The following is a 54,959-nucleotide window of genomic DNA, read 5'->3' as shown; positions in this document are numbered from 1 at the left end:
CCGCCTTGATCTCGATGATGCCGTCGTAGATTTCCGGCACTTCCATCTTGAACAGCTCGGCCATGAACTGCGGGTCGGTGCGCGACAGGAAGACCTGCGGACCCCGCGCTTCGCGGCGGACATCCTTGATGTAGCAGCGGATGCGGTCGCCGATCCGGTAGGCCTCGCGGCCGATCTTCTCGTTCCGGCGCAGGATGCCCTCGCCCCGGCCGATGTCGACGATGACGTTGCCGTATTCCTCGCGCTTGACGGCGCCGTTGATGATCGTGCCCTTGCGGTCCTTGAATTCCTCGAACTGGCGGTCACGCTCGGCCTCGCGGACCTTTTGCAGGATCACCTGCTTGGCCGATTGCGCGGCGATGCGGCCCAGGTCGACGGGGGGCACTTCATCGATGACCTCATCGCCGATCTGCGGGTCGGCAAGGTAGGATTTGGCCTGCTTCACGGTGATCTGGGCGTGGTGGTTTTCCACCAGGTCATCCTCGGTCACGGTGCGGACGCGGGTAAAGCTGGCGCGACCCGTCTTGCGGTCGATCTTGACGCGGATGTCCATCTCGGCGCCGTAGCGCGACTTGGCGGCCCGGGCGAGGCTGTCCTCCATCGCCTGGATCACCAGATCCGGGTCGATCATCTTTTCGCGCGCCACGGCTTCGGCGGTCTGCAGAAGCTCCAGCTGGTTGGCGGAGGTGATTGCCATGGGGTTCTCTCCCTAGTGTTTCGTCTCGGGGGTGGGCTCGTCGTCCTCGTCCCCATCGTGTTCTGGCCCGTCAATTTCCTCGATCTCGTCGAACTGGCCATCGGCGGGCTCCGCCACCTTCTTCTGGCGCAGCATCTCGGTGATCAGCGCATCCGAAAGGATCAGCTTGGCGTCGGACAGCCAGTCGAACTTCAGCCCGATGGTCACGTCCTCGCCACCCTCTTCGAGGGTGATCAGCACCTCGTCGCCCTCGACCCCCGCGAGATCGCCCTTGAAGCGGCGGCGGCCGTCGATCAGTTCGGTGGTCTCGACCCGGGCTTCCCAGCCCTTCCACATCTCAAAATCCTTCAGCCGGGTCAGCGGCCTATCGATCCCGGGAGAGGAGACTTCAAGGATGTAGTTTTCTTCCAGCGGGTCTTCCACGTCCAGCACGGCCGAGACGGCGGTGGAGATGTCGCCGCATTCGTCAACGCCGATGCCGCCATCAGGACGGTCGGCCATGATCTGAAGGATGCGGGTCTTGCCGCCCATCAGTCGCAGGCGGATCAGCTCGAATCCCATGCCTTCGATCACCGGGCCGACGATGTCGGCAAGGCGGCGGTCGATGGCGGTTTTCGCGATCAGATCGGACATGGCGTTCCAGAAACAAAAAAGCGGACCCAGCGGCCCGCCCGTCACTTTCGGTAGCTTCAGGTTTGGACCCTGAAGCAGCTGTTGGGGTGCATATAGGCCCCTCTTCCCGAGTCTGCAAGAGGCAAGACGGGCCGTCGAGGAACCCAACTCCGCCCAGTCACGTTGGCCTGATTGCAGGGGTCTGAACAAGCTGCGATAGTCCGGGGAAGGTTGCGAATGGGGTGTCTGCTGAATGTTCGCCGGTAACGGTCTGTCGCGGTTCCGGTTGACTGTCGCATTGGCGGTGATGGTGCTGTCCGCGGCCCAGGCCCAGGCGCTGGACCGGCTGGATATCAGCGTGGCGGGCGGATCGGAGGCGTTGACGGAAGCGGTCAACGAGGCCTCGCAGGTCCGGGCTTTACAGGCACAGGGGCAGACCGATCCGCAGGACCTGCTGGCAGCAGCGCGGTCGGACTATGCACGCATTCTGGCGGCGATGTATGCCAGGGGGCATTATTCGGTCGATATCCGCATCCAGATCGACGGACGCGAGGCGGCGGCAATTCCAGTGCTGGAAGCCCCCCGGTCCATTTCAACGATCCGCATCGCGGTGGATCCCGGCGCCCCGTTCCGCTTTGGCCTGGCGCGGGTGCAACCCCTGCCGCCCGGGACCGAGTTGCCGCAGGAATTCCGGACCGGCGCCGTCGCGGAAAGTGGAGCCGTGACCTCGGCGGTGGGCGTGGCGATCAAGGCCTGGCGCGAAACCGGCCATGCCAAGGCTTTTGTCGCGGCGCAGGACGTGCTCGCCGACCATGCGGCAAAGCGGCTGGATGTGGATGTGGGGCTTGCCCCCGGCCCGCGCCTGCGCTTCGGACATCTGGAGATCGTCGGCGAAGACCGGATGCGCGAACGCCGCATCCGCAAGATCGCCGGTCTACCGGAAGGCGAGACGTTCAGCGAGACCGAGCTGCGTCGCGCGGAGACGCGGCTGCGGCGGACGGGCATCTTCGCCTCGGTCGCGCTGACCGAGGATGATCAGGTCACGGCTCCCGACCTTTTGGGCGTGACCGCGACCGTCGTCGAACAGAAACCCCGCCGCTATTCCTTCGGCGCCGAGATCGCCAGCCTGGACGGGCTGTCGCTGTCCGCGTCCTGGCTGCACCGCAACCTTCTGGGTGGCGGCGAACGGCTGGGCGTTTCGGCTGACGCGACCAACATCGGATCGGGGCAAAGCGGGGTCGACTACGGGCTGGAGGTGACGCTGGATCGTCCCGCCACGCTGACGCCCGATACGACGGCGGGGCTGGTGCTGGGCTATTCGCATGAGGACGAGATCGACTACAACCTCGACTCGGTGACCTTCGGCCTGAAGTTCAGCCATGTGTTTTCCGAGCGGCTGACCGCCCGGGCGGGGCTGACCTACGACTACGTAGACGGACGCGACCCCGGCGGTGCCTTCACCTTTCGCAACCTTTCGCTGCCCTTGGGCGTGACCTGGGACAAGCGGGACGTGGCGAACAATCCGACAAAGGGGTTCTATCTGGATGCCGAAGCCAAGCCCTTCGCGGGCTTCGGCACCACCGGGTCAGGTCTGCGGGCGACGCTGGATGGCCGTGCCTATCGCAGCCTGGGCGAACCCGGAAAAGTCGTCGTCGCGGCGCGGGTGCAGGCGGGGGCGGTGCTGGGCTCCGACCTACTGGAGACACCCCGCGGTGATTTGTTCTTCTCTGGCGGCGGCGGAACAGTGCGCGGGCAGCCCTACCGCTCGCTCGGCATCGCGGTGACACGCGGGTTCGGGCCGGAGTTCCTGATCGGCGGGAAGTATTTCCTTGCGGGGTCGTTGGAAGTGCGGGCCAAGGTCAGCGACAAGATCGGCGTCGTGGGCTTTGTCGACTGGGGCAGCATCGGGCTGGACGGGTTCACCGGCGAGTTTGCCGAATCCCACGCCGGGGCGGGAATTGGCCTGCGCTATGACACGGGGCTTGGACCGATCCGGTTCGACGTGGCCGCACCGATCAGCGGCACGACTGGCGACGGGGTGCAGTTCTATGTCGGCCTGGGGCAGTCCTTCTGATGCGGCGGGTCATGATGATAGGCGCCTGCCTGCTGGCCGGGACCGCCTGGGCGCAGGAGGATGACCGCGACTACCTGACCGCCTTTCTGGAAGACACGCTGTCGGGCGCGGGACGGACGGTCACGGTAACGGGCTTCGCCGGGGCGCTGTCGTCCCAGGCCACCATCGAGCAGTTGACCATCGCCGACGACCAAGGTGTCTGGATCACACTGAACGGCGTGGTTCTGGACTGGAGCCGCTCGGCGCTTCTGTCGGGCGAGTTGAACGTCAACGAGCTTTCGGCGGCCGAGATCATCGTGGCCCGCCTCCCGCAGTCCGAGTCGAGCGCGATGCCGGAGGCCGAAGCCTCTGGCTTTAGCCTGCCTGACCTGCCGGTTTCGGTGAATATCGACCGCGTCGCCGCCGAACGAATCGAACTTGCGCCCGAGGTTCTCGGCCAATCCGTTACCGGGACGCTGGAGGCCTCGATGCAGCTGGCAGGGGGCGAGGGGCAGGCGAAGCTGGACCTGATCCGCACCGGCGACGGACCTGCGGGCGAGATCACGCTGGATGTCGCCTACTCCAACACCTCACGCGAACTGGGCCTGGCGCTCGTTGCCGAGGAGGGGGCGAAGGGGATCGTCGTCAGCCTGCTGGACATTCCCGGGGCGCCCTCGGCCTCGCTGCACATCACGGGACAGGGCCCGGTCGAGGATTACTCCGCCGACATCCTGCTGGCGACCGACGGGGCCGAGCGCCTGAAGGGGACGGTCGCGATCAAGGGCGAGGACGGCGGCTACCGCGCGCGGGCGGACGTGGCAGGCGATCTTGCGCCTCTGCTGGCACCTGAGCAGCTGGAATTCTTCGGCAACAACGTGGCGCTTAGCCTTGATGCGCTGCGCTCGCCCGCCGGACGGATCGCGCTTGACCGGTTCGACCTTTCTGCCCGGTCCGTCAGTCTGAGCGGCAAGGCCGAGATTGCGGCGGATGGCTTGCCGGAATGGTTCGACGTGACCGGCACACTCGCCGCGCCCGACAACATGCCTGTTGTCCTGCCTTTCGGCGACGATACCCGCATCAGCCGGGCCGATTTCCATCTGGCGACGAAGCCGGGGGACAAGGACAGCTGGTCGGGGGAAGTGTCGGTGGACGGGTTCGACCAGCCCGACATGAAGATCGCCCGGATGCGGCTGGACGGTTCGGGCCGGGTGGGGCGGACCCCGGTGGGCAACAGCTTTGGCGGAACGTTCAACGTGCTGGCTTCGGGCCTTGCGCCGACCGACCCCGCACTGGCCGAGGCCCTGGGGCCCGAGATCATCGGTTCGGTGCGGATGCACATGCTGGAGGGTTCCGGTGCCCTGCAACTGTCAGGCATCCGTTTCGAAGGTGCAGGGTTGACCGGCACCGGAGCGCTGAAGATCGAAGGGCTGGAGGATGCGTTCCTGACCAGCGGGCGGATTGCCGTGGAGGCTGCCGACTTCGCACGGTTCTCGCGGCTTCTGGGGCGAAGGCTGGGTGGGTCGGGACGGTTGGACCTGAGCGGGTCCGCCAGCCGATTGTCGGGCTTCTTCGATGCAGACATCGCGTTCAAGGGCACCGATCTGAGCCTGGATATCCCCGAGGCCGACCGCCTGCTTGCCGGTCCGTCGACCCTGACCGCATCCATCCGCCGCGACGAAGGCGGCACGATCCTCCGGTCGCTGGAGCTGGCGGCGAACGGTCTTCTGGCGCGGGCCAACGGGAAGCTGTCCTCGCTGGGGTCGGACCTGGCGGGGTCGGTCACGCTGGACGATCTGGCGGTTCTGGGCCCGGGCTATGGCGGCAGCGTTGCGCTCGACGGTCGCTTTGCCGGCACGCCCGAGGACGGGCAGGTGACGCTGGCGGGAACCGGCCAGTCCCTGCGGATCGGGAACGGCGAGGCCGACAAGCTGCTGGCAGGGAAAAGCGTGCTGGACCTTGCGCTGTCCCTGAAAGACGGCGTGGTGCAGGTGCAGTCGGCGAAAGTCTCGAACCCGCAGTTTTCGCTGGCCGCGAACGGCATGGTCGACGGCAGCCTGCGCACTATCAAGCTTGATGCCCGGCTGGCGAACCTTGGCCTGATCGTGCCCGAGGTACAGGGCCCGCTGACCCTTTCGGGCACCGCCACGCAGGACGAAGACGGCTATGGCCTGAACATCACGGGAAAGGGGCCGGGTCAGATCAATGCCGCTGTAGCCGGCCGGATCGCCAACAGCTTTGCCACGGCGGACCTGACCATCAAGGGCTCGGGCGAGGCGGGGCTGGCGAACCTGTTCATCTCGCCCCGATCGGTTTCGGGCCGCATCGGCTATGATCTGCGGCTGAACGGCCCCCTTGCGCTACGCTCTCTTGCGGGCAGGGTCACTCTGTCCGACGGACGGATCGCCGATCCGGGGCTGGGCCTGTCCCTGCAGGGGGTCGAGGCGATTGGCGAGTTGCAGTCCGGTACGCTGCGGCTGGCCGCGACCTCTGCCCTGTCTTCGGGCGGCAAGCTGCGGATCGACGGGCCAGTCGGGCTGGAGAGCCCGCAGTCGGCCGACCTGGCGATCACGCTGGAAGGATTACGGCTCTACGATCCCGAACTTTACGACACACGGGTCAGCGGCAGCCTGACGCTGAAAGGTCCCCTGACGGGCGGCGCGCTTCTGTCGGGCAGCCTGAGCCTTGCGGAGACCGAGATCCAGGTGCCCGCCTCCGGCTTCAGCTCGGCCGATGCGCTGCTGGACATCCGTCATCTGCGCGAACCCGGCGCGGTGCGCGAGACCCGTCGAAAGGCCGGATTGCTGGGAACCGGCAGCGGGCAATCCGGCGCCGATGGCGCAAGTCGGCCCATTGCGCTGGATCTCACTATTTCGGCGCCGAGCCGGGTCTTCATCCGCGGGCGCGGCATCGACGCCGAACTGGGCGGCGAGATGCAGCTTCAGGGCACGACCGCCGATGTCCGCCCGGCCGGGGCCTTTCACCTGATCCGGGGAAGGATGGACATCCTGGGTCGCCGACTGGTCCTGTCGCGCGCCGACCTGACGCTGGAAGGCAGCCTGATCCCCCAGATCAGCATCGCTGCCGAAACCGAAAGCGACGGGATCACCAGCAGCGTCACGGTCGAGGGCCCCGCGGATGACCCGGTGGTCAGCTTCACCTCGGCGCCCGAACTGCCGCAGGAGGAGGTGCTGGCGCGGCTGTTGTTCGGGCGCAGCCTGGACAAGATCTCGCCGTTGCAGGCCGCGCAGCTGGCCAATGCGGTTGCAGTTCTGGCCGGACGCGGGGGCGTGGGGATCGTCGGCAACCTGCGGCGCAACTTCGGGCTGGATGATCTGGACGTCACCACGGCCGAGGACGGAACGACGGCGCTGAAGGCCGGGAAATACATCTCGGACAATGTCTACACCGAGGTCGAGGTGGATCAGGATGGCAAGAGCCAGATCAACCTGAACCTCGACCTGCGCGAAGGCGTGACCGTCAAGGGCCGCCTGGGGGCCGATGGCGATACCGGGATCGGCATCTACCTGGAGCGGGACTACTAGCCTCGCACGGGCGCCTGCTTTTGCCGGTCAGGGTGGCGGCGGCGCTGCCTCTTCGTCGTCCGAGCCGCACATGACAATGCACAGGATCAACGGCACCGCCAGCCAAGGCAGAATTCCGGTGCTCGACGCAGGTTTCTCCGCGACCACCGGCTCCTCTTCCTCGACGACGACAACCGGGCCACCGGCCTGGGCCGAAGATGCGACCAGAGCAGCGGACAGTGCGAATGCGGTCAATAGCTTCATGGTGCCCTCCTGCTGTGGGGCCATGTCTGAAGATAGGCGCAGTACCGGAATTCCGCAGCCGATCATCGGTGCGTGACTCAACAATAGCCGAAGTTGCGCGGAAATTGCATCAGTTTCGTCCGATCCGGGCCGACCCGACGTGGGCGCGCAAGCATTCGGTCAGTCGATCACGCGCTCGAAATCGATATAGCCGATCATGCCACTTACCCATTGCCGCGACTTCCGAATCGATGACCCCTCGATCCAGTAGTCATTGGACAGCTTTCCAAGCGGTCTTTCGCAGGTCTCTGTCACATGGGTCGTCGTGTGGCTGCGCCCGACAATCTCGATGGTTTCCTTGCCGACGATGGCGGTCGAGCAGTCATACGTCCGCCGCGTCCCCTGATCGTCATCGCCAAGGAAGTAGTAGATGCGCTGGTAGCTGGTCCCGGCTGCCAAAAGCTGGCCGACCGAGGGCGCCTGCGCCGACATCAGATCAGGGCCAAGCCCGCGGGTCTGGATCAGCACCCCATTGCGCTGGGAGAACGTCGCCCCGTCCCGGGTCTTCCAGGTCAGGACGTCGTCCTTGGTATCAATGACGGTAACGAAGGCGTTCTGGCCCAAAGTCTTGGACGACACGCGAAGGATCGGCTTTCCGGCCTTTTCCAGGGCAGCACGCCGTTCCGCAGGAGTTTTCACCGTGCCGTCGGTCGTTTCTTCGGTCTTGCCACCCTTGACCTTGGAAACCGTGTTCTTCGCCATGGCACCCAGGGCCGAGACGAACGGGCTCGGCCCGGTCTTTTCCGACCCGCATCCGGCGAGCATGCCAATGACAGCAAGGGCGGCGGCAAGTTTCAGCATCGAAGTCACCGCCAGACCCTGCCCCAATCGGGATCGAGCCCATCGGTGTGATAATCCCGAATCGATTCATACAGGCGGCCATCGACGTCGACCCGTGCCCCGCCATCGCCGCCCGTGGGCCGGAAGGTCATGCCGAAGCCCCGTCGGCTGTCCGTTCCCATCGCCCAGTTCAGCGGAATGGTGAAGCGAACGCCTTTGTCAAAACCGCCTTCGCCATAGTCGGCCGCGCTGACATCGGTAACGGTCGCAAAGGCACCGACCCGCCAGCCGTTGGCAAACACCCGGTCGAGCGAGATCGTCGCGCCGACATCACCCGCAAGGTAGCGGCCCACGTCCAGCTCGCCCAGATAGCCGTTGCCGAAATCGTAATAGGCCGAGACATGGCCGGTCACGACGTCATAGTCGTATTCGCCGAAGCCGAAACCGCCGTCCGTATCGCGCTGCTTGGTGTAGTTCAGTTCGACCCCAAGGGCGAGCTGGCTGTCGACGGGCTTCCACAGCACCTCTCCCGAGATCCCGGCATGCATCCGTTCCAGGTAGCCGACGGTCACGCGCGAATAGAAATCCGGGGCGGGCCGGGCATACCAGGCAAAGGTCAGCCGCTCCAGGGCCGGGTCGCCGAATTCGTTGTACAGCGATCCGTCCGTGCGAACGTGCTGCAGGGGAGAGGTCGAAACCGCACCTCCGTCGCGATTGCTGGCCAGTTCCTTGTAGATTGCGCCAGAGATCACCAGGCCGGGAGCAATGTCATAGGTGCCGGACAACCGAAGCCCCACATCGCCTTTCCGTGGTTCGGGCAGGCGAAGCACGGGGCGAAGGCTCCAGCGGAACTTCGGGTACAGCCCCTCGTCGCCCAGAGAATAATCCGGAACCGGACCGGCATCGGTGACAGTCACCCGTTCACGCAGGAGCGTTGCGTTGTCGGCGGTGTATTCCAGCGACTCCAGGTCGCTGCGCCGGATGGTGATCTTCGAGGCACCGATGCCGTTCACCACGGGCACGATCTCGAACACCTCGACCGAGGCCGGCATCACATGGCTGAGCGCGCGGGCCGTGCGGCCAATGGCCTGCGAGCCGGCGTCGATCCGGCCATTGCGGATACGGACCTGAACCGTCGTCGCGGTGTAGGCAAGGTCTTCCACCGCAATTCCGTCTGCCGCCAGCCGCTTGGCCAGATTCTCGCGCAGGATCGGCCCGGCATCCGCCTGCGTCACCCAGCCGCCGTCATAGGCATCCGGATCGGCCGACCGGGACGGACGCGCCTTGACCGGAGCCGGGGCCGGACCGACCACGCCGCCGGTCGCCCGGCTTTTCGGGTCAAGGATGATGTGGAAGGCAAGCGCAAATTCCGAGCCATACAGCGAATAGGCCCCGAAGCGCATGTTCGGGCTGCGCTGGTATTCGACGCCAAAATTGAACGGGCTGTCGCGTTCGATCAGGCCGCGCTCGTCGTCTTCCAACAGATAGGCGTCCGAGGAATACTCGCCCTTGATCGTCCAGTAGTCGTTGATCTTGTATTCGACCCCCGCGAAAGGCGCCGCCTCGCCGCGGAACCACTGGTCGGCGTTGGGCGTGCCGGTCGGGCTGACCGGGGGCCGGTTGCCGAACGGTGTACCGATCCCGCCATAGCTGCCCAGCCGTCCCCATCCGAGACCTGCCGTTACCTTCAACTTGTCGCCGAAGGTCTTGGTCGCCGCGACATATTCCGAGGAGAACAACCCCTTCCCCGTCAGGTCCTGCAGCCCGATGGTCAGCGCAGGCACGAACCTGCTTTCCTTCAGCACCTGGTAGCGCAGGTCGATGCTGCGGTCGGTTTCCTTGTCGTCGCCGGGAATAAGGGTGTCCCAGTCGCGCCAGGTCTGGAACCGGAAGGACGCCGAAAGCCGCTCGCTCGCTTGAAAGCTCAGCGTCGTGCGGGTGATCGGGCCGACGACGCCCATGCTGAAGGAGAAGGTCGCATCCTTCTGCGCATCGCCCGAGGGCATGTCGATCAGGCCGGTTACGCCGTTCATGTTCAGCGTTCCGGTCATCTCCGCCAGGGCGGGCGCGGTAGAGAGCGCCGTGCCCAGGGCAAGCGACGAAAGCAGGAAGCGAGGCGAAGGCTGCATGTTGACCGGGTCCAGGATACCGGCACAGTCTATGCGAAGATACGGCGGGCAGGGCAAGGCCTATTGGCAGCCCTGCGGCCCGAACGACGGAACCTATGGCATTTCGGACATGACCCGAAGGGTCAGCCGTCTTCCAGCTTGATCCGCAGCTCGCGCAGCACGGGAAGGAGCGCCCGCACCCGCTCGGCGCCCACGGCCTGCACAACCTCGGCGATCAGCGGCACAACGCCCGCCAATGCCGCCTCGCGCGCCGCCCGGCCGCTTGGGCTGATCGCGACGAACTTCTGCCGCGCATCCTCCCAATCGGGGCGGATATGCACATGCCCCGCCCATTCGAGCTTGTTCAGCGTGTTGGTCATCGCGCCCCGGGTAACGTGGAACGACTTCGCAAGCTGTGCCGGGGTCCGTTCCTCACCCACCCTCGCCAGATGGTTCAACACGCTGAAATGCGACAGTTCCATCCCCTTCGGCAGCACCTTCGAGATGCGGTTCCGTGCCAGCTGGTCGGCCATGAACAGCTCGCCGAACAGGGCCACCGCGATGTCGTCGGCCTTCTCGGCGCTCATGGCCCGTCGAAGCCCCGGTCATGCGACAGCGACGGCACCCTGCCCCGCGCCTTGTCCACGTCGGTCAGGTCGAGGTCAACGATCGTCACCCCCGGTTCCATCCCCGCATCGGCCAGCACTTCCCCCCAGGGCGCGATGGCCAGCGAATGCCCGTGCGTCTTGCGCCCCTTGCCATTCGCTTCCGGGTGGAAGCCGGTCTGCGCCGGTGCCAGCACGAAGCACCCCGTTTCGATCGCCCGGGCGCGCAGTAGGGTTTCCCAATGCGCAGCACCAGTGATGTGGTTGAAGGCCGCAGGCACCGCGATCACCTGCGCCCCACCCTGCGCCAGACGGCGATAGAGCGCCGGAAACCGCACGTCGTAGCAGACCGTCATGCCGATTCTTGCGAGGGGCGTTTCAGCCACCACCGCCCGCGCACCGGGCCGGTAGCCCTCGCTTTCACGATAGACCTCGGTCGGCGAGACGTTCACGTCGAACATGTGGATCTTGTCGTAACGGGCCACGATGTCGCCGTCCGGCCCGATCAGAAAACTGCGGTTGGCAAAGCGGCCGTCCGCGTCATGGGTCAGCACGCCCAGAGAGCCGATCAAGAGCCAGATCCGCGCCGCCTTCGCCTCGGCCCGCAGCGAAGCGAGCGTTTCGTCGTCCTCCTCGTGCCGGAACACCGCCCGCTGATGGGCCCGGCTGGAAGACAGCCCGTTCGTCATCTCTGGCGTCAGCACGAAGCCTGCGCCTTGCGCCATGGCCTGCCGGATGAACCCGACGGTCTCCGGCAGGTTCGCCGCCGGATCGTCCGAAACGTTCAACTGGACCAGCGCTGCTCGCATCACTCGGCCAGCATCGCGTCAAGTTTGCCGGAATGGTCCAGCGCGTGCAGGTCATCCGACCCGCCGACATGGGTTGCCCCGATGAAGATCTGCGGCACGGTCCGCCGCCCGTTCGCCCGCTGCACCATCGTTGCACGCAGGTCAGGGTCGGCGCTGACGTCGATCTCGCGATAGGCCACGCTCTTGCGGTCCAGAAGCCGCTTGGCCATGGCGCAATAGCCGCAGAAGGGGGTCGTGTAGATTTCGACGGGACGCATCAGGGCACCTCTCTCGGCCCCGAATATAGGGATTCAACCGTCTTTCGCAACGCGCGCCAGGCTCAGGACCGAAACCGACCGCGCCCCTGCCGCCATGATCGCCTCGGTCGCGGCGGCAAAGGTCGCGCCCGAGGTCATCACGTCATCGACCAGCAGGATGTCCCGCCCCGCTACCCGCTTCTCCCGTGTCACGGGCACGGCGAAGGCACCGACGAGATTGGCAAAGCGGGCGTCCCGCGTCTTGCCCTCCTGGCTGCCGGTCGATCGTTTGCGGGTCAGCGCGTCCGGGCAATGGTCCAGCCCCGCAGCCCTGGCGATGGCGCGGGACAGCAGAGCCGCCTGGTTGAACCGCCGCCGGAAAAGACGCATCCAGTGCAGCGGCACCGGCACCGCCAGCATACCCGGTTGCAGGATCGGAGCGGCTGCCTTGAGCATCCAGGCCGAGGCCGGGCGCGCGAGGTCCATCCGGTCGCCGTGTTTCAATGCCAGCACCAGCCGTCGTCCGTTGTCGCGGTACATCAGCGCGGCGCGGCCCCGTTCCCAGGGGCGGGCGATGGTCATGCAGTCATCGCAGCGCACCCGTTCGCTGCTGTCCTGCCCCGGCAAGGGCACGCCGCACTGGTCGCAGACGAGGCCGGAGATGAAGGCCGTCTCGCGCCAGCAGTCGGCGCAAAGTCCGAAGTCGCTTTGAACCGGCGCCGCGCAGGAAATGCATTGCGGCGGATAAAGCACATGCAGCGCGCCTTGCAATCCCATCCGGCCCTCCTAATCTTCGCCCGATGACCCAGCCTATGATCCTGACCGACCGTGCGGCCCTGATCCGCCACCGCGAGCGAGGGCGAAGCCTGCCCGGCCATGCGGAAGCGCTGTTCCTGCACCATCTCGCCCTGTCCGACCTTCAGGAGAGACTGAGTGAGGTTAACAGAAGGTTTACGGCACCGGCCGTCGTGACCGGATTCCACGAGATTTTCCGTGAACTGGCGTCGGCCTCCGTCGTTGCGGACGACGATCTGATCGCTCTCGAAGCTGGCGCGCACGATCTTGTCGTGCACGCGATGTCTCTCCACTGGGCCAACGACCCCATCGGTCAACTCGTGCAGTGCCGCAGGGCCTTGAAACCCGACGGGTTGTTCCTTGCGGTGCTTCCCGGTGGCCGCAGCCTTCAGGAACTCCGCGCCGCGCTGGCAGAGGCCGAAGCGTCAGTGACCGGCGGACTTTCGCCCCGGGTCCTCCCGATGGGCGAAATCCGCGACCTCGGCGCGCTGATGCAACGGGCCGGGTTTGCCCTGCCGGTCGCCGACAGCCTGGTGCAGACGGTGGAATATCAGAGCTTTCCTGCCCTCCTGTCCGACCTCCGCGCCGCTGGCGAGACCAATGCCCTGACCGGGCGGCTGCGTCACTTCACCCGGCGTGCGGTCCTCGCCGAGGCCGCCCGTATATACGCCGGTAGCTACAGTACCTCCGAGGGCCGGTTGAAGGCAACGGTGGAGCTGGTGTTCCTCACCGGCTGGGCCCCGCATGAAAGCCAGCAACGGCCCTTGCGACCGGGATCGGCCAGGGCCCGGCTGGCGGATGCCCTGGGCGTGCCGGAGAAGCCCTTGCCCAAAGATGGTTGACCCGGCCCGTCCAACCCTTATGTCCCGCCTTGAACCAATGGGAAGAACCGCCATGCAGGGACCCGAGACCACCGTCACCCCCGGCCAGGGCCGCCTGGCCCATGCCCCCGTAGACCATCCGCAGGTCCGCGCGCCGCGGGTGGGGGTGCTGCTCGCCAACCTCGGCACGCCGGACGGCTACGACTACTGGTCGATGCGGCGCTATCTGGGCGAGTTCCTGTCGGACAAGCGGGTGGTCGACTATCCCAGCTGGAAATGGCAGCCGCTGTTGCAGCTGGTGATCCTGTCGAAGCGGCCCTTCACCTCGGGGGCGAATTACAAGCTGATCTGGAATGAGGACCTGGACGAAAGCCCGCTTCTGACCATCACCAAGGCTCAGACGGCGGCGATTGCAGCGGTACTGGCTGAAAGGCACGGGGCGGAGGTGATGGTCGATTTCTGCATGCGCTACGGCAACCCCTCGACCGAGGCGAAGGTCAGGGCGATGGTCGCGGCGGGGTGCGAGAAGATCCTGTTCTTCCCGCTCTACCCCCACTACGCCGGGGCGACCTCGGCCACCGCGAACGACCAGTTCTTCCGCGCCCTGATGCAGGAGAAGCGGCAGCCCGCCGTGCGGACCGTCGCCGAGTATTTCGACCACCCGCTCTACATCGACGCGCTGGCCGGGTCGGTCGAGGCAGCCTATGCGACGCTGGATCACCGGCCGGACGTACTTGTCGCCAGCTACCACGGGATGCCGCAGCGGTATCTGCGGGAGGGGGACCCCTACCATTGCCAGTGCCAGAAGACCTCGCGTTTGCTGCGGGAGAGGCTGGGGTGGGAGAAGGGGTCGATCGACACCAGCTTCCAGTCGGTCTTCGGGCCGGAAGAATGGCTGCGACCCTATACGGTCGAACATGTGGCGGCGCTGGCGAAGGCGGGGAAGAAGCGGATCGCGGTGATGGCCCCGGCGTTCTCCGCCGACTGCATCGAGACGCTGGAGGAGATCAACGGCGAGATCCGGGAGGCCTTCCTGCATGCGGGGGGGGAGGTCTTCACCTACATCCCCTGCCTGAACGACCAGCCTGCCCATATCAGGGCGCTGGTGGCGGTGATCGAGGAGAATCTGGCGGGGTGGTTGCTGCGGGCGAGATAAGTGTCCACGGTGGACAGATTTTTCGGGTTAATGATTTCAATGGGTTGGTCGCGGACATTTACGATTTGTTAGGACTTGGCAAGCATGGTCGAGAGCGGTCAAGGCATGACAGTCTGGCAGCGGATTACTGCAAGGATGTAAATCGAGAGAATGACTATTCCTGCTGACGACCTCCTTTCCGCACTCCTCGAAGCTTCTCCGCTCCCGACGGTCCAAGCGCCCCGCAATGCGCGCGGCCTTTACGGGCTTGTCGATCACAACGGGGATCTTCGCTACATCGGTTCGACCCGCTCGACAGATCAGTCCTTCTACGAGCGTATCCACCAGCGCCACCGCACTGGTTCGGAGGGGATGAGCCATTACTTTTCGCAGATGTACAACGTTGGCCGGATGTGGCGTGACCGCAAGGATCCGATGACGAAGGCTGACGGCGACCTTGCCAAGGCGTTGCGGAACGAATTCGTCCTTGATCATTGCCGCGCGGTTTGGCTTCCCCTCCCCGAAACGGTGGACATCGCACAGCTCGAGGCCGAGGTGATCCAGCGCGCTCCCGATCACGTCAAGGCCTGGAACCGGCGCGGAATGAAGGCTTATGACGAGCCTGTCGACAAAGTGGACTCCACGCTTTGCCGACTTGGTTGGGGCGCGCGGGAATTCGCGGCCATCGAACGACAGCGCTTGCGTTTCCTGGCAGCGATGGCGGGCACTGTAACGGTGCCTGTTTTGAAGCCGGTGTCCATCAGCCCGGCACGTGTTGCCTCTTTCCCGAAAGGTCCATTCCGATTCTTCGCGCTGGATGTCGAGACGGCGAATAATGACCGGGGAAGCATCTGTCAGATCGGCGTTGCCTGTGTGCGTCCGGACAATTCCATCGAGACATGGACGACTTTTGTCGACCCGAAGGTTGATCACTGGGTGTTCACCTATCTGCACGGCACCAGCGTCCGCACGGTGCGGGGTGCTCCTGCCTTCGCTGAAGTGTTACACATCTTGGAAGACTCCTTGGCGGGCGGGACTGTCTACCAGCATTCCGGATTTGATCGAAGCGCTATTGCCGCGGCCTGCGGCAATAGCGGTTTACCAGTCCCGCAGTGGAACTGGCGCGACAGCGTCCACGTTGCCCGTGCCGCCTGGCCTGAGCTTCGCGGAAATGGCGGCCACGGCCTCGCAAGCCTCAAGCAGCATCTTGGCCTGGTGTTCGAGCACCATCATGCCGGCGAGGACGCGCGCGCTGCTGCGGAAGTGGTCTTGAGAGCCGAGGGGATGCAGGTGGGCCCTATGCAGGTTCCTGCGCCGATCAGAAGGAACAGGCCCGTGGACGATGAGGACTTCGCAGTCATCGAAGATGAAGTCGATGTCATTGCGGTCGGGTCGAAACCTGCGGCGACACCGATCCCGTCAGGCCCAATCCCCCAATCTGTTGTCCCGCGCCGCATTGGAACGACCGAGATTACTCAAGGCAACATCGACAACAACCACATCTACCTTAGAAGCTTCTTCGATAGATTTCCTGCCGATGCAGTCGGCGGATCGAACAGGTCCTCAACAGCCTTGCGTGAAGTCTCAGTCGACTGGGGTGGCAGCGAAGTCGTCACGACCGATCTCGATGGAGCAAAGCGGTTCTTCCGCAAGCGCGGCTGGATCAGAGAATTCTTCGCCTTGCACAGAGTCACGGCGGGGGACGTGGTGGCCGTGGAGGAGGTGGGTCCCTACCAATACCGTCTGACGGTGGTGCGTCTGACTTGAGCCGGAGTGCGGGCCGAACGCTGCCCGATCAGGCAAGCGGGCACGAAAAGGACCGCGAAGCCCGTCGGCGACGCGGTCCCATTGTTGACGCCAAATGGGGCAGGTCAGATCAACCGCACCTGCGTCCCGACCTTGGCGAATCCGTACAGTTCCAGGATGTGCTCGTTGTAAAGCCCGATGCAGCCGCTTGAGGAGCGGCGGCCGATCTTGCGGGTGTCATGCGTGCCGTGAATCCGGTAGGCGGGCCAGCCGAGATACAGGGCACGGACGCCGAGCGGGTTGTCCGGCGCCCCGCCTTCCACGACGGCCGGCCATTCCGGGTGACGCTGCAACATGGAAGCCGTCGGGCGCCAGGTCGGGTTCTCGACCTTCTGGATCACCGAGGTGACGCCGCGCCGCGTCAGCTCTTCCGTCAGGGGAACCGAGGTCGGGTACAGCCGGTAGATCGACTGGTCTTCCGACCAGAAATGCAGCGCGCGCGAAGTCGTGTCGGCCAGGATCGCGCCGTTGCGGGTGTTGTCGAAATAGTCCTGCCACTGCAACATGCGGAAGCTGGAGATGTTGTTGCGCACCGAGGTGGCGGGTTCGGTGAACTCGGTGCTGCCGTCCTGGGCAAAGGCGGGAAGCGCTGCCAGACCGGCAACGCCCACCGCCGCACCCAGAACCGCCCGGCGGTTGACCGTGTCGTTCGACATGGCAGAAACTCCTCAAAGACCGTGTTTGCGCGGCCTATAGCGCTTTTCCTTGGCAGCCGCAAATCAAAGACCTGTCAGCATCGGGCGATGGGCAAGTCTTCGTCGCCGTCCCCGAGGCGGCACGGCATGTCGGCATCCGCTCATGAGCAGAAGCCTGTTTGAACCTCCCGCAAGCTTCCGCTAAGAGGGGCCGAATGGCCGCTTCGGGCGGCATCGAACTGGTGGACGGAATGGATAGACGCATCTTCCTGGCACAGGGCATGGTCCTGGCCCTTGCAGCCTGTGGCACGACGAGCGAGCCGCAGGTCGGCGCGGACGGCAAGCCCCTGCCCCGGGTCTACAAGATCAAGGATGGGCGCGAGGTGTCGTTCCGCTTCCTTGACTCGATGAACACGCTGCGGTCGGCCAAGGGCCTGCCCCAGGTGGCCTTCGATGCGAACCTGAACGCCGCGGCAGAAACCCATTCGCGCGACATGTCGGTGCAGAACCGGCCCTGGCACTTCGGCTCGGACGGGTCTTCGCCGCTGGTGCGGGCGCAGCGCAGCGGGTTCACCGGACGGCTTCTGGGCGAGAACATCTCGGAGACCTATGAGACCGAGCTGGAGACCCTGTCATCGTGGATGGCGCAGGGCGATACCCGCGACGTGATCATGGACCCGCTGGCGACCCGTCTGGGCTTTGCCTGGTTCCAGGAGCCGGGTGGCAAGATCTGGTGGACGATGCTGACCGGGGCCTGATCGCGCCCGGCCAGAGGAAACGGGGGCCTTCGGGCCCCTTTTTCATGTCCAGGTCAGGGCAGGATGAAGACCGGGGTGCCGGGTTTCACCATGGAATAGACGATCTCGATTTCCTTGTCGGTCAAGGCGACGCAGCCCCAGGTCCAGTCGCGTTTCGAGACGCGGGTGTTCGGGCCGCCATGGATGAAGATGTCGCCGCCGGGGGATTTGTCCTGGGATTCGGCAAAGGCGATGTCGGCCTCGTTCGGGTAGGAGATGCCGAGCGAGAGGTGATACTGCGAATCCGGGTTCTTGTAGCTGATGAAATACTGGCCTTCGGGGGTCTTTCCGTCGCCCTCGAACTGCTTGTGACCGACGGGGGCGAAGCCGAGGCCGATGTCATAGGCCTTCAGCACCTTTTCGTTGTGGAAGAGATACATCTTGCGGTCGGCCTTGTGGACCTGGACCTGGGTGACTTCCGGTCCGTAATACCTCTTGAACTTCGAGCCGCAGCCCGAAAGACCGATCACGGCGACGAGGATCGCCAACCACCCGAAAAACCGCATGCCCTTGTCCGCCTGTAGTGCGCCTGTTTTTTCCCAATGGATACAGGAAAGTGGCCGGCTTGCCTAGTCGGCTGGCGGGGCCAGGGGATCACGGAAATGTCAGGGGCGGCTGAGGCGGGCGACAAGCTCGACATGGCTGGACCAGCGGAACTGGTCGACGACCCGGACCCAGTCGAGGCGGTAGCCCTTGTCCGTGAAGGCCCTGGCATCGCGGGCGAAGGTGACGGGGTTGCAGGAGACGGCGGCGATCACCGGGATTTTCGACTGCGCAAGGCGGTCGGTCTGCGCTTCCGCTCCGGCGCGCGGGGGGTCGATGACGGCGCCGGTGAAGGTGAGCAGTTCGTCAGGTTCCAGCGGGCGACGGAAGAGGTCGCGGGTTTCGGTGGAGACGCGGTGGAGGTTCGGGGTGTTGCGGGCGGCGAGGTCGAGGGCCTTGGTCATGGCAGGGTCGCCTTCGAGGGCGTGGACTTCCATGGTTTCGGCGAGGGGGAGGGTGAAGGTGCCGATGCCGGAGAAGAGATCGACAATCCGCTTCTGCGGGCCGAGGGCTTCACGGACGGCATGGAGGAGGGCGGCTTCGCCTTCTTGCGTCGCCTGCAGGAAGGACCCGGCGGGTGGGACGACGGTGGCGGGGCCCATGGTGAGGGCGGGGCGGTCGCGCAGGGCGACGGTCTCGCCGTCCCAGGTGAGGCGGGAGAAGGCGTGTGTCTCGACGAGGCGGGCGAGGTCGAGGCGGAGGGCGGCGTCGAGGGGTTTGCCGCCTGTCACTACAACATCTGGCCCGCCGCGGGTGAGCGTCACCTGCAGGGAGAGTTCGGTCGTGCGCGATCCACCGGCTGCGACGAGGGCTTGCAGGCCGGGGAAGGCGGCGAGGAGGGCGGGGTGGAGGAGCTGGCAATCGGGGATTTCGACGATCGTGTCCGAGGCGCGGGCGTGGAAGCCCATCAGGACGCCGGACTTGGTGCGGCGGGCCGACAGCGTGGCACGGCGGCGGGAACGTGCGGGCGAGGCGGCGAGCGGCAGGAAGGGCGCGGTCAGGCCTTGGGCGGCCAAGGCGGTGGCGACGACGTCCTGCTTCCACCGGGCCACGAAGCTGTCGGAGGCGTGTTGCAGCTGGCAGCCGCCGCAGGTGCGGGCGTGGCGGCAAGGGGGTTTGACGCGGTCGACCGAGGGGGTGACGATCTTGGGGTCCAGCAAGCGGTCGCCGTCTTGGGTGCCTTCGATCACCTCTCCCGGCAGGGTGCCGGGGACATAGATCGGGCCCGAGTCCGGCGCGCGGGCAATACCGTGGCCCAGATGGCCCAGCCGGTCGATGGTGACGATCACTCTGCCGCTTCCGCTTCGTCTTCGGTGCCGATGAAGCCGCCAGACTGCCGGTTCCAGTAGCGGGCGTATAGGCCGCCAAGGTCCAGAAGCTCGGCGTGGCTGCCTTGTTCGACGATCCGGCCCCGGTCCATCACGATGATCCGGTCCATCGCGGCGATGGTCGACAGGCGGTGCGCGATGGCGAGCACGGTCTTGCCTTCCATCACGCGTCCCAGCGCCGCCTGAATGCTGGCCTCGACCTCGCTATCAAGCGCGGACGTCGCCTCGTCCAGCACCAGGATCGGCGCGTCCTTCAGGAAGGCGCGGGCAAGGGCGATGCGCTGGCGCTGGCCGCCGGACAGCTTCACCCCGCGTTCGCCGAGGAAGGCGTCGTAACCCTTGCGGCCCTGATGGTCGAGCATGTGGGCGATGAACTCGTCCGCCTCGGCGGCGCGGGCGGCGGCGATGATCTCGGACTCGGAGGCTTCGGGTCTGCCGTAGGCGATATTATCGCGCGCGCTGCGATTGAACATCGCGGTTTCCTGCGTGACCATTCCGATCTGCCGACGCAGCGATTCCTGCGTGACCTTGCGCAGGTCATGGCCGTCGACGGTGATGTGACCCTCTTCCGGGTCGTAGAGGCGCAAGAGAAGCGAGACGAGCGAGGACTTGCCCGCGCCGGATGCCCCGACGATGGCCAGCTTTTCCCCAGCCCGGATCGTCAGGTCGATGCCCTGCACCCCGCCACGCTGGCGGCCATAGGCGAAGGTGACATCGTCATAGCGGATTTCGCCCTTCACCCGCGGCAGGGCGACGGCATCGGGGGCGTCGGTCAGGGTATGGGGGGCAGAAAGCGTGCGCATCCCGTCCTCGACCTCGCCCACAGAGGTATAGATCGACATCAGGGTAAAGCTGACCCAGCCCGACATCTGCGCGATCCGAAGCGCGATGGCACCCGAGGCGGCGATGTCCCCGGCGGTGGCGGCGCCCTGTTGCCACAGAAGGACGGTGCCACCGATGAGCAGGACCGGCAGCACGCCCGCCAGCAGCATCAGCGCGAAGCGGAACCAGGTGGAGATGACGCCAAACTCCAGCGACCGGTCGCGGAACACCTCCATCGCGTCGATGGCGACGCGGTCTTCGAAGGCGGCATGGGCGAAGAGCTTCACCGTCTTGATGTTGGTGATGGTGTCCACGACCTGGCCCGAGACCATCGCGCGCGACGAGGCGCGGGCGGCGGAGTTCTTGCGGATCACCGGCAGGAAGAAGCGGATCAGGAACAGGTAGGCGACCAGCCAGATCATCAGCGCAATCGCCGCCTTGGCATCGACCGCCAGCAGGAAGGCGACCGAGCCGATGACCGAAGCCAGCGCGAAACAGACGGTGTTGATGACCTCGGTCGCGACATCGGTGACAGCACGGGCGGCCTGCATCTGCTTTTGCGCGATGCGACCGGCAAAGTCGTTGTCGAAGAAGGTGACGGCCTGCCCCAGCGTCCAGCGGTGCAGCCGCGACAGGACCAGCGGCATCACGTTCGGGCCGATGATGATGCTGTTCGAGGCCGAGGAGACGGCAAAGGCCAAGGGGCGCAGGATCAGGTAGAAGCCCAGGAACCAGACGACGAGCGACCAGTGCTGGGTGAAGAAGTCAGTCGGGCTGGAACTGACGGCGGCGTCGATCACCCAGCCGAGGATCAGGGCCGAGACGACCTCGGTCACGCCGGCCAGCGAGGACAGCACCCCGGCGATGACCAGCATCGGCCAGGAGCCCGACAGGCACCAGCGGATGAAGGCCCCCAGCTTCTGTGGCGGGTTCCCGTCGGCAGGGCGGAAGGCATCAATGAGGGAGCCGAGGTTCAGAAGCGCGCTCATGAGGGACAGGTAGGCCGGTATGCGGGGGGAAGCAAGGACCAAGCCGCGAGTCGCGCCTGGGTTCCCGTCACGAGGGAGTGTGTTGCCCGCTGGTCCGGGCCAGCCAGTCATTGATGGCCCGCGCCATTTCGGCGGGTTCGCTGCCCGCTTGCCAGCTTTCGCTGAACGGCAGACCGGGCCCCTTGTCGAGGTGGATCACCAGGCGGTGCAGCCGCGGTTTCCACATCCAGTCCAGCTTTGACTGCGTTCCGGCGCGGGCGATGCGCGCAAGCGGGTAGCGTCGCAGCCTGCGGCCACGGAAGTTGCGGCGGGTGAGCGTGGCTTCGCCCGCCGTTCGATCAAGCGCCAGGCGGCAGTGTTCCGCAACGGTCGAGAGGGCGGCAAGGGCCGAGCCGCCGCCAAGGAGGATCAGGCCAAGGCCGGGCGCCCAGCCACCCCGTGCGAGAGCCAGGCCGCCCAGGGCCAGCATGGCCAGCAGGAAGGCCAGAACGCCAAACACGGCCCGCCACGGCAGATGGTCGATCACCAGAAGGTCGGGCCGGTCTGTGACCTTGCGCATCTACTCTGCCGCTTCCTCCTCCAGCCCGATGAAGCCGCCGGACTGCCGGGCCCAGAAGCGGGCATAAAGGCCGTTGCGGCGGAGGAGTTCGGCATGGGGGCCGTCCTCGACCACCTGGCCGTCTTCCAGCACGACGATCCGGTCCATCGCGGCGATGGTGGACAGGCGGTGGGCGATGGCGATCACCGTCTTGCCCTCCATCACGCCATAAAGCGCGCCCTGGATGGCGGCTTCGGCCTCGGAGTCCAGGGCCGAGGTCGCCTCGTCCAGGATCAGGATCGGGGCGTCCTTCAGGATCACGCGGGCGATGGCGACGCGCTGGCGCTGGCCGCCGGAAAGCTTCACGCCGCGCTCGCCGACATGGGCGTCATAGCCGGTGCGGCCTTGCGGGTCCTCCAGCGTCAGAATGAAATCATGCGCCTCGGCCTTCCTGGCGGCGGCGATCATCATCGCCTCGGTCGCGTCGGGGCGGCCGTAGAGAATGTTGTCGCGGACCGAGCGGTGCAGGAGCGAGCTGTCCTGCTGCACCATGCCGATCTTCTGGCGGAGGCTGTCCTGCGTCACCTCGGCGATGTTCTGCCCGTCGATCAGGATCGCGCCGGATTCGGTGTCGTAGAAGCGCAGCATCAGTTTGACCAGCGTGGATTTCCCCGCGCCGGAGCGACCGACGACGCCGATCTTCTCGCCCGGTCGAATGGTCAGCGACACGTCCTGCAAGCCGCCGAACCCGCGTCCGTAGTGGTGGCTGATGCTTTTCAGTTCGATCAGGCCGTGCCGGAAGTTCAGCGGCTTGGCATCGGGCTTGTCGACCAGGGTCACGGGCTGGGCGATGGTCTCCATCCCCTCGGCCAGCGTGCCGAGGTTCTGCACCAGCTGGGTCGAGGCCCACATGATCCAGTACGTCATCGAGTTGATGCGAAGGACCAGAGCCACGGCGGCGGCCACTGCGCCGACCGAGGCGGTGCCGTTCACCCAGAGCCACATGGCAAGGCCGGAGACGCCGAGGATCATCAGCCCGTTCAGGAAGGTCAGCGCAATGTCCATCTTGGTGACGATGCGCATTTCCTTCTGGAAGGTCTTGCGCGCCGTCTCGATGGCGTCCTTGGCATAGTTCAGCTCGTTGCCCTGATGGGCGAAAAGCTTGACGGAATGGATGTTGGTGTAGCTGTCCACCACCCGGCCGGTGACGGCGCTGCGCGCTTCGCTGGAGGCCGTGGCGGCGGGACCGGCGCGGCGGATCGTCCAGCGCATCAGGGCGAGGTAGCCGATGAGCCAGAGGATCAGCGGGATCATCAGGCGCGGGTCGGCGTCGGCGAGCATGAGGAGCGCGCCGACGAAGGTGGTGCAGGCGAAGGCAGCCATGTCGAAGACCTGGAACACCGCGTCCCCTGCCGCCGGAGGGGCCTGCATGATCCGGTTGGCGATGCGGCCGGCGAAGTCGCTTTCGAACCAGCCGACGGGCTGGCGCAGGACATGGCGGTGCGCCCGCCACCGCATCATGGTGCCGAAGTTCGTCAGGATGGAGTTGTGCAAGAGGCCGACCGATCCCCCGGCAACCACCGGGCGGATGAAGACGATGACCACGGCGACCAGCAGGATCTCGGCCCAGTGCGCGGCCATGAAGGCCTGCGGGGTCTGGCCGGTCATCAGGTCGACGAGGCGGCCGAGATACCAGATCAGGCCAATGTCGAGGACGCCGTTGCCGATCGAGAAGACGGCCGTGACCGCAAACACCTTGCGGAAGGCGCGGACGTAGTCCTTCAGGAACGGCCAGAGCCGGGTGGGCGGGGCGTCCTGTTCAGCATAGGGCTGATAGGGATCGACGAGATTTTCGAGGAAGCGGAACATGGGGAGAAACCCTGGAAGGTAGCAGCGATGGGGGGCGGCGGGGCTGGAGTGCGACCGCCACGACGGGACCGGTCAACTCAGGCGAGTCGAAACGAAATCCCGTGTTCCATGCTGGTCTCCTTCTTGGCTGCGTCTTCCGTAGCCGAGTTGCGTCGGATTGTCACGCCCCTTTCAGCAGGTCGGCCCGGCTGAGGGTGAGATCGGAGGCAAGCCAGCGGGCCTCCAGTGCCTTGAGATGCCTGCCCAGCGCCTCTCCTGTCCGAGCCGGCATCAGGTCGGCGGCGATGACGGGGAAGCGGGCCTGCGCGCCGCGCCGGACCTCGGTCTGCCAGCCGGAGGGGAGCGCCGTTTCCAGAACCACAGCGCGGGCGAGGAGGGCGTCGGTGGCGAGCGGCTCGCCCAGGCGCCAGCCCAGAACGGCGGGAGACTCTACGCTGCCGATCGCATCGCGCAGGGCGGCCAGGTCGCGTCCCTCGGACCTGGAGAGGCGAAGGTCATCCGTCGCGCCGCCAAGAACGGCCAGACGGCGGAGCCAGCGCGGGGGCTCGGCGGCGTCCAGGTGCACCAGCGGGGCGAGCCCGCGCGGGTCGGCGCCGGGAAGGACATGGGCAAGGACGCCGGATTGCGCCATGGCGGCAACCGCAGGTGCGGGGTCGCGGGCGGCAAGAAGCTTTTTCAGCTCGGCATATATACGCTCTCTGGAAATAGTCTCTAATCCGGCAGAAAGGGCGGCACAGGCCGCGAGGCTTTCGGCATCAAGACCGCCGTCCGGGTCGCCATAGGCGGCATGGAAGCGAAAGAAGCGGAGGATGCGGAGGTAATCCTCGCGGATGCGGGTTTCAGGGTCGCCCACAAAGCGGACACGGCGGGCGCGAAGATCGGGCAGGCCGTCCAGCGGGTCGATCACCCTGCCATGGCGGTCGGCGTAAAGCGCGTTCATCGTGAAGTCCCGCCGTTCGGCGTCTTCCTCGATCCGGTCGGAGTAGGCCACGACAGCGCGACGGCCATCGGTTTCGACATCACGACGGAAGGTGGTGACTTCGTGGGGCCGCCCCCCGGCGATCACGGTCACGGTGCCGTGGTCAATGCCGGTCGGGACAACCTTGAAACCGGCGTCCCTGGCCATGTCAGAGACGGTTTCGGGGGCGGCATCGGTGGCAATGTCGATGTCGCCCACCGGCTCGGCCAGCAGGGCGTTGCGGACGCAGCCGCCAACGAACAGCGCCCGGTGGCCCCGTTCTTCAAGAAGCCTGCACAGGGCCTGCGTGCCCGGATGATCCAGCCAGTCGCCCTGAATCCTCATGGTGCCACCCGTTCGGCGAGGCCCCGCAGGATGCGCGCGGTGGCCCCCCAGATGTAATAGGGGCCATAGGGCGCGGCGTAATACCGGCGCCGGACCCCCATCCACTGCCGACCCTCGATCACGAAGCGGGCCGGGCTGAGGGCATACCGGAGCGGGACCGTGAACACCTCATCCACCTCTCCGACCTCGGGCACGGGATCGAAAGCGCTGTCGATCACGCCGACAAAGGGCGTGACGGCAAAGCCGGTGACGGTTTCATGCACGGGAAGGCTGCCAAGGATGCGGACACGGGCCGGGTCGAGCCCGATTTCCTCCTGCGTTTCGCGCAAGGCGGCTGCCTCGGCGCTGGCGTCGGTGGCATCCACCTTGCCGCCGGGAAAGGCGATCTGGCCGGGGTGGTGCTTCAGATGCGAGGCGCGCTTGGTCAGGATCAGGCCCGCGCCTTCCGGGCGCAGCCAGACCGGAACCAGCACCGCTGCCGGACGCAGTGGCTTGTCGGATGGCGGACGGATACCGGGGTTCAGGTCGAAGTCCGAGGACGGCCCGGCCGGGTTGGCAAGCGCGTCGCGCAGCCACACCTCGACCGGATCGGTCATTTCCCGGCCAGGCCTTTTGCGACGGTGCCCTCGAACCCCAGGGTCTTCGGGTCCAGCTCGTAATGCGCGCCGCAGAACTGGCAATCGGCCGTGACCACCCCGGCGTCGTTGGTCATCTTCGAAATGTCCTTCTGACTGTAGATCGACATCGTGCTGCGCACCTTGTCGGCCGAGCAGGAACAGCCGAACCGCACCGGCTGGGCGTCGAAGACGCGGGGGCTTTCCTCGTGGAAGAGTCGGATCAGGAGATCGGTCGGAGCGAGCGAGGGGCCGATCATCTCCAGCTCCTCAACCGTGTCGAGGAGGACATTCGCGCGGTTCCAATCCTCGGATTCGGCGCCGCCAAGGATGTCGGCATGGGTCAGAAGCCCGCCTTCGCCGCTCCCAGCCTCAGCCGCGACACCACCAACGGCGGGCATGTGCTGAAGCATCACCCCACCGGCGCGCCAGTGCAGCGGACGGCCGGGCTCGACGCTTTCGCCGAAGGCCAGCGCAAAGCGGGAGGGAATCTGTTCGGACTGGGCAAAATAGGTCTCGGCGCAGGCCGCGAGACTGCCGCCGGCGATGGGCGTGAAGCCCTGGTAAGGCACGGTGCCTTCACCCTGGTCGATCATCACGGCAAAATAGCCCTCGCCAATCTGGCTGAACGGGCTTGCCGAGGGATCAAGACGGTCGGCGTCATAGCTGGCATAGGCACGGATGCGAGCGGGTTCACCATCTTTGCTGGGGCCGTAATAGTCGGTGGCGATCAGCCGGGCAGGACCATTGCCGCGCACTTGCAGCGACAGTTTCCAGCGCAGCTTGATGGCCTGACCGATCAGCGCGGTCAGCACGGTGGTCTCGGCGACGAGCGCCTCGATCACCGAAGGATAGGCATGCTGTTCAAGGATCTGGTCCAGAACACCGTCAAGCCGCGCGACGCGGCCGCGGATGCCCGAGGCATCAAGCTGGAATGGCAGGACGGTATCGTCCCAGGCGATTTGCGAACCGGTGGTCATTCGGGGATTTCCTGATACTGCCAGACTTGGCATACCGCGCCTATATAGGCAGAGCAACGCCTGGTCCAAGGGGGTGCGGATGATCCGACGCTATGGCGAGCCGGTCAAGGCGGGGCAGCGCTATACCCGGCGACCGGGGGTCTATGCGATCCTTCTGGACGGGGATCATATCCTTGCGACGCATCAGGCCGAGCCTGTCCCCGAGTTCCAGTTGCCGGGGGGCGGGATCGACCCGGGCGAGCAGCCCATTCCGGCGCTGCACCGGGAAGTGTTCGAGGAAACCGGCTGGAAGATTGCGGTCAGGCGGCAGTTGGGGGCGTTCCGGCGGTTCACCTACATGCCGGAGTATGACCTGTGGGCCGAAAAGTTGTGCACAGTCTACCTCGCGCGGCCGGTGCGTCGGCACGGCCCGCCGTCCGAGACCGGGCACACGGCGGTCTGGCTACCCGTCACCGACGCGCTGACCCGGCTGGGAAATGCCGGGGACCGGGCAATGCTGGCCCGATACCTCGGGTAAGAGGTCCAGCACGATCCCCGAGACGTCATCGGGGAACGAATCGGTTCCGGCGGCGCGGGTCAGGTCCCAGACCATTGCCTCCAGCAGGTCGGAGCCGGAAAGATGGGACGAGGCGCGCAGGCTTTCGATCAAACCGTCCTCGCCGAAATCCTGGCCATTCGGCAGCGGGCATTCGGTGAAGCCATCCGAGCAAAGAATGAGCCGGTCGCCCGGGGCAAGCTGCAACCGGACCTGGTCGAACCGGGCTTCAGAGACCAGACCGACGGGAAGCCCGCCGTCGCCCAGTTTCTGCACCTCACCCGTGCGGCGGACGAGCAGCGGATGCGGATGGCCGGCCTGCACCAGATCCAGCGTGCCGCTCTGCCGGTCGATGACGGCAAGCGCCATGGTAAAGTATTGTTCGGCCTGGATTTCCTCCAGCATCAGGCGGTTGAAACGGTCGACCACGGCAGCGGGGGGCAGAAGGACATGATCACCGTTCGGCCCGGTCTGGAAGGCAAGGTTTTGTTCCGGCGAGGAGCCGGTAAGAAACCCCGCCAAGCGCGCCGTCATCATCGCCGAGGCGACGCCATGGCCGGACACGTCGATCGAATACACGACCACCCGGTCGTCATCGACGCGAAAACTCCCGACAAGGTCGCCCCCGACGCGGCCGGAATTGCGCAGGATCAGCGAGACCCGCGCCCAGCCATAGTCGCGCACGCGGTCGCGGATCAGCGTCTGTTGCAGCTTCCGCGCCTCGATCAGGTCGCGGTCGAGCGAATCATAGAGCTTCTGCAATTCGACCAGGGTCGAGGCGATCACCCGGTTCTTGGCCAGAAGCTCGGCCTGCGTGGCGAGCATCCGTTCCCCCGCGCGCAGCCGGGCGCGAAGTTCATTGCTGGCTACGGGCTTGGTCAGGAAGTCATCCGCCCCGGCCTCCAGCCCGTCGGCGATTTCGGTCTTTTCGGACTTGGAGGTGAGGAGGACGAAGTAGCCATAGCTTTCACGGTCCAAAGCACGGAATTCCTTGCAGAATTCCAGGCCGGTCATGCCGGGCATCATCCAGTCGCTGATGATGATGTCGATGTCGGACGCCCGGCACATGTCCAGCCCGGCGAGGGCAGATTCGCATTCGGTGACGCGGTAGCCCCAGCGGCGGAGCTGCATGGACACCATGTGCCGTTGTGCGCGGCTGTCGTCGACGACCAGCACATGACGCGGCAGCGCAACTGGCTGCATTCCCTCTTCCATCCGCAAGATACTGGCCAGCACGACACGACCTCCGTTGCAGCCAAGCTCTGCGCGAGGTCTTAACGGGTGGTGAAAGCTAAAATGCCTGACGCTTGCCGGACGGGCGGCCATGAATTGTTAACGGCGATGGCGGCAGACTGCGGCCTTGGGGGACGAAACGGGTGTGTGCCATGATCGACTGGAAACGGGTTGCGGAACTGAAGGAGGAGATCGGCGCTGACGGCTTTGTCGAGGTAGCCGACATGTTCCTGGACGAAGCCGAAGGTGCGGTGCAGGCGCTGGTTGCGGGCCTGCCCGCCGAGGAGGTGGAGGGCCAGCTGCATTTCCTGAAAGGCAGCGCGCTGAACCTCGGCCTGTCGGACCTTGCCGCCATCTGCCAGGAGGGTGAGCGCAAGGCCGCTGCCGGGCAGGGCGCAGCGGTGGACGCGGCACAGGTCGCGGCGATCTACCGGGCCTCGCGCGCAAGCCTCTTGGGCGGGCTGTCGCCGGATCAGGCGGGCGCGGCCTAGATCAGGAACTCGGACAGGGCCTCATCACTGGTGATGTCGCGGAAGGCGAGGCCCGCTGCATCCATCCTCTCGGTGAACCGGGCGAAACCGTCGGCCGACCTGGTTTCGATCCCGATCAGGACCGACCCGAAGTTGCGCGCGGATTTCTTCAGATATTCGAACCGGGTGATGTCGTCGTCCGGACCGAGGAGGTTCAGGAATTCGCGCAGGGCGCCGGGGCGCTGCGGCATGCGGAGGATGAAGTATTTCTTCAGCCCGGCGAACCGCTGGGCGCGTTCCTTGACCTCGGGCAGGCGCTCGAAGTCGAAGTTGCCGCCGGAGGTGATGCAGACCACGGTCTTGCCGCGAATCTCTTCGGCCAGTTCGGGCAGGACATCGACCGAAAGCGCCCCGGCAGGTTCCAGCACGATGCCTTCGTGGTTCAGCATCTCGAGCATTGTCACGCAGATGCGGTCCTCGGGGGCGAGGAGGACATCCCTTCGGTCGACCCACGACAGCATGCGGAAGGTGTTGTCCCCGACCCGTGCCACCGCCGCACCGTCGACGAAGCTGTTGATCTTTGGCAGTTTCGTCGGCGCGCCCTCCAACAGCGCTGCACTCAGGCTGGCCCCGCCCAGGGGCTCCACGAAGCGGAAGGCCGTGCCCGGCGCTACCTCGCGCAGATAGCCGGTGACGCCGGACGCCAACCCGCCGCCCCCGACCGGAAGGATGACAAGGTCGGGCGCGCTGCCAAGCTGTTCCAGAAGCTCTACCGCCACCGAAGCCTGACCCTCGATCACGTCGGGATCGTCGAATGGCGACAGGAAATGCGCCTGGGCGGCGGCGCACCAGGCCTGTGCCGCCGCAAGGGTCTGGTCGAAATAGTCGCCGGTCAGCTCGATGCGCACATTGTCGCCGCCGAAAACGCGGGTCTTGTCGATCTTCTGCTGCGGCGTGGTCACCGGCATGAAGATCACCCCCTCGACCCCGAAATGGCGGCAGGCGAATGCCACCCCCTGCGCATGGTTTCCGGCACTGGCGCAAACGAACCGGCGCTGGTCGGGCTGCCGCGCCCGAACCTTGCGCATCGCGTTGAACGCCCCGCGCAGCTTGTAGCTGCGGACGGGGGTCAGATCCTCGCGCTTGAGCCAGATGTCGGCGTCATACCGGGCTGACAGAAAGTCGTTCCGCTGAAGCGGAGTCGCGGGAAACAGCTCGCGGAGCGCCTCGGTCGTGGCCCGCGCTGGCAGAGTCATGCCGGTATGCAACGTCGTATACCCTCGGTTTATGGCCGGTTTGTTGGCTTCACCACATTTGTGCCATTAAATCCCGCTGGAGTCGGCAAAGCACAGCCAAGCCATACGCGAAGGAGACAAGACTATGAACCTCAAACCTGTGGCCCTTGCCGTTGCGGTTTCCGCGCTGACCCTCGCACCGGTCCTGCCGATCTTCGGTCCGGGCAACGCCGGCGCCGCCTTTGCCGAAAAGGGCGGCAATGGCGGTGGCAACGGCGGCGGGAATGGTGGAGGGAAAGGGAACGGCGGAGGCAAGTCCGACGCCAAGGGCAAATCCGAAAAGGCGGCCAAGTCGAATGGTGGTGCCGCCAAGGCCAAGCCTGCCAAGGCCAAGCCTGCCAAGGCCAAGGCAATCGCCGTGGCAGAGGACGAGCTGGCCCCGGCCAAGCTGGGCAAGATGAACGGCGCGCTGCACGCCAACATCAATGCGGTTCTGGCGCATATCCGGAACGGCCAGACGACCAATGGCCCGGTCGGCCTGCTGGCCGGACTGGCCGTCGCCGATTCCGCCGCTGCGCGCGCCGCTGCCGCTGCCGACGCGCTGGGTGAGGTTGTCGCCGATTTCGATGCGCTTGATGCCGGGCTTGCGGACAGCGGCTACGCCTCGATCGCGGATTACCTGGCCGCAAAGGCCGACGGCACCGCCACGCCCGAGCAGGTCGCCGCGCTTGACCCGCTGGTTGATGCGGTCGGCGGCACGACCGAGGACGGTCTTGCGCTTGCCGAGACCCGCCCGACAGAAGAAGACATCGCCGCTGCCGAGGCTGCCGCGCTGGCGGCAGAGCAGGGCGTGGCCGATGCGGAAGCGGCGATCGGGGCGGCCTGGAACAAGCCGGGCGATCTCGGGGCGCTTCTGGCGGCGCTGCGCGAGAAGCTGGCGGCAGATCAGGATGCGATCGACGCCGCGATCCTGGCCAGTCAGGCCGGGGACGACCTGGCCGCAGCGGTGCCGGTGGACGACACGGTGTCGGATGGCGAGGCCCTCCCGTTGGTCGAGTGACCGCGCCCGTTTAAGGCTGCCAAGTGATGACCGGCCAGACACGGCCCGCCCCTGCGGCGGGCTGTGCCATATCTGCGGCGGTGGCGACCTTGCTAAGGCGGCGGTTTGGCTTTAATCGCCAGCAAAACCGCGCCAGAACTCATGGGGGAGCCGTCCCGATGCTGAAGCCCAAGAAAGTCGTCCTTGCCTATTCCGGCGGGCTGGATACCTCGATCATCCTGAAATGGTTGCAGACGGAATACGGCTGCGAAGTGGTGACCTTCACCGCCGACCTCGGCCAGGGCGAGGAGCTGGAACCGGCGCGGCAGAAGGCACTGCTGATGGGGATCAAGCCCGAGAACATCCACATCGTCGACGTGCGCGAGGAATTCGTGCGCGACTTCGTGTTCCCGATGTTCCGGGCGAATGCGCTGTACGAGGGGCTTTACCTGCTGGGGACCTCGATCGCCCGGCCGCTGATTTCGCAGCATCTGGTGCGGATCGCGCACAAGACCGGGGCCGATGCGGTGGCGCATGGGGCGACGGGCAAAGGGAATGACCAGGTGAGGTTCGAGTTGTCGGCGGCGGCGCTGGACCCGGCGATCAAGGTCATCGCGCCGTGGCGGCTGTGGGACCTGACCTCGCGCACCAAGCTTCTGGAGTTTGCCGAGGCGAACCAGATCCCGATCGCCAAGGACAAGCGGGGCGAGGCGCCGTTCTCGGTCGATGCGAACCTCTTGCATACCTCGTCGGAGGGTCGCGTGCTGGAGAACCCGGCCGAGGAATTCCCGAACTACGTCCTCCAGCGGGTGGTGCCGGTGGAGGAAGCCCCGGATCAGGCCGAGATGGTGGAGATCATCTTCGAGAAGGGCGATGCGGTGGCGATCAACGGCGAGCGGATGAGCCCGGCGACGATCCTGACGCGGCTGAACGAGCTGGGCGGCAAGCATGGCGTGGGCGTGCTGGACCTGGTGGAGAACCGCTTTGTCGGGATGAAGTCGCGGGGGGTCTACGAGACGCCCGGCGGGACGATCCTTTTGGAAGCGCACCGGGGGATCGAGCAGATCACGCTGGATGCGGGGGCGGGGCATCTGAAGGACAGCATCATGCCGCGCTATGCCGAGCTGATCTACAACGGGTTCTGGTTCTCACCCGAGCGGGAGGCGTTGCAGGCGCTGATCGACAAGACGCAGGAGCATGTGTCGGGGACGGTGCGGGTCAAGCTCTACAAGGGGCGGGCGGCGACGGTGGCACGGTGGTCGGAGGAGAGCCTCTACTCCGAGAAGCACGTCACCTTCGAGGAGGATGCCGGGGCCTACGACCAGAAGGATGCAGAGGGCTTCATCCGGCTGAACGCGCTGCGGCTTCGGCTGATCGCGAGCCGGAATGCGCGGGTGGCGAAGTAGGCTGTCCACGGTGGACAGATTTTTCGACCCAACGATATCAATGGGTTGGTCGCGGACGTTTAGCTTTTGTCAACTTTTGGCGGCGACGGTTTCCTCAGCACCGATCAGGGCCTTGGCCAGGGTAAGCGGCACGGTCAGGTCCTGCATCGCGGCGCGCACGTCGCGGAACAGCTGGGCCTCGTCCGGGAACAGCCCGCCAAGGTGGAAGAGGTTGCGCTTGTGGCTGAGTGCTACATGCATCTCGACCCCGTTCGAGGTGGCGGCGTAAAGCTCGGCGCCGGAGCCGACGTGGTTCTCGATCCGGGTCAGGATGTCGATCACGGCGGAGAGGGCCGGAGGCTCGGCCGTCTCGCTCCACGAGGTCCAGATGCCATAGCTGCGCCCGCCATTGCCGGTCACGGTGCGGAGGTGGTGGAGCCCTTCGGTGGAAAGCTCGCCACCAAAGAAGATGCCGGGCCGGGTCTTGTCTTCCAGCGCGATGAAGAAGGCGGGCATTTCCGCACGGTTCGGGAACTGGGCGACAAGACCCTTGAACAGCGTGCGGGAGTTCTTGCCGCCGGTTTCCACGTTGACTTCGGCCATCTGGATGGCATGGGCGCCAAGCGAGCCGTGCACATGGTCTTCGCCGCCACGGATGCCGCGTGTGGGCAGGAGCCGTTTCGGCAGGGCCTTGACGAATGAGGCGGCATCCTTGGAATACGCGAGGCCGATGGAGCGGGCGAGAACCGGCATGACCTGCGCTTCCTGATTGCGCACCGTCGATCTGTAGGTCCAGCCGACCACGAAGAACGCGGCAAGACCTGCAAAGAAGGCCATTTTCCAGCGGTCATCGCTGTCCATTCCCGAGTTCAGAAACAGCACGGCCGCCACGGCGGCGCCGGTGACGGCGAGAGTGATGATGGTGGTGGCCAGAAGCGCCCGGCGCCGGAGTCCGGGCATCAGCGCGCGGACGGCCAGGGCGACCTCGGTCGTCGCGTCGGGGATCGGGGCGGGTTCGGTCACGGCAGGACTCCTGTCGGTCAGGGCTGGCGCGGAAGGGTGGCGGGCTTGCCGTTCCAGAGGCCGGTCAGGCTGTAGGCCTCATCGGTGGTGCGATGGAGATAGGTCAGGTCGCCCTGCTGGGCGCCGGAGAGGACAAGATGCATGGTGATGCCGTCATCCGGGGCTTCGGTCGAGATTTCGCTTGCCGAGCCGCTGAAGCCGAGGCCGGGCCAAAAGCGGCAGTCGGTGAATGTGAATTCGCTGCCCCGGTCGGCCGGCGCCGCAAAAAGCATGCCGCCCAGCGGGCAGCCGAAGGAGGTGGAGCTTTCGCCGTCCCAGGCGGCGAGGGGGACGTAGTTCAGGAGTTCGCTCTCGATGGCGCGGGCGACGGCGAAGGCGTCCGCTTGCTGCGCGGCGGAGACCAATGTGAGGGGGGTATAGTCGCCGACCGGAGACTGTTCGCAAAGCTGTTCGCGGGCGGCAGGCAGCGTGCCGTCGTAGAGAAGCGCCTGGACAATGGTATCGGGGCAGGCGAGCCCCCGGCCCCAGATCACATGCGGCCCGCCCTGCATGAAAACCCCGTAGGCGTTCTTGGCGTTGTCGAGCACGGAATAGGCCATTGAGATCGGGGTGATCGGGTCATGGTCGCCGTTCAGGATCAGGGTCGGATAGTCGCCCCCGGCAAAGGGTTCTGGCCGGGTTGCCGGACCCTGGTGCGGCCAGTAGGCGCAGGCGACGCGTTCGAGATAATAAGACGGGAGGAGGCGGGGAGCCTCCGGGGCGAGCGCCCGGGCCTCTTCCAGGATGCGGGTGGCATTCTCGTCCGCCGTGCCGGGGCCGCTGCCATAGTCGGAGCAGGTGATCGCATAGTAGGCGGCGCCGAACCAGCCCGGGTCCTGGATTCCGATTTCGGTTTCGGGGTCGATGTACATGTTGGAATAGCCAAGCTGGAGCATCGGCACCAGGTTGCCCCTACCGGCGGCGGCAAGGGTGCGCAGGAACTCGGACCGGCCATCGGGAGAATAGAGCGCGTAGAAGGCGTTGGCTTCAAGAAGCCCCGTGGTCAGATGACGTGTGACCTGCCTGCCGTCGGCCAGCGTGTATTCGACGGCGACGGGAGCGGCGGCAAGTCGGGCAGCAAGATCGTCATAGACTGCGGCTGCGCCCTGCGGGATGTCGGCCTTGCAAGCGGGAATGCCGACGCAGAGGTCAAAGGTTTCGGCCAGAAGCTTTTCGGAGGCCAGAGTGTAGCGCCGATAGAAGCCCTCGGCCGGCAGGGTCAGGTCGACCACGCCGTCCAGGATGACACCCTTCACGGCCTGCGGGAACTGCGTGGCATAGGCTTGCACCAGCTGTGTGCCGTAGCTTTCCCCGTAGAGCCAGACCTTCGGGGCGCCAATCCTTTCGCGGAAGAGTTCCGAGTCGCGGATCGCCTGTTCGGTGTTGACCACGGGAAGCAGGGAGTCGGCACCCAACTCGGCCGTGCAGTCCTGGACATAGGTTCTTGCGCTGGAGAGTATGGCGTCTGGGTCGGTGAGCGGCGCGGGGGCAATGTCGAAGCGCGCCTGGGCCAATGGGCAGGACAGGCCGTGGACCGGGCCGGTGCCGCGCTGGTCGACGAAGACGATGTCCATGTTTTCGGTCAAGGATGGATCGAAGGAGGACAGGTAGCTGTCGGCCGAGGCGAGACCGGAGCCGCCGGGTCCACCGACGAAATAGAACAGGATTCCCCGGCTTTCGTTCGAGGCGAAGGAGAGCGCAAAAGTGATGTCGAGGGTCTGCGACGGATCGTTTGCGCGGTGGTCAAGCGGCACGGTCAGGGTGGTGCAGGAAAGCTGGCTCAGCTCGCAGGGGAAGAGGTCGAGCCCGGAGGCAGCGTCTTGCAGCGACGTCTCTGCAAACGCGGACGTGGCGAGCAGCCCGAAGGCAAGGAGGGCGTGACGCATGGGAGCCTTTCGGGTGCGGATCGCAGGCGAAGGCTACGGCGGTGGGGCGCTTTGGCCAAGGGGGAATGCGCGGCGCGAAACCTTGTCGATACATGTAACTACAGGTTGTAGCTACAGTCAGCCCAGCGCTGGCAGACCGGCCATCGCCCGCAGCTCGGGGTTGCGGACGTCAAGTTCCTGTCCGGCCAGAGCGTCGGCGGCAGGGGTGCAGAGCCAGGCAATGGCGCGGGCAGGTTCGTGGGCCGGGGCCAGATCGCCGCGCGGGATCTTCGAGACCGGATTGATGCCGGAAGCGCGGATGGCGCCCTGCATGTCGGTGTCGACGACGCCGGGGGCGAAGCCGAAAATGCGGATGCCCTGTGCGCCGTACTCCAGGTGGACCGAGCGGGTCAGCATGGCGAGCCCGGCCTTGCCCGCGCAATAGGCGGACCAGCCTTCCTGTGGCCGATGTGCTGCGCCGGAGGAAATGTTGACGATGGTGCCGCCGCCCTTCGCAACCATCTGGCGGAGTGCGAGTTGGATGGCATGGAATACGGAGGCAAGGTTGATGTCGATGTTCGTCGCCCAGTCTTCGGTTGAGACATCGAGGATGCGGCCGATCGGCGCGATGACGGCGGCGTTGTTCACCAGGATATCGAAGCCTTGCTCAAGGACCGTGGCCATGGCGATGCGGTCGGTCATGTTGGCGTGGTGGCCGGTTGCGCGGATCTCTCCGAGCTCGCGCTGGGCGGCGGCGATGTTGGCGGCGCTGCGTGCGGTGAAATGCACATCGGCCCCGGCTTCGGCAAGCGCGCGGACGGTGGCGAGGCCAATGCCGCGGTTGCCGCCGGTGACAAGGGCGGTCTGGCCGGTGAGTTTCATCGGGGGCTCCTTCCGTGACCGGCAAAGGGTAGCTGCGGCGGGGGTTCGCTGTCCACCGCGCAGGTCGGGTTGACGCTGCCGGGCGGGCAGGTGAGGGTCGGGCCAAAGGGGAGAGGCGCGTGCGCAAGCTGATGATCGTTCTGGTGCTGGCGGGCTGTGCGGCGCGGGGAGAGTTCACCATGGCCCCGGCAGGGTTGGCGGGGGGGACGCCGGAGACGATCTTCGTCGGCACGACGCGGATGAAGGACGGCGAGGTCTATGCCTTCGGCCGGTCCGGAGAGCCGGCCTTCCTGCGCTATGACATCGCGATTCCCCCGGATCGAGAGCCGGGCAAGGTGAACTGGCCGCCGAGGACCCGGAAGCCGGATGGCAAGCGGGATTTCCTGACGCTGGACCAGCGTGACTTTGCCTCGGCAGACGAATTCAGCGCGGCCCTGCGGGCGGCGATGAAGCTGCGGGGCCAGCGGGATGCGGTGGTCTATGTCCACGGCTTCAACAACACGATGGCCGAGGGGGTCTACCGGGTGGCGCAGATGCACCATGACCTGGAAGTGCCGGGGGTGGCGGTGCATTACGCCTGGCCCTCGCGCGGGTCGGCGCTGGGTTATGTCTATGACCGGGATTCGGTGCTGTTCGCGCGATCCGGCTTCGTATCGCTTCTGGACGAGGTCGAGGATGCCGGGGCGCGGGACATCATCATCGTCGCGCATTCGATGGGGGCGTTCCTGACGATGGAGGGCCTGCGGCAGATGGTGCTGAAAGACGGGCCGCATGCGCTGGACCACATCAAGGGCGTGGTGCTGATCGCGCCGGACCTGGACCTGGACGTGTTCCGGGCCCAGGCCAAGGACATCGGCAAGCTGCCGGATCCCTTCGTGATCTTCGGCAGTTCGCGCGACCGGGTGCTGAACATCTCGGCGACGCTGTCGGGAACCGGGGACCGGCTGGGCAACATCGACAGCGTGGAGAAGATCGCCGACCTGAACGTGATCTACCTGGACACGGCGGCCTACAGTACGGGGACGGGACATCTGAACATCGGCGAGAACCCGGCGCTTCTGAAGCTGTTCGGGGGGTTGGTGGGAATTGCCGACGCCTTTACGGCCGATGCCCGGGCGCGGGTCGGGCTGTTGCCGGGGCTGGTTCTTACGGTCAGGAACGCGACCGAGATCGTGCTGAAGCCGGTGGGGGCAATCGGCGAGGGGTCGCAGTAGGCGCTAGCGACGCCGCAGATAGACGTAGTACGCCCCGCCGCCGCCGTGTTTCAGATGGGCTTCGCTGACCTGCAACACCGCCGGACCAAGCGGCGAGAGGTGCAGCCAGTGCGGGACCTGGTGGCGGAGCGCGCCCATCCGCTGCGGGATCGGGCCGCTGTCATCGCGGCGCTTGCCCTTGCCGGTGATCACCAGCACCAGCCGCAACCCGGCGGAATGGGCGTTCAGGATGAAATGGATGAGTTCGGGGTGGGCTTCGCCGAGTGTCATGCCGTGCAGGTCGATCCGCGCCTCGGGCTGGAGCTTGCCGCGGGTCATGCGGGCGTGGGTGCCCGCGTCCATCCGCAGGGGGGCCTGTCCGAGAAGCTCGGGCAGGGTCGGGGCGAGGTCATGCCTTTCCGGTTTGCGATGCTTTTCGCCGAGAAGGAAGGGTGACAGGCGCGGTTTGGCGTGCGCAAGGGGCGGCGGCTCGGGTGCCGCCGCTGGCGGGTCGGGCAGGTGGATCGGGTGGCTGTGCAGGGGCCGGGCGGTGCGGGCGACGGTGCGCCAGAGGTCCGCCTCCTCGGGCGAGAGATGGCGGCGGCGGGCCATGGCGACTATTCGTCGTCCAGCATGGCGAAGGCGCGGTCGATGGGCAGGAGGAGGACCATGCGGCCGCCGTCCTTGACAGTGCCCGCGGCATCCCCCGCGCCTGCGCCGGTGCCGTAGAAGATGTCCGCCCGTTGCATCCCCTTGATCGCGCCGCCGGTATCCTGCGCGACCATCAGGCTGCGGATCGGGCGCCTGCCGTCCTTTTCGATCCAGACCGGGGCACCGAGCGGGGTGAATTTCGGGTCGATGGCGATGGAGCGGAGCGTGGTGATCGAGCGGCCCATGGCGCCGATGGGGCCGTCTTCGGGGGATAGCGTGCCGATCTTGCGGAAGAAGACGTAGGAGGGGTTGGTGTCCAGAAGCTCACGCCCCGACGCGGGGTTCGATCGCACGTAATTGGCGATTTCCGGGGCGGAGACCTGGTCCATCGTGTGGGTGCCGCGGCGGACCATCTCCTGCCCGACGGAGCGGTAGCTGTGGCCGTTCTTCCCGGCATAACCGACGCGGATCACCGTGCCGTCGGTCATGCGGATGCGGCCGGAGCCTTGCACCTGCAGGAAATAGACATCGACGGGATCGTCGAGCCAGGCGAGTTCGAGGCCCCTGCCCGCGATGGCCCCGCCTTCGATCGCCGAGCGGGTGTGGTAGGCGACGCCGTCCTGCAGTTCGGGGGGGCGGCGGTAGATCGGGTATTGGAAGCGGCCGGTGCGGGTGGGGGACCCTTCGAGTTCGGGCTCGAAATAGCCGGTGAAGAGGGCGGGGGGACTTCCCACGACGACGGGCTTGAAGAACAGCTCGAAAAAGCTGCGGGCCGAGGCGTCGTCTTTCGGGACGTCGGCGGCCATGGCGCAGATCGGCTGCCAGTCGGGCGCGTCGATCAGGTCGCAGGTGTTGAGAAAACTTTGCAGGGCCTCGACGTGGTTGTCGTCGCGCCAGCCGTCGAGGGCTTCGAAATCAAGGACTTCGGCAGGGAGCGGGGCGGCCATCAGGACCGCCGCCGTGACAAGGAGGGGGAGCGCGCGCCGCATCCCAAAGGGTCAGTCGCCGGTGGCGACGAGCTGCCAGTTCGGGTCGTCGGACCCCATCTGGCGGGCGAAGGTCCAGATGTCGCGGGTCTTCTTCACCTCACGCGGGGAGCCTTCGACGACTTCCCCCGCCTTGTTCCGGACGACATAGGTCTGGTCGGCGACGAAGCGGACGGCGATCTCGCCGAAGCGGCTTTCGGGGGTGAAGGTGGCGTCGTGCAGCACCAGTTCCTTGATGCCAAGGAAGCTGGCTTCGACCGACAGCCCGTCGCGTTCGCGCTGGGCGATGGCCTCGGCGAAGCTGGCTTCGACATCGTCCGAGAGGAAGGGACGGATGCGGTCAAGTTCGCCCTTTTCGAAGGCCATCAGGATCATCTCGTAGGCGCCGCGGGCGCCCTGCAGGAAGGGGCCGACCGAGAAGCCGGGCTCGGCCTTCTTCATCTGGGCCAGCGCGCGGGCGGCATCGGAGCCTTCGGCGACATGGTCGGTGATGTCGCGGTCCGGGCCGCCCTCGATCACCTCGAAGTCGCGGCGGACGCGGGGGCGGACGTCTTCCAGCGGGATCGGCGGCTTTTCGAAGCCGTCGCGGGTGCCGAGGACCGAGCGCAGCTTGAGGATCAGGAAGATCGCGATCCCGGCAAGGACGAGAAGCTGGATCAGGGACCCGTTCATTGATGACCTCTGGACACGACTGGTTCCGTTTGAATCTGCACCGCTTGCCCCTATGTAGGGTGGGGTAGCGGCGAAGTCTACCATGGGACCGAAACGAAGGCGCGGGGTGCGGGAATGTGGATCTTGCTGGGAGTACTGGCGCTGCCCCTGGTGGAGATCGCCCTGTTCGTTACGCTTGGCGCGAAGCTTGGCCTGTGGCTGACGCTTGCCTGGGTGATCCTGACGGCGGTGCTGGGCGTGCTTCTCTTGCAGGGCTTGGCGCTTGGCGGGCGGGAAACCCTGCGGCGGGGCTTCCAGGAGGGGTTGCACGATCCGCTGTCGCCGCTGGCGCATCGGGCGCTTGCGGGGGTGGCGGCGGTACTCCTGATCCTGCCGGGGTTCCTTACCGATGCACTGGGTTTGCTCATGCTGCTGCCGCCGGTGCGGAACCTGATCATCCAGGGCATGGCCAGCCGGATCCGGGGGGCGGTGGTCATCCGGGGCGCGTATGTTGATGCGAAAAGCAACGACGGCGAACCGCTGGAGCCGCCGTGAGCAAGGCCGGGCGCGTGATGCTTACGATTAAATCGGACGCGATCAAGTTGCGGGGCTGGATTTGCCCGGTCATCGGAACCTGCAGGGTCGGGGCGGCGTTGAAGCGCTGAACCTTCCTTTGCAACGGAGACCAGGATGTCCCTTGTCAGCGATCACGAGACCACCCAGAACCCGCCTTCGATCCAGCCCATTCCTGCCGACAGGGTCTGGGAGATGCTCAAGGCCGTCGACGTTGCCATGCTGATCACGCGCGGCGCGGACGGCCTTCGCGGTCGGCCGATGTCCACCATTCCGACGCCGGAGAAGGGCGTCATCTATGTGCTGACCGAGCGAGATTCCCGCGCGGCCCGGGACGTGGGGGCCGATGGATCGGTCTTCCTGTCCTATCAGGGGCGCGGAGATCATGTCGCGCTTTCGGGCCAGGCGAGCGTGAGCCCGGAGATGGGGCTGGTGAAGGATCTGTGGAACCCGGGGGCGCAGGCGTTCTGGCCGAACGGGCCCGAGGCGCATGACGTGGTGGCGCTGGTCATCGACCCGGGCCATGCCGATGTCTGGGACGGCAACGGGCTCTTGCGGGGCATCGCGAGTATCGTGAAGGGCGCGGTCACTGGCAAATCCCCGGACCTCGGGACCCGCGGCGCCGCGGATCTCTGACCGGATCGGTATCGGATCGCCGGAGCCACTTTCGGCGGTCCGCTTCAGGCGGGCTTTTCCGCCGTGCTGGCAAAGGCATTCTCGAACAGCGCTTCCATACCCGAGGCGACGAAATCAGCCACCGCCTTGCGCTGAGTTTCGGTGGGGGCAGCATCGGCAACGGACCACTTTGCGACACCGATCCTGACCCCGGAGAGGCGTCTGCGCAGCTGGCGGACTTGAAGGTCGACCGAGGCGGAATTGGCGGTACCCAGCGTCACGACGACCAGCGTCTCGGGCTTGAAGCTGCGAAGGGCGCGGGGAAGCACGGCGCGCAGCGGCAGAGCAGCGACCTCGGCCCCTTCGGCGCGCAGGGCCTGCGCGACCATCTGCGACGTCACATCGTCAAGCTGGGTCTGCGCGCCGATCACCGCGATCCGGCGGCCGAGACCGTCGAGCTTGCCGTTGCCGACCAGGCTTTCGTCGGTTTCGTCCTCGCCGCCTTCCGCGCCCAGCGCCAGTTCGTCCTCGACCACTGTGTCAAGCTCTTCGGTCAGGATCCAGGCGGCGTTTGCGATACGGTGCGTCGCGTGGTCGGTCAGAAGGCCCGCCTCGTGATCGGCTTCGGCGAGCGCGAGCGCCGGGATGGCGGTCTTGTCGTAGTAGTCGGCAAGATAGCGCTTTGCCGTGGTCGCGGTTGCCGCCTCGGTGAATTCGAAGGACCGGCCCGCAAGCAGCCTGTCGTAGAGCCGGGCGGAGTCGGCCAGGATCGGCTGGTCGCCGAACATGATCGGGAACAGGCGCAGGCTGGGAACATGGTGGCCGATCACCACCAGGCAGACGGTCAGCGGCGTTGCGATGATGAGACCCATCGGGCCCCAGAGCCAGGTCCAGAACATGGCGGAAACGATGACCGCAAGCGGCGACACGCCGGTGCGCTGGCCGTAGAACCAGGGTTCGACGATGTTCGAGGTGACGAACTCGACGACCAGAAACAGCGCGCCGGTCCACAAGACCAGCGACCAGTCCGGCGAGACGGCGAAGGCCATGAGCAGGGGCAGGATGGCCGAGATGGCCGAGCCGATGTAGGGCACGAAGCGCATGACCAGGGTGACAAGCCCGAAGAACAGCGCGTTCGGCACGCCGATGAGCCAGAGGCCGAGCCAGATCGGCACGGCGTAGATGACGTTCACCACCAGCTGCGCGAGCAGGTAGGTCGACACCCGCGCCCCCGCCTCGGCCAGAAGGCGCGATGTCGTGAGGATGTTGGTGCCACCGATGAGCTGCACCAGCCGGTCGCGCAGGGTGGCGCGTTCAAGCAGCGCGAAGACGACGACAACGAAGATCAGGCCGAAGATGCCGATCGGAGCAAGCGCAGGCAGGATGACATCGAACAGCCAGTCCTTCAGGCCGGAATGCTCGACGACCTCGACCTTCATCGTCTGCGCATCGGTTTGCGCGTCCGGGGTTTCGGCGGCCAGGCGGGTCGAGATCTTTTCGACCATGCCCTGCAGATGGGCCACGAGCTGGTTGTCCCGGCCCGCTTCCAGCAACGTGTCGATCTTGGTCAGAACGTTTCCCTGATATTGTGGCAGGTTCGCGCCGATCTGGCTGACCTGATAGGCGATGATCAGGACAAAGGCAGCGACCAGCCCGCCCGCAGCCACGACGGTGATCAGGACAGCAGGCATGTCGCGCAGGCCACGGCGGCGCAGGGCGTTGACCACCGGCGTCAGGATGAAGGCCAGGAGCATCCCGAGAACCAGCGGCAGGAACAGGTCCTTTGCCACATAGAGGATGGCGCAGACGACGACGATGGTTGCCAGGGTGGTCAGGGAGACGATGGAATGACCGCTCTCGGTCGGGAGACTGGTCCGGTCCCGCCATGACGTGGCGGCCTCGTCGGTGTCCGGCATGATGTCCCTCGCCCTGCCCAGTTCTGGCCCAACTCGCTGAATCGGGTCCGGTTCCCCGAGGACGGAACCGCGAAGCCGATGCCGCGTTTGATCGGCGGCGCGACACCTTTTTCCGGGCGCCGGGAGGGTTGGATGATGCCGGACGGATGCGGGGTCGTGTTGCTGAACGATCTGGCGCTGCAGGCGCTGCCCGAACTGGTTTCGGCCTCGGATGCTGCGCATGTCATCGTCGCAGGCCGGTCGCTGGTCCGGATGACCCTGGCCGACCTGGCGCTGCCAGAGGCGCAGATGGTCTGGACCGACTTCCGGCAAAGCGCGTCGCTTTGTGCGTTGCACACCGCGGTGCAGCGGGCAGGCGGGCTGGACCGGATGATCCTTGCGGCCGACGGCGCGAGCGGCGAGGAAATGTTCGCCCTGATGTGCGCGATCCTGACCCTGCTTCCCGCGATGCGGCGAACGGACACAGCCAGCGTGCATCTGATCATCGGGGCAGGCGAGGCGGTGCCGTCGCTGGAACAGTTTGTCGCGCGCATGGCGCCGAAACTGCGGACCGAGGGGATTGCCGTCACGCTTCAGATCCTGACGCGGCGGCCGGAGCCTGCCTGAGCCTGCCTGACCGCCGAAAGGAAAAAGGGCTGCAACCGGAGTTGCAGCCCAGTTCAGGGAAGACGGCAGGGAAAGACCGCTTCCTCGAGGGACGGAGATCAGCGTGTCAGGACGCCGCGCAGCAGCGACACGACGAAGAGGATAAGGAAGATGACAAAGAGGATCTGCGCGATACCGGCGGAAGTGCCAGCGATGCCGCCGAAGCCCAGGACACCGGCGATGATCGCGATGATGAGGAACGTTACAGCCCAGCCAAGCATGAGAGTCTCCTTCGGTTTCGGATGTCCCGGGGGACAGCATTTGATGATCTGCGCTGACAACGCTCCAGTCCGGAACCGGTTCCCGATCCGGTCGGAAAAGATGCAGGGTCGGGATCGGCGGCAGGGCGCAGAGCTTGTCCGAGCGAGGGAACCCGAGTGCAGTCCGCGCATTGTAGGGGATGAGGGACCGCCCCTTGGCTGCGGTCCGGGTGAAGTTGAATGTCAGGAGAACGGCAATGAACGCGACCTACAAGAACACCACGAAACACGGCGAACAATCTTCGGTGGATCAGCTGGCCGACAAGGTCCGCGAGGGAGGCAGGGCGCTCCGCGATGTGGCAGAGGGCGCTGCCGAGACGGTCAAGCAGACAGTCGCCGACGCCGGAGATACGGCCCGCGAGATGGGCGCGACGGCGAAGGACGCGATCGGTGAAGCGGTGGCGGAGACCAAGCCGCGCCTGGACGGGGTGATCCGCAAGGCGCAGGATACCGCGCAGCACGCCAAGGACGCGATCGTGAGCGGCGCCGGGTCGACGCTGGCAACGGTGCGGGATGCCGCCGTCGAAAAAGCGGACGCGGCGCGGGAAAGCCTGTCGGACGTGGGCGACCGGCTGGCGGCGACCTTGCAGAACGCGTCGGCCGACACCGAGGATGACGCACTGAAGGCGCGGGTGCTGAGTTCGGTGGCGCAGGGGCTGACCAATGCGTCGGACAGCCTGCGGCAGCGGTCGGTGGCCGAGATCGGCGCCGATGTCCGGGACCTTGCCCGCCGTCATCCGGGCGCGTTCGTGGCGGCCGCCGCGCTTGCCGGGTTCATGGCGGCGCGGTTCATCCGTTCGTCGAGCCATCGCGACCGGGGGATCTGATGTCTGCACAGCGACAGGACGGGGAAGCGGGGGTGGCATCGCTTCTGGCCGATGTGGCAGCGGGTCTTGGGCGGCTGGTGAAAGGCGAGCTTCTGCTCGCCCGGACCGAGGCGGCCGAGGGTCTGAAAGCTGCGGGGTCAGGTCTGGTCAAGATCGGCGTAGCGGCGATCCTGGGCCTTGTCGGGCTGAACGTGCTTGCCGGGGCGGCCGTGGCCGCGCTGGCGGTGACCGGCCTGGGGCCGGCCTGGGCTTCGCTGGTCGTCGGGCTGGCGCTGAGCCTGGTGGCCCTTGGCCTTGCGATGGCCGGGCGCGCGGCATTGCGCCTGCGCGGGATCTGGCCGGACAGCGCGCTGCGTGGCCTGCGCCGCGATGCGGAGGCGGTGGAGCGTGGACTGAACGAAACAGGAGCGCGACAGCATGTCTGATTTTGCAAAGCACGATATCGAGCGGGAGCTGGAGCGCGACCGCGTGGCGCTTGCCCGGTCGCTTGCTGCCCTGCGAGACCGGCTGCAACCGGCGAACCTGATGGCCGAGGGCAAGGATACACTGTTGCAGCACGCCTCGCCGCTGGTGTCACGGCTGGACGGTGCGGTCCGGGGCCAGCCCCTGGTCGCGGCGGTGGCCGGGATCGCGCTGGCGGCGCTGGTCTTCGGTCGCCGTCCGGGGAACGACACCGAAGCGGCGTCAGCCGTTCCCGCGATGGCCGGCACCAAGTTCGAGGCGCTGACGCGCTGGGAGGACGAGGGCGGCCCCCCGGCGCCCGAACCGGTGGACCCGAACGAGGATTGGCTGAGCGAGGCACAGGGCCTGCGTGCGAAGGCGCTGGAGCTCCTGGCGCAGATCGACGATGCGGCGCGGCGCAAGCTCGCCCCGGCAGCGCAGCTTGCGAAGCACCGGGCCGAAGTCACGCGGGCCCTGGCGGCCGAGACCGGGGTGGCGCTTGCCAAGGGGCTGGGGTCACTGACGGGCGCTGCCCGCGACCAGACGCTGCAGGCACGGGAGCGAATCTATCTGGCCCGCATCGCGATGGCCGAAAGGGGCCGGGAGAGGGTTGATGCCAATCCGCTGGCGGTGGGCGCCGCGCTGGCGCTTGCAGGGGCGGCGGTCGCCTGCCTGTTCCCGCAGACAGCGACGGAGGACCGGCTGTTGGGCGAGGCAAGCGACCAGCTTTCCGCGGATGTGAAGGCGATGGCGAGGCGCGAGGCGGTGAAGGCGAGCGCGCTGGGCCGCAGCCTGTCCGACGCCCTGAAGACGGATATGCGCCGTGCTTCGACGCTCTTCGCTTCCCAGGACGACCGGCAGCCGGTACGGCATCACTAGCGACAGCGGATCGGATGATCAGGTAGCGACCGGCCCATGCGGCCGGTCGCTACATTCCGGCTGCGCCCGTGGGGCGGGGAAAGACCAGTTCGACCGATGCCCGTTCCCCTTCCAGCCGGATGCTGACCGTTCCGGACAACTGGGCCGCGAATTGCCGCAGCATCCGCTGCGGCAAGGAAAGCAGGCCGCTGGTGGTTTCCGGGAGCAGTTGCGGCACCTCTGGTCCTTCAAGGCGGAGACGGATAGTGCCGTCGCTCTCGGACAGGTCCACGACAACGGCGTCACGACCGAGGCCGGGCCGCGAGAAGAAGCAGCCGACCGCTTCGGCCAGGGCGAGGGCAAGCGGAACGGCCGCCTGGCTGTCCATGCGGATCGGCTGCAGGCGCTTGGACGCGACGCCGAGGGCAACGCCGTGGATCTCTTTCAGGCGCTTGACCACGTTGGCCAGCACCACGTCCATTGCAACATCGCGCTGGCCCGACAGGGCGTAAAGGCTGGTGTGGGTCGAGGAGAGCGCGATCACCCGGTTGATCAGGCCGTCCAGCACCGCGCGCAGCTTCTGGTCCGGTGCCTCGCGCCGGTACATCCGCATGATCGAGGCGATGATCTGCAGGCTGTTGCCGCTGCGATGGTTCACTTCGCGCAGCAGCAGGTCCTTGTCGACCAGAAGATTCTGCAACTCGGCCTCTTCCTGTTCGATGGTGCGGATCATGTCTTCATAGGCCGCGGAGAGGTTTCTGATCTCGGCGGGCGCGCCGCCCATATCCGGCATCTGCAGCCTTTTCCGGGTGGCGACGTAGTCGGTCATCGTGCGCGACAGCGCGCGGATGTGCCGCACGACGAGGTGGCTTGAGGCGAAGGCAGCCACGGCGAGGGCAGCCGTCCAGGTCAGGATGGGAAGCAGGTAGGGCACGGCGCTGCTGGCCTGCTGCCAGAAGTTGCCGGTTTCCCGCTGCCAGATGGACAGGAGGTAAAGACCGTCGGTCACGCTGACGACGGACATGATGTTGCGTCCGGAGCCCTGGTCGATATAGGACGGCCTGTCCGCCACCAGGGCCAGGCGCTTGAGGTCGACCTTTGACGGGAGCTCCTTTGCGGGGTCGATCGCCGGATCGGAGGACAGGAGCAGCGTTCCGTCGGCAAGGAAGGTCGCCAGGTAGGAAGGCCGCCAGAGGGCGAAGTAATCGACGTAGCTGTCTGGCGCGACGGCAGTATACGCCAGCGAGATTGCCGCAATCCCGATCAGCGTTCCCGACCTGTCGAAAACCGGATGGTTGATCCCGACGACGGCTGTTCCCGAGACCGGGCCGTAGATGCTGTAGACGATCGTCGGCTTCGGATCGGCGAGGATGTTCTGAAAGTTCGGGCGGTCCTTGAAATCATAGACCTGCCCTGTCGAAGAGCAGGACATCAGGCCGCTGACGGGGATGTAAGCCACCAGGGTTGCCTGGGGGATATCGCGTGCGATTGCCGCCACCTGGTCCTTGCAGGCGGCGTCCTCGACCGGGGACTGCGACAGGACCGTGGCCAGCACACGGACCGAAATCTGCGCTTCCTTGATCAGGTCGATCTGGTCGCGCACCGCCTGAAGCGCCGCGCCGCCGACCCCTTCCAGGGCGGTTGCGTCGATCTCGTCCAGCGTATTGCGCGTCTGGACAACCGAGAGGATCCCGAGCGGGATCAGCGCAAGCATGAGCGTCGCGCCAAGCCGCACGCCAAGGCTGCTGCCCGAAAGGAACGCCCTGAGCTTGCCGCTCAAGACCCGGCCGCGGTCGACCGAAGCACGACCGCCTGTGTTGCCCCGTCGGTTCCCGAGAACATGTCCTCTCCGTCTTCCAGATGCAGCAGCTCGGCCAGACGCTTCCGCGCCCGGCTGGCACGGCTTTTGACCGTGCCGATCGCCACACCCATCATGCTGGCTGCCTCTTCGCAGGAAAAGCCCGAAGCACCGACAAGGATCAGCACTTCGCGATGTTCGGGGCTGAGCCGGTCGAAGGCGCGCTGGAACTCTTGCAGGGCAAGGCGACCGTCATGCGCGGGCTTGACCGACAGGGTCGCCGCAAACACACCGTCGGTGTCCTGCACTTCACGCCGGGACTTGCGCAGCGACGAATAGAACGTGTTCCGCAAGATCGTGAACAGCCATGCGTCGAGGTTCGTGGCGGGATCGAACTTGTCCATATTGGACCAGGCCTTGAGAATGGTATCCTGGACCAGGTCGTCGGCCCTGGTCACGTCGCGCGCCAGGCTGATCGCGAAGGCGCGGAGCTTGGGGATGGCGGCGGGAAGCCGCTCGCGCGGGTCCGGGTGAGCCAGAGGCGTCGTAGTCATGCTGCGCCGCCCTTGCCGGACCCGTCCTGGCGCTTCAGTTGCGCGAGAAGATCGCGAAACCGATCCGGCAGTTCTTCGTTCAGTGCGGCGGTGTAAACCCGTTTCAGGTTCTCGTCGATCTGCTCGCGGATCGCCTGCCTCTTGGGGGCTTCCTCGTCCTTGTTCTTCGTCATGATAGCACGTTTCCTACAACTCACTCCCAAAACGTACGATACAGCATTAGGTTCCGACGATTCTTCGCGCGAAAGCAAAGATCTCGTTCGCACCGGGAACCGAACGCGATTGCGGACGTTTGGTTCCGGAAACAAGAGAATTTAAGGACGGAGAGGACTCACATGCTTGCTCAGGAAGCCGCCGATAATTCGGCGACTGTGGCACGCCACCTGCCCTATCTGCGTCGCTATGCGCGTGCCCTGACCGGAAACCAGACCAGTGGCGACCGATACGCCATTGCGGTGCTTGAGTCGATCGTGGCCGATCCCGGGATGCTTTCGTCGCATGACGACAGCAAGGTTTCGCTGTTCTCCGTATTCCATTCGATCTGGTCGACCGCAGGCGCGCCGGTGGCCGAGGCGGAAGATGTGATCTCGGGCGCGGCGCAGGCCCATTTGGCAGGCCTGACGCTGAATTCGCGCGAGGCGCTGTTGTTGAGCACGGTGGAGGGGTTCGACCAGACCGAGGTCGCCGCAATCATGGGGATCGGTGTCGGCGAGGCCCAGCACCTGATCGACGTGGCGGTGCAGGAAATGGAGCGGTCGGTGCGCGGATCGGTGCTGGTGATCGAGGACGAGGCGATCATCGCGATGGATATCGAGGCGATCGTCGAAGGCATGGGGCACCGGGTCACGGCGAACGCCCGCACCCATGCGGAAGCCGTCGACATGGCGGCAGCCGAGAGACCGGACCTGATCCTGGCGGACATCCACCTTGCCGACAATTCCTCGGGCGTTGAGGCGGTAAACGAGATACTGGCGCAGTTCGGCGCGATCCCGGTGATCTTCATCACGGCATACCCCGAGCGGCTGCTGACCGGCGAGCGGCCGGAGCCGGCCTTTCTGATCAACAAGCCCTATACCGAGGAACAGGTGCGGTCGGCCGTCAGCCAGGCGATGTTCTTTTCGTCGACTGAAACCCTGCCTGCATAGGACACCAGACCGCCGGGGTTAGTGAGAACGGCCGGCAGGTGGACCTCCAGGCGAACGCCAATCCCCTCACGACCTCTTCTGGCAGGGTCTTCGTCACGGCGGAGGGGTCCGATTCATCCTGACGGGGAATTGCAGGCTGGGGTTCCCTGACGCGCACCACGGTATCACCCGCGCTTCTTCGCCGGCGGGATCGGCGCGGACAGCGGAAAGCTGATGCGGATGCGCAGGCCTTCGGGGCCGAACTCCCGCTCGATGGTGCCTGACAACTCGCCCTTGAGGCTGGCATCGATCAGCCGCGAGCCAAAGCCCGATCCCTTTCCGGGCGGGGTGTCCGCCGCAGGAAACCGTTCGACCCAGGACAGCACGAACCGGGACCGGTCCGAGGTTTTGGCGGGCTCGACCAGCCAGGAAATCTGCAGCCCGGAGCCGTTGGACGACAGACCGCCGTATTTCATCGCGTTGGTGACAAGCTCATGCACCACGAGAGCGAAGGCATGGGCCTGACGTTCGTCAAGCCGGACAGGCGGTCCGTCCACAAGGTGATCGACTTCGGCCGCATCCAGGCTTTGCCTGAGTTCCCGGACAAGCATCTCGCGCACATCCGCCTGGGCAAGCGCAGTCCCTGCGAGGATTTCCTGTGCCGTGGCCATGGCCTGAAGCCTTGCGTCGAAGGCGGCCGAGAACGCCTTCACGTCGGTCGCCCCCCGGGCGCTTTGCCGGGCGATGGACTGGATGCGGGCGATGTGGTTCTTGAGCCGGTGCTTCATCTCTTGCAGCAGAAGCGCCCGATAATCGGCTTCGCGCGCGGCAGCCTGGGCAACCGCATTGGCCTGCACGGCCTCTTTCTGGCGGGCGGAAACCGCAAGGGCCGTCGCCGACGCGAAGAGCAGTGAGATCAGGGCCAGAAGCAGACTGTCGAAATAGCGCGTCATGCGGCTGGTCGTGGTGCTGGCAAGCAAGTCGAACCGCCATTGTCGGCCAAGGATTTCCAGATTTCGCGCGACCTGCATCGAGCTGTCGCTTTCCGCGGTGATGTTGTCGAAGATCGGGGTATCCGGCGAGCCGGTATCGGTGATGCGCAAGGAGACCGGCAGCGGAGCGCCGGCCGACAACGCTGCCTCGATCAGGTCTCTCCCCCGGAACGGGGCATAGATGAACCCCGAGACCGGCGCAGTCCTGGTTCCCGGCGGGCGATCGAGGGCCTTGACGGAAAGGTAGACGAGAAACCCCGCCTGCTTGTCCGTGGTGATCTCCTGAACCAGTTCGACGGGGCCGCTCATCTGGGCCACGCCGCTGGCAATCGCATGGTCGATCGCGGATCGTCGCGTATGGTCGGCGTACATGTCATAGCCAAGTGCAGCGATGTTCCTGGCGCTTCCAGGTTCAAGGAGGACGACGGGGGTGCGCCAGGACTGGGTTGTGTCCGGCCGGACGGTGACGTCAAGTCCGTAGTGCAGGCGGATTTCACTGGCAGCGGCGGCCGTGTCCTCGACCGCGAGCATCCTGGCAAAGCCGATGCCCTGGACGCCGGAAAGCCTGTCCGAGATGTCGATCGAGGACAGGAAGCGGACGAATGTCCCTCGGTCCATCTCGCCGCGGGTAGCGGACAACAGGCCGCGCGCCGCGCGGAGGACGACGACGTGCTGTTGCAGGCGCGACACCACGCGGTCGACGACGAGATCCGCGGATCGTTCGAAATCAGCCTGCAGGCGGCGCTCATCGGCGGTATACACGGAGAGGGTCAGCGCGATGCCGGGCAGCAAGGCCAGCAGGAACAGTATCTTCGGCAGATGTGTGCCGATCAGCGCGCGCATCTTGCGACCCCCTCTCGGCGGCATTCAGAGGATCGGGCGCACATCGTCGGCCTTCATTTCAAGCTGGGCAATCCTGGAAAGCGCGGGATGGTCGTGCATTAACAGCCGCCTGCCGGTGATCTCGGCCAGACCAGTCTGACGCAGCGCAACGATGCGACGGTTGGTGTGGACGATCGACAGGCCCAGCGCGTCGGCAAGATCGTGCTGGCGGAAGGGGAAAGGCACCGAGCCGCGCGTTTCCATCCCGAGCGCGACAAGACGACGCCAAATCCGGACCAGCGCCCAGGCCACGCGTTCCTGAGCGTCGCGTTTTCCCAGGGTCGCCACCGTTTCCCCAAGAAAATGCTCCTCGATCGCGGCAATCCAGGTCAGGTCATAGGCTCGGGCGGGTTGGTTGACGAACAGCTCCCACACGCGACTTCGCGGAAAGGAACAGAGCGTCATCTCCGTCACGGCGGTCACGCTGTGCCGGGATTCGCCCATCAGGCCACCCTGGAGGCCGATCAGATCACCGGGGAAGACGAAGCTGATCACTTGCCGTCGTCCATCCTCGAGCAGGACAGAGCGCACCGCCATCCCGTCAAGCACGGTCAGTAACACAGGCGACTTCTGTCCTTGCGACAGGGCATCCGCGCCTGCCTTGACGATCGTCTCTCCCGTCTTGAAGCGTTGCATGAAGGCCAGTTCATCATCGGTCATCACCACAAACAGCGGTTTGCAGCGGAGGGTGCAATCGCGGCAGTCCGTGACGGTGTGCTGCATCGGGTTTCCCTTACCTGATTATCGCAGGTTAATGCGCGCGCTCCGCGAAAGCTTCACAGGAGACCCGGTGCAGGTCAATCACACAAGGGGCCGACGATTGAATTCCTACTTTATTCTGGAGCCGGAGCAGGTCGTTGCGGATGATCTGTCCCATGCGATCCGGGCGCATGACCCGAAGGCCATCGTCCGGCAGTTCCGTTCGGTGGATGACGTGCTCGTCGCGCTTCAGTTCATCACGCCCAAGGCGGTGCTGGCCAACCGCGACCCGTCCGGGTTCCATGTCACCGCGCTGGGACAGACGCTGATTGCGGGCGGAATTCCCTACGCGTTCCTTGGGGCGGCACGGGAAAACGGGATGGATGGGATAAAGGTGCTGGCGTCACCTTTCACGGAGACGACGGTCGCAGCGCTGTTGCGGGATCTTTCGCGGTCCGCTGGCAAGTCTGGCCGGTGAACGGTCAAGACCCTAAAGGAAGCTGCGGATCGTGGCGATGGCGCCATCGAGCGCCTTGCCCTCTTCGTCCTTCAGCGCCGCTTCGCGCAGGCGGCGGGCCCAGTCGGCGGCGTCGTCGCGGTCCTTGACCAGGGCGATGGCTGAAAGGACCTTGTCGAATTTGGACAGGCCTCGGGCGTGGGTGTCGGAGTAGCCCTTGACCAGGCGGCGGCAGCGGATGAGCTCCACCGCCAGATCGTAGTTCTGCGGCAGGTAGCCGAGGGCCGTGGCGAGCCAGGCGTCCAGATGGGCGGCTTCGGTGGCATGACGCAGGGTCTTCGGTCGCCAGCCTTTCAATCCGCCAAGGACGTGAAGGGTGAGGAAGCCGCGCAAGCTGTCGGTCCGCAGGCGACGCCCCTTGTTGAACAGCCGGTCGACCAGCGCCATGCGGCGGGGGTTCGCCGCCCAGCGCGCACCCATGCGGGCAGGGAGGAGGGAGACGATTTCCTCGGCCCTCGGGTGCAGGAATTCGGTGACATGGAGGAGATGCCGGTCCCTTGCCCCCATCTCGCCAGCGATGCGCGTCATCCTTGCGGCGCGGGTCTTCTCGTTCGCGACGCGGATGATGTCGTCATAGGCCATGGCGTTGGCGATGTGCTTGGCGGCTTCCCGCGTCAGGTCGAAGGGGGCGCGGTCCTGCGCGAGGATGGCGTCGAGCCGGTCGAGGTAGGCGCGGCCATAGGCGAGGTCCTGGAAGTCGACGACCTTCCGAAGGCCGGGCCGGGCGAGGTCGGCGACTTCCGGGGGAAGGCGGTCGAGGCGGGCGGTGAGGGCGGACCATTCGGCAATCAGCTTCGCCGGACCTTCGGCGGTTTCCTTGCGGGGAAGGTTCTTTGCCGGAGTGGTTTCAGGTGCCCCGGTGCGGGCGGCCTCGAAGCCTGCGGCGAAGGCCTTCAGCGAGGGTTCCACCCCTTTGCCGCCCTTGGCGATGGCGGCCTCGAAGGCTTCCTTCGGGAAGGGGAGGACTTCGGCGGCGGCCAGCGCCCCGAACAGGCTGGCCGAGATCACCGATCCTTGCGCGATGGCCAGCGCGTCGAAATCGGCGGCGATGACGCGGCGGGCGGCGATGTCGGCGGCGGCCAGCACCTCGGCGCCGTTGGCGATGCCGTCGCCAGGGACGGTTTTCTCGGACACGGCGAGGGAACGGTGGGTGGAGGTGATCAGCGTGGTGCGGTCGGGCGTGACGAAGCCGCGAATGATGGACCGACCGGCCTCCATCAGTTCGGCGGTAATCATGATGTCGACGTCACCGGCGGCGGGCATCAGGGAGAAGATGGGGGTCCCGTGCGAAGCGGGGGCCATCTCGACATAGTAGACGGTCGCCCCGGTGCGTTGTGCGACGCCCGCGACGCTGGTGGCCTGCGCGGCAAAGCCGTTGGCACGGGCGAGATCCTCGATCCAGCCGGTCAGGACGCCGCCGCCCTGGCCGCCGACGGCAAGGAGGGCAAGCTTGATGATGCCCTGTGTGGCGGGATCGACGGGACGGGAGTCGAAGCTGGGATGGACGGTCATTCGGCGGGTCCGAAGGTCAGGCGGCGGGCGTCGCGGCGGTGTTGCAGCCAGTGGATGAAGCGGGAACGGAAGTTGGCAAAGCGGCGCTCCCACCGGCCTGGGTTGTGGACCACATCGGCGCGGTAGAACGAGGGGCAGAGGATCGCGGCGTCGGCGACCTCGCCGCAGTTGCCGCAGCCGACGCAGGACTGGTCGATCGAGGCGACGGGGTCGTCGCGCAGGGGGTCGTCCAGTCGCTTCAGCGACAGCGAGGGACAGCCGGAGAGGCGGATGCAGGCGTGGTCGCCGGTACAGATCGCCTCGTCGACGCCGAAGCGGGGGGCCTCGACCCGGCGGCCTTCCTTGATGGCTTTCTGGGTGAGGGGCTTCTCGCGCCGCTGCTTGTTCAGCATGCATTCGGAGGAGGCGACGATGACCTTCGGGCCTTTCTCCGGCGTGGTCAGCGCTTCCCGAATTGTGTCGCGCATCCTGGCCACGTCATAGGTGCGGTCGATCTGGCGGACATGGGTGATGCCGATCCCGCGCAGGGCCTTGGCGATGGGGTTCTTCGTGGCCTTTGACGCGTTGTCGGCACGGGAGGACATGACGTCCTGCCCCCCGGTCGCGGCGGAGTAGTAGTTGTCGACGCTGATCGCCACGCCGTCGGACTTGGTGAAGGCCATGTTGGTGAAGCTGGAGGAGAGGCCGTTGTGCCAGAACCAGCCATCGCCGATGATCGCGATTGGGCGCTTTTCGCCGCCGCCGTCGAAGGCCCCGTTCGCGGCGGGGCCGAGGCCGTAGCCCATGGTGGCGCCGCCGATCTCGAACGGGGGAAGGCTGGCGAAGAGGTGGCAGCCGATGTCGGCGGCGATCTGGTGCTT

The 54,959-nt window shown here is 66.1% G+C and carries 54 protein-coding genes (1 of these 54 running past the window's edge); 19 read left to right on the top strand and 35 right to left on the bottom strand.

What is annotated here, in order from left to right; genetic code table 11:
• Together nusA and rimP are read right to left on the bottom strand one after the other, a co-directional pair.
• Nucleotides 1–697: part of a transcription termination factor NusA coding region (nusA, locus tag JNL31_RS00880; RefSeq protein WP_294968621.1), annotated on the bottom strand (this coding region is incomplete at its 3' end). The annotated region extends 314 nt beyond the left edge of the window; the window shows 697 of its 1,011 annotated nt.
• 12 nt (nucleotides 698–709) lie between these two features.
• Nucleotides 710–1,330: a ribosome maturation factor RimP gene (rimP, locus tag JNL31_RS00875; RefSeq protein ID WP_294968618.1), complete on the bottom strand. Its 621-nt coding sequence runs from the start codon at nucleotides 1,328–1,330 to the stop codon at nucleotides 710–712.
• Between the two features lie 232 nt (nucleotides 1,331–1,562).
• Here rimP and JNL31_RS00870 point away from each other — a divergent pair, with 232 nt between their 5' ends.
• Both JNL31_RS00870 and JNL31_RS00865 read left to right on the top strand, forming a co-directional pair.
• Entirely contained in the window at nucleotides 1,563–3,383 is a 1,821-nt protein-coding gene (locus tag JNL31_RS00870; RefSeq protein ID WP_294968615.1) for a BamA/TamA family outer membrane protein, read from the top strand.
• A gap of 11 nt (nucleotides 3,384–3,394) precedes the next feature.
• A complete protein-coding gene (locus JNL31_RS00865) occupies nucleotides 3,395–6,904 on the top strand; it encodes a translocation/assembly module TamB domain-containing protein (protein WP_294968612.1) in 3,510 nt (1,169 codons plus the stop codon).
• Between the two features lie 27 nt (nucleotides 6,905–6,931).
• Here JNL31_RS00865 and JNL31_RS00860 read toward each other — a convergent pair whose 3' ends face one another.
• The 7 genes from JNL31_RS00860 to JNL31_RS00830 form a co-directional block, all read right to left on the bottom strand.
• Entirely contained in the window at nucleotides 6,932–7,147 is a 216-nt protein-coding gene (locus JNL31_RS00860; protein ID WP_294968609.1) for a hypothetical protein, read from the bottom strand.
• Nucleotides 7,148–7,306: 159 nt separating this feature from the next.
• Nucleotides 7,307–7,987 (bottom strand): YjbF family lipoprotein, encoded by a 681-nt coding sequence (locus JNL31_RS00855; RefSeq protein WP_294968606.1) that lies wholly within the window; start codon nucleotides 7,985–7,987, stop codon nucleotides 7,307–7,309.
• A gap of 5 nt (nucleotides 7,988–7,992) precedes the next feature.
• Entirely contained in the window at nucleotides 7,993–10,095 is a 2,103-nt protein-coding gene (locus JNL31_RS00850; protein WP_294968603.1) for a YjbH domain-containing protein, read from the bottom strand.
• Nucleotides 10,096–10,217: 122 nt separating this feature from the next.
• Complete coding sequence (locus JNL31_RS00845; RefSeq protein WP_294968600.1) at nucleotides 10,218–10,661, bottom strand: MarR family transcriptional regulator; 444 nt, start codon at nucleotides 10,659–10,661, stop codon at nucleotides 10,218–10,220.
• Complete coding sequence (locus JNL31_RS00840; protein ID WP_294968599.1) at nucleotides 10,658–11,488, bottom strand: carbon-nitrogen hydrolase family protein; 831 nt, start codon at nucleotides 11,486–11,488, stop codon at nucleotides 10,658–10,660. The genes JNL31_RS00845 and JNL31_RS00840 overlap by 4 nt, the downstream gene beginning before the upstream one ends.
• Nucleotides 11,488–11,745, bottom strand: a complete 258-nt coding sequence (gene grxC / locus JNL31_RS00835) for a glutaredoxin 3 (RefSeq protein WP_294968597.1) — start codon at nucleotides 11,743–11,745, stop codon at nucleotides 11,488–11,490. Before grxC ends, JNL31_RS00840 begins: the two co-directional genes overlap by 1 nt.
• 33 nt (nucleotides 11,746–11,778) lie before the next feature.
• A complete protein-coding gene (locus JNL31_RS00830; protein ID WP_294968594.1) occupies nucleotides 11,779–12,501 on the bottom strand; it encodes a ComF family protein in 723 nt (240 codons plus the stop codon).
• 23 nt (nucleotides 12,502–12,524) lie between these two features.
• Between JNL31_RS00830 and JNL31_RS00825 the strand changes: the two genes are divergently transcribed.
• The 3 genes from JNL31_RS00825 (at nucleotide 12,525) to JNL31_RS00815 (ending at nucleotide 16,242) form a co-directional block, all read left to right on the top strand.
• Entirely contained in the window at nucleotides 12,525–13,361 is an 837-nt protein-coding gene (locus tag JNL31_RS00825; protein ID WP_294968591.1) for a methyltransferase domain-containing protein, read from the top strand.
• Between the two features lie 52 nt (nucleotides 13,362–13,413).
• Complete coding sequence (gene hemH, locus JNL31_RS00820; protein WP_294968588.1) at nucleotides 13,414–14,496, top strand: ferrochelatase; 1,083 nt, start codon at nucleotides 13,414–13,416, stop codon at nucleotides 14,494–14,496.
• 150 nt (nucleotides 14,497–14,646) lie between these two features.
• Nucleotides 14,647–16,242 carry an exonuclease domain-containing protein gene (locus JNL31_RS00815; RefSeq protein ID WP_294968585.1) on the top strand — a complete coding sequence of 532 codons (1,596 nt, stop codon included), beginning with the start codon at nucleotides 14,647–14,649 and terminating at the stop codon, nucleotides 16,240–16,242.
• Between the two features lie 104 nt (nucleotides 16,243–16,346).
• On the opposite strand, the gene JNL31_RS00810 is transcribed toward JNL31_RS00815, so the two are convergent.
• Nucleotides 16,347–16,937 (bottom strand): L,D-transpeptidase, encoded by a 591-nt coding sequence (locus tag JNL31_RS00810; RefSeq protein WP_294968582.1) that lies wholly within the window; start codon nucleotides 16,935–16,937, stop codon nucleotides 16,347–16,349.
• A gap of 230 nt (nucleotides 16,938–17,167) precedes the next feature.
• Here JNL31_RS00810 and JNL31_RS00805 point away from each other — a divergent pair, with 230 nt between their 5' ends.
• Nucleotides 17,168–17,674 (top strand): CAP domain-containing protein, encoded by a 507-nt coding sequence (locus JNL31_RS00805; protein ID WP_294968626.1) that lies wholly within the window; start codon nucleotides 17,168–17,170, stop codon nucleotides 17,672–17,674.
• Nucleotides 17,675–17,727: 53 nt separating this feature from the next.
• Here the strand turns inward: JNL31_RS00805 and JNL31_RS00800 are convergent, their stop codons facing one another.
• From JNL31_RS00800 to JNL31_RS00765, 8 genes are all read right to left on the bottom strand, one after another.
• Complete coding sequence (locus JNL31_RS00800) at nucleotides 17,728–18,219, bottom strand: L,D-transpeptidase family protein (protein WP_294968580.1); 492 nt, start codon at nucleotides 18,217–18,219, stop codon at nucleotides 17,728–17,730.
• A 99-nt stretch (nucleotides 18,220–18,318) separates the two neighbouring features.
• The gene (locus tag JNL31_RS00795; protein ID WP_294968577.1) at nucleotides 18,319–19,545 is read right to left on the bottom strand and encodes a class I SAM-dependent RNA methyltransferase; all 1,227 of its coding nucleotides are present in this window, start codon (nucleotides 19,543–19,545) and stop codon (nucleotides 18,319–18,321) included.
• Nucleotides 19,542–21,395 (bottom strand): ABC transporter ATP-binding protein, encoded by a 1,854-nt coding sequence (locus JNL31_RS00790; RefSeq protein ID WP_294968574.1) that lies wholly within the window; start codon nucleotides 21,393–21,395, stop codon nucleotides 19,542–19,544. The genes JNL31_RS00795 and JNL31_RS00790 overlap by 4 nt, the downstream gene beginning before the upstream one ends.
• 67 nt (nucleotides 21,396–21,462) lie before the next feature.
• Nucleotides 21,463–21,954, bottom strand: coding sequence for a hypothetical protein (locus tag JNL31_RS00785; protein WP_294968573.1), 492 nt, complete (start codon nucleotides 21,952–21,954; stop codon nucleotides 21,463–21,465).
• Nucleotides 21,955–23,802: an ABC transporter ATP-binding protein gene (locus JNL31_RS00780; protein ID WP_294968570.1), complete on the bottom strand. Its 1,848-nt coding sequence runs from the start codon at nucleotides 23,800–23,802 to the stop codon at nucleotides 21,955–21,957.
• Nucleotides 23,803–23,962: 160 nt separating this feature from the next.
• On the bottom strand, nucleotides 23,963–25,105 hold the full coding sequence (locus tag JNL31_RS00775; protein WP_294968567.1) for a CCA tRNA nucleotidyltransferase: 1,143 nt from the start codon (nucleotides 25,103–25,105) through the stop codon (nucleotides 23,963–23,965).
• Nucleotides 25,102–25,701: a CoA pyrophosphatase gene (locus JNL31_RS00770; protein WP_294968564.1), complete on the bottom strand. Its 600-nt coding sequence runs from the start codon at nucleotides 25,699–25,701 to the stop codon at nucleotides 25,102–25,104. Before JNL31_RS00770 ends, JNL31_RS00775 begins: the two co-directional genes overlap by 4 nt.
• Entirely contained in the window at nucleotides 25,698–26,699 is a 1,002-nt protein-coding gene (locus JNL31_RS00765; RefSeq protein ID WP_294968561.1) for an Hsp33 family molecular chaperone HslO, read from the bottom strand. The genes JNL31_RS00770 and JNL31_RS00765 overlap by 4 nt, the downstream gene beginning before the upstream one ends.
• Nucleotides 26,700–26,778: 79 nt before the next feature.
• Between JNL31_RS00765 and JNL31_RS00760 the strand changes: the two genes are divergently transcribed.
• Nucleotides 26,779–27,216 carry an NUDIX hydrolase gene (locus tag JNL31_RS00760; protein WP_294968558.1) on the top strand — a complete coding sequence of 146 codons (438 nt, stop codon included), beginning with the start codon at nucleotides 26,779–26,781 and terminating at the stop codon, nucleotides 27,214–27,216.
• Here JNL31_RS00760 and JNL31_RS00755 read toward each other — a convergent pair.
• Nucleotides 27,142–28,470 carry a SpoIIE family protein phosphatase gene (locus JNL31_RS00755; protein ID WP_366928905.1) on the bottom strand — a complete coding sequence of 443 codons (1,329 nt, stop codon included), beginning with the start codon at nucleotides 28,468–28,470 and terminating at the stop codon, nucleotides 27,142–27,144. The two genes, JNL31_RS00760 and JNL31_RS00755, sit on opposite strands and share 75 nt — an antisense overlap.
• A gap of 149 nt (nucleotides 28,471–28,619) precedes the next feature.
• On the opposite strand from JNL31_RS00755, the gene JNL31_RS00750 reads away from it, so the two are divergent.
• Entirely contained in the window at nucleotides 28,620–28,958 is a 339-nt protein-coding gene (locus tag JNL31_RS00750; protein ID WP_294968555.1) for an Hpt domain-containing protein, read from the top strand.
• Here JNL31_RS00750 and ilvA read toward each other — a convergent pair.
• Nucleotides 28,955–30,193, bottom strand: a complete 1,239-nt coding sequence (gene ilvA, locus JNL31_RS00745; RefSeq protein ID WP_294968552.1) for a threonine ammonia-lyase IlvA — start codon at nucleotides 30,191–30,193, stop codon at nucleotides 28,955–28,957. The two genes, JNL31_RS00750 and ilvA, sit on opposite strands and share 4 nt — an antisense overlap.
• 124 nt (nucleotides 30,194–30,317) lie before the next feature.
• On the opposite strand from ilvA, the gene JNL31_RS00740 reads away from it, so the two are divergent.
• Complete coding sequence (locus JNL31_RS00740) at nucleotides 30,318–31,232, top strand: hypothetical protein (protein ID WP_294968549.1); 915 nt, start codon at nucleotides 30,318–30,320, stop codon at nucleotides 31,230–31,232.
• 158 nt (nucleotides 31,233–31,390) lie between these two features.
• On the top strand, nucleotides 31,391–32,617 hold the full coding sequence (locus JNL31_RS00735) for an argininosuccinate synthase (protein ID WP_294968546.1): 1,227 nt from the start codon (nucleotides 31,391–31,393) through the stop codon (nucleotides 32,615–32,617).
• 69 nt (nucleotides 32,618–32,686) lie between these two features.
• On the opposite strand, the gene JNL31_RS00730 is transcribed toward JNL31_RS00735, so the two are convergent.
• From JNL31_RS00730 to JNL31_RS00720, 3 genes are all read right to left on the bottom strand, one after another.
• The gene (locus tag JNL31_RS00730; protein WP_294968543.1) at nucleotides 32,687–33,619 is read right to left on the bottom strand and encodes a hypothetical protein; all 933 of its coding nucleotides are present in this window, start codon (nucleotides 33,617–33,619) and stop codon (nucleotides 32,687–32,689) included.
• Nucleotides 33,620–33,636: 17 nt separating this feature from the next.
• Nucleotides 33,637–35,544: an alpha/beta fold hydrolase gene (locus JNL31_RS00725; protein WP_294968540.1), complete on the bottom strand. Its 1,908-nt coding sequence runs from the start codon at nucleotides 35,542–35,544 to the stop codon at nucleotides 33,637–33,639.
• Nucleotides 35,545–35,661: 117 nt separating this feature from the next.
• Nucleotides 35,662–36,405 (bottom strand): SDR family oxidoreductase, encoded by a 744-nt coding sequence (locus JNL31_RS00720; protein WP_294968538.1) that lies wholly within the window; start codon nucleotides 36,403–36,405, stop codon nucleotides 35,662–35,664.
• 119 nt (nucleotides 36,406–36,524) lie between these two features.
• On the opposite strand from JNL31_RS00720, the gene JNL31_RS00715 reads away from it, so the two are divergent.
• Entirely contained in the window at nucleotides 36,525–37,619 is a 1,095-nt protein-coding gene (locus JNL31_RS00715) for an alpha/beta fold hydrolase (RefSeq protein WP_294968535.1), read from the top strand.
• 3 nt (nucleotides 37,620–37,622) lie between these two features.
• Here JNL31_RS00715 and JNL31_RS00710 read toward each other — a convergent pair whose 3' ends face one another.
• Genes JNL31_RS00710 through JNL31_RS00700 form a run of 3 tightly spaced genes read right to left on the bottom strand, consistent with a single transcriptional unit; the run spans nucleotide 37,623 to nucleotide 39,907 of the window.
• Nucleotides 37,623–38,210 (bottom strand): Smr/MutS family protein, encoded by a 588-nt coding sequence (locus JNL31_RS00710; RefSeq protein WP_294968532.1) that lies wholly within the window; start codon nucleotides 38,208–38,210, stop codon nucleotides 37,623–37,625.
• A gap of 5 nt (nucleotides 38,211–38,215) precedes the next feature.
• Nucleotides 38,216–39,238: a murein transglycosylase A gene (locus tag JNL31_RS00705; RefSeq protein ID WP_294968530.1), complete on the bottom strand. Its 1,023-nt coding sequence runs from the start codon at nucleotides 39,236–39,238 to the stop codon at nucleotides 38,216–38,218.
• Nucleotides 39,239–39,247: 9 nt separating this feature from the next.
• Nucleotides 39,248–39,907, bottom strand: coding sequence for a Tim44/TimA family putative adaptor protein (locus JNL31_RS00700; protein ID WP_294968527.1), 660 nt, complete (start codon nucleotides 39,905–39,907; stop codon nucleotides 39,248–39,250).
• A 114-nt stretch (nucleotides 39,908–40,021) separates the two neighbouring features.
• Between JNL31_RS00700 and JNL31_RS00695 the strand changes: the two genes are divergently transcribed.
• Both JNL31_RS00695 and JNL31_RS00690 read left to right on the top strand, forming a co-directional pair.
• Nucleotides 40,022–40,441 carry an FxsA family protein gene (locus JNL31_RS00695; RefSeq protein ID WP_294968524.1) on the top strand — a complete coding sequence of 140 codons (420 nt, stop codon included), beginning with the start codon at nucleotides 40,022–40,024 and terminating at the stop codon, nucleotides 40,439–40,441.
• Nucleotides 40,442–40,576: 135 nt separating this feature from the next.
• The gene (locus tag JNL31_RS00690; RefSeq protein ID WP_294968521.1) at nucleotides 40,577–41,095 is read left to right on the top strand and encodes a pyridoxamine 5'-phosphate oxidase family protein; all 519 of its coding nucleotides are present in this window, start codon (nucleotides 40,577–40,579) and stop codon (nucleotides 41,093–41,095) included.
• Between the two features lie 44 nt (nucleotides 41,096–41,139).
• Here the strand turns inward: JNL31_RS00690 and JNL31_RS00685 are convergent, their stop codons facing one another.
• Nucleotides 41,140–42,990: an AI-2E family transporter gene (locus JNL31_RS00685; RefSeq protein ID WP_294968518.1), complete on the bottom strand. Its 1,851-nt coding sequence runs from the start codon at nucleotides 42,988–42,990 to the stop codon at nucleotides 41,140–41,142.
• A 135-nt stretch (nucleotides 42,991–43,125) separates the two neighbouring features.
• Here JNL31_RS00685 and JNL31_RS00680 point away from each other — a divergent pair, with 135 nt between their 5' ends.
• Complete coding sequence (locus JNL31_RS00680) at nucleotides 43,126–43,596, top strand: hypothetical protein (RefSeq protein ID WP_294968515.1); 471 nt, start codon at nucleotides 43,126–43,128, stop codon at nucleotides 43,594–43,596.
• Between the two features lie 98 nt (nucleotides 43,597–43,694).
• Here the strand turns inward: JNL31_RS00680 and JNL31_RS00675 are convergent, their stop codons facing one another.
• Nucleotides 43,695–43,856, bottom strand: a complete 162-nt coding sequence (locus JNL31_RS00675; RefSeq protein ID WP_294968512.1) for a DUF1328 domain-containing protein — start codon at nucleotides 43,854–43,856, stop codon at nucleotides 43,695–43,697.
• A gap of 236 nt (nucleotides 43,857–44,092) precedes the next feature.
• Between JNL31_RS00675 and JNL31_RS00670 the strand changes: the two genes are divergently transcribed.
• From JNL31_RS00670 to JNL31_RS00660, 3 genes are read left to right on the top strand one after another with little or no spacing between them, the layout of a single operon-like run.
• Nucleotides 44,093–44,722, top strand: coding sequence for a hypothetical protein (locus JNL31_RS00670; RefSeq protein ID WP_294968509.1), 630 nt, complete (start codon nucleotides 44,093–44,095; stop codon nucleotides 44,720–44,722).
• On the top strand, nucleotides 44,722–45,147 hold the full coding sequence (locus JNL31_RS00665) for a phage holin family protein (protein WP_294968506.1): 426 nt from the start codon (nucleotides 44,722–44,724) through the stop codon (nucleotides 45,145–45,147). The genes JNL31_RS00670 and JNL31_RS00665 overlap by 1 nt, the downstream gene beginning before the upstream one ends.
• A complete protein-coding gene (locus JNL31_RS00660; RefSeq protein WP_294968504.1) occupies nucleotides 45,140–46,042 on the top strand; it encodes a DUF3618 domain-containing protein in 903 nt (300 codons plus the stop codon). Before JNL31_RS00665 ends, JNL31_RS00660 begins: the two co-directional genes overlap by 8 nt.
• Before the next feature lie 49 nt (nucleotides 46,043–46,091).
• On the opposite strand, the gene JNL31_RS00655 is transcribed toward JNL31_RS00660, so the two are convergent.
• From JNL31_RS00655 to JNL31_RS00645, 3 genes are read right to left on the bottom strand one after another with little or no spacing between them, the layout of a single operon-like run.
• Complete coding sequence (locus tag JNL31_RS00655; RefSeq protein ID WP_294968502.1) at nucleotides 46,092–47,801, bottom strand: histidine kinase dimerization/phosphoacceptor domain -containing protein; 1,710 nt, start codon at nucleotides 47,799–47,801, stop codon at nucleotides 46,092–46,094.
• A complete protein-coding gene (locus tag JNL31_RS00650; RefSeq protein ID WP_294968500.1) occupies nucleotides 47,798–48,373 on the bottom strand; it encodes an RNA polymerase sigma factor in 576 nt (191 codons plus the stop codon). The genes JNL31_RS00655 and JNL31_RS00650 overlap by 4 nt, the downstream gene beginning before the upstream one ends.
• Entirely contained in the window at nucleotides 48,370–48,546 is a 177-nt protein-coding gene (locus JNL31_RS00645; protein ID WP_294968497.1) for a NepR family anti-sigma factor, read from the bottom strand. Before JNL31_RS00645 ends, JNL31_RS00650 begins: the two co-directional genes overlap by 4 nt.
• A gap of 162 nt (nucleotides 48,547–48,708) precedes the next feature.
• Between JNL31_RS00645 and JNL31_RS00640 the strand changes: the two genes are divergently transcribed.
• Complete coding sequence (locus tag JNL31_RS00640) at nucleotides 48,709–49,518, top strand: response regulator (protein ID WP_294968494.1); 810 nt, start codon at nucleotides 48,709–48,711, stop codon at nucleotides 49,516–49,518.
• A gap of 164 nt (nucleotides 49,519–49,682) precedes the next feature.
• Here JNL31_RS00640 and JNL31_RS00635 read toward each other — a convergent pair whose 3' ends face one another.
• A complete protein-coding gene (locus tag JNL31_RS00635; RefSeq protein ID WP_294968492.1) occupies nucleotides 49,683–51,332 on the bottom strand; it encodes a CHASE domain-containing protein in 1,650 nt (549 codons plus the stop codon).
• 24 nt (nucleotides 51,333–51,356) lie between these two features.
• The gene (locus JNL31_RS00630) at nucleotides 51,357–52,094 is read right to left on the bottom strand and encodes a Crp/Fnr family transcriptional regulator (protein WP_294968489.1); all 738 of its coding nucleotides are present in this window, start codon (nucleotides 52,092–52,094) and stop codon (nucleotides 51,357–51,359) included.
• 97 nt (nucleotides 52,095–52,191) lie between these two features.
• Between JNL31_RS00630 and JNL31_RS00625 the strand changes: the two genes are divergently transcribed.
• Complete coding sequence (locus JNL31_RS00625; protein WP_294968486.1) at nucleotides 52,192–52,548, top strand: hypothetical protein; 357 nt, start codon at nucleotides 52,192–52,194, stop codon at nucleotides 52,546–52,548.
• A 12-nt stretch (nucleotides 52,549–52,560) separates the two neighbouring features.
• On the opposite strand, the gene JNL31_RS00620 is transcribed toward JNL31_RS00625, so the two are convergent.
• Together JNL31_RS00620 and JNL31_RS00615 are read right to left on the bottom strand one after the other, a co-directional pair.
• Entirely contained in the window at nucleotides 52,561–54,099 is a 1,539-nt protein-coding gene (locus JNL31_RS00620) for an indolepyruvate oxidoreductase subunit beta family protein (protein WP_294968483.1), read from the bottom strand.
• A partial coding sequence (locus tag JNL31_RS00615; RefSeq protein WP_294968480.1) for a thiamine pyrophosphate-dependent enzyme occupies nucleotides 54,096–54,959 on the bottom strand: 864 nt, incomplete at its 5' end. The genes JNL31_RS00620 and JNL31_RS00615, both read right to left, overlap by 4 nt.

The organism is Tabrizicola sp. (assembly GCF_016792905.1).
Taxonomy (GTDB): Bacteria; Pseudomonadota; Alphaproteobacteria; order Rhodobacterales; family Rhodobacteraceae; genus Tabrizicola.
Note: the sequence above shows the minus strand (reverse complement) of the source record. Positions and strands in the feature narration are given on the sequence as shown.

Excerpts from the sequence above, each read along its gene's own strand:
- JNL31_RS00620 (WP_294968483.1), bottom strand. The coding sequence starts at position 54,099 with ATGACCGTCCATCCCAGCTTCGACTCCCGTCCCGTCGATCCCGCCACA.
- JNL31_RS00860 (WP_294968609.1), bottom strand. The coding sequence starts at position 7,147 with ATGAAGCTATTGACCGCATTCGCACTGTCCGCTGCTCTGGTCGCATCT.
- JNL31_RS00700 (WP_294968527.1), bottom strand. The coding sequence starts at position 39,907 with ATGAACGGGTCCCTGATCCAGCTTCTCGTCCTTGCCGGGATCGCGATC.
- ilvA (WP_294968552.1), bottom strand. The coding sequence starts at position 30,193 with ATGACTCTGCCAGCGCGGGCCACGACCGAGGCGCTCCGCGAGCTGTTT.
- JNL31_RS00670 (WP_294968509.1), top strand. The coding sequence starts at position 44,093 with ATGAACGCGACCTACAAGAACACCACGAAACACGGCGAACAATCTTCG.
- rimP (WP_294968618.1), bottom strand. The coding sequence starts at position 1,330 with ATGTCCGATCTGATCGCGAAAACCGCCATCGACCGCCGCCTTGCCGAC.
- JNL31_RS00635 (WP_294968492.1), bottom strand. The coding sequence starts at position 51,332 with ATGCGCGCGCTGATCGGCACACATCTGCCGAAGATACTGTTCCTGCTG.
- JNL31_RS00780 (WP_294968570.1), bottom strand. The coding sequence starts at position 23,802 with ATGTTCCGCTTCCTCGAAAATCTCGTCGATCCCTATCAGCCCTATGCT.
- JNL31_RS00710 (WP_294968532.1), bottom strand. The coding sequence starts at position 38,210 with ATGGCCCGCCGCCGCCATCTCTCGCCCGAGGAGGCGGACCTCTGGCGC.
- JNL31_RS00660 (WP_294968504.1), top strand. The coding sequence starts at position 45,140 with ATGTCTGATTTTGCAAAGCACGATATCGAGCGGGAGCTGGAGCGCGAC.
- JNL31_RS00865 (WP_294968612.1), top strand. The coding sequence starts at position 3,395 with ATGATGATAGGCGCCTGCCTGCTGGCCGGGACCGCCTGGGCGCAGGAG.
- JNL31_RS00870 (WP_294968615.1), top strand. The coding sequence starts at position 1,563 with ATGTTCGCCGGTAACGGTCTGTCGCGGTTCCGGTTGACTGTCGCATTG.
- JNL31_RS00640 (WP_294968494.1), top strand. The coding sequence starts at position 48,709 with ATGCTTGCTCAGGAAGCCGCCGATAATTCGGCGACTGTGGCACGCCAC.
- JNL31_RS00830 (WP_294968594.1), bottom strand. The coding sequence starts at position 12,501 with ATGGGATTGCAAGGCGCGCTGCATGTGCTTTATCCGCCGCAATGCATT.
- JNL31_RS00845 (WP_294968600.1), bottom strand. The coding sequence starts at position 10,661 with ATGAGCGCCGAGAAGGCCGACGACATCGCGGTGGCCCTGTTCGGCGAG.
- JNL31_RS00645 (WP_294968497.1), bottom strand. The coding sequence starts at position 48,546 with ATGACGAAGAACAAGGACGAGGAAGCCCCCAAGAGGCAGGCGATCCGC.
- JNL31_RS00840 (WP_294968599.1), bottom strand. The coding sequence starts at position 11,488 with ATGCGAGCAGCGCTGGTCCAGTTGAACGTTTCGGACGATCCGGCGGCG.
- JNL31_RS00705 (WP_294968530.1), bottom strand. The coding sequence starts at position 39,238 with ATGCGGCGCGCGCTCCCCCTCCTTGTCACGGCGGCGGTCCTGATGGCC.
- JNL31_RS00690 (WP_294968521.1), top strand. The coding sequence starts at position 40,577 with ATGTCCCTTGTCAGCGATCACGAGACCACCCAGAACCCGCCTTCGATC.
- JNL31_RS00695 (WP_294968524.1), top strand. The coding sequence starts at position 40,022 with ATGTGGATCTTGCTGGGAGTACTGGCGCTGCCCCTGGTGGAGATCGCC.
- JNL31_RS00720 (WP_294968538.1), bottom strand. The coding sequence starts at position 36,405 with ATGAAACTCACCGGCCAGACCGCCCTTGTCACCGGCGGCAACCGCGGC.
- JNL31_RS00740 (WP_294968549.1), top strand. The coding sequence starts at position 30,318 with ATGAACCTCAAACCTGTGGCCCTTGCCGTTGCGGTTTCCGCGCTGACC.
- JNL31_RS00800 (WP_294968580.1), bottom strand. The coding sequence starts at position 18,219 with ATGCGGTTTTTCGGGTGGTTGGCGATCCTCGTCGCCGTGATCGGTCTT.
- JNL31_RS00790 (WP_294968574.1), bottom strand. The coding sequence starts at position 21,395 with ATGAGCGCGCTTCTGAACCTCGGCTCCCTCATTGATGCCTTCCGCCCT.
- JNL31_RS00650 (WP_294968500.1), bottom strand. The coding sequence starts at position 48,373 with ATGACTACGACGCCTCTGGCTCACCCGGACCCGCGCGAGCGGCTTCCC.
- JNL31_RS00855 (WP_294968606.1), bottom strand. The coding sequence starts at position 7,987 with ATGCTGAAACTTGCCGCCGCCCTTGCTGTCATTGGCATGCTCGCCGGA.
- JNL31_RS00775 (WP_294968567.1), bottom strand. The coding sequence starts at position 25,105 with ATGAGGATTCAGGGCGACTGGCTGGATCATCCGGGCACGCAGGCCCTG.
- JNL31_RS00675 (WP_294968512.1), bottom strand. The coding sequence starts at position 43,856 with ATGCTTGGCTGGGCTGTAACGTTCCTCATCATCGCGATCATCGCCGGT.
- JNL31_RS00665 (WP_294968506.1), top strand. The coding sequence starts at position 44,722 with ATGTCTGCACAGCGACAGGACGGGGAAGCGGGGGTGGCATCGCTTCTG.
- JNL31_RS00630 (WP_294968489.1), bottom strand. The coding sequence starts at position 52,094 with ATGCAGCACACCGTCACGGACTGCCGCGATTGCACCCTCCGCTGCAAA.
- JNL31_RS00815 (WP_294968585.1), top strand. The coding sequence starts at position 14,647 with ATGACTATTCCTGCTGACGACCTCCTTTCCGCACTCCTCGAAGCTTCT.
- JNL31_RS00685 (WP_294968518.1), bottom strand. The coding sequence starts at position 42,990 with ATGCCGGACACCGACGAGGCCGCCACGTCATGGCGGGACCGGACCAGT.
- JNL31_RS00725 (WP_294968540.1), bottom strand. The coding sequence starts at position 35,544 with ATGCGTCACGCCCTCCTTGCCTTCGGGCTGCTCGCCACGTCCGCGTTT.
- JNL31_RS00765 (WP_294968561.1), bottom strand. The coding sequence starts at position 26,699 with ATGACCACCGGTTCGCAAATCGCCTGGGACGATACCGTCCTGCCATTC.
- grxC (WP_294968597.1), bottom strand. The coding sequence starts at position 11,745 with ATGCGTCCCGTCGAAATCTACACGACCCCCTTCTGCGGCTATTGCGCC.
- JNL31_RS00770 (WP_294968564.1), bottom strand. The coding sequence starts at position 25,701 with ATGACCGATCCGGTCGAGGTGTGGCTGCGCGACGCGCTTGCCAACCCG.
- JNL31_RS00680 (WP_294968515.1), top strand. The coding sequence starts at position 43,126 with ATGCCGGACGGATGCGGGGTCGTGTTGCTGAACGATCTGGCGCTGCAG.
- JNL31_RS00785 (WP_294968573.1), bottom strand. The coding sequence starts at position 21,954 with ATGCGCAAGGTCACAGACCGGCCCGACCTTCTGGTGATCGACCATCTG.
- JNL31_RS00825 (WP_294968591.1), top strand. The coding sequence starts at position 12,525 with ATGACCCAGCCTATGATCCTGACCGACCGTGCGGCCCTGATCCGCCAC.
- JNL31_RS00735 (WP_294968546.1), top strand. The coding sequence starts at position 31,391 with ATGCTGAAGCCCAAGAAAGTCGTCCTTGCCTATTCCGGCGGGCTGGAT.
- JNL31_RS00810 (WP_294968582.1), bottom strand. The coding sequence starts at position 16,937 with ATGTCGAACGACACGGTCAACCGCCGGGCGGTTCTGGGTGCGGCGGTG.
- JNL31_RS00850 (WP_294968603.1), bottom strand. The coding sequence starts at position 10,095 with ATGCAGCCTTCGCCTCGCTTCCTGCTTTCGTCGCTTGCCCTGGGCACG.
- hemH (WP_294968588.1), top strand. The coding sequence starts at position 13,414 with ATGCAGGGACCCGAGACCACCGTCACCCCCGGCCAGGGCCGCCTGGCC.
- JNL31_RS00805 (WP_294968626.1), top strand. The coding sequence starts at position 17,168 with ATGGATAGACGCATCTTCCTGGCACAGGGCATGGTCCTGGCCCTTGCA.
- JNL31_RS00760 (WP_294968558.1), top strand. The coding sequence starts at position 26,779 with ATGATCCGACGCTATGGCGAGCCGGTCAAGGCGGGGCAGCGCTATACC.
- JNL31_RS00750 (WP_294968555.1), top strand. The coding sequence starts at position 28,620 with ATGATCGACTGGAAACGGGTTGCGGAACTGAAGGAGGAGATCGGCGCT.